The organism is Blastococcus sp. MG754426 (assembly GCF_021699055.1).
Taxonomy (GTDB): Bacteria; Actinomycetota; Actinomycetes; order Mycobacteriales; family Geodermatophilaceae; genus Blastococcus.
This window is the reverse complement of record NZ_SSXC01000014.1, coordinates 1-55,499: the sequence shown is the minus strand read 5'-3', so window position 1 is coordinate 55,499 and position 55,499 is coordinate 1. Positions and strand designations below refer to the sequence as shown.

The window sequence follows — 55,499 nt, the reverse complement described above, 5'->3', positions numbered from 1 at the left end:
GGGTCGGCGCGTCCAGGAACGGGAAGCGCGCGGCGGGCACGCCTCCACGCTAGTGGCCGCGTCCGGGCACCGTGCGGGGCCCCACCGCTGCCGCTCCACGCCGGGCCGACGCCGTCGCCGCCTGCGTTCCCCCGGTGTCCTGGCGTGTCATCCAGGACTGTCGGCGGCGGCGTCTACCGTGCCCTGCGTGGCACAGCAGCACGCGTCCGGCAGCACGGCGTCCCTCCCCGTCGCGCCGCTCCCCAGCCGGGGGAGCGGTGAGGAGCGCCGGTGCGGCTGGTGCCGCAAGGTCCTCCCTCAGCAGGGCTCGGTCGGCCGCCCGAGGCTGTACTGCGGCCAGGCCTGCCGCCAGCGCGCCTACGAGCAGCGCTCCGCGACGGCGAAGGCCGGGCTGCCCGGTGACGTGGTGCTGGTGTCGCGGGCCGAGCTCGACGGCCTGCAGGACCGGCTCTACCAGCTGCGTTGCGCTCTCGAGGACGTGGAGACCATGCTGCGGGAACGGCCGACCAAGGCGGAGCTGGAGCGCTCGCTGGCCGATCTCGTCCGCTCGACGGGGCGGCTCGACCGGCTCTGGGTCACCGAACGCTCCAGCTGACCGGCCGGTCTAGTCCGGGTCCTGGGTGTCGTCGTCGGTGTTCTGCTCGATCTCCGGGTTGCTGACGTCCGGCAGGTTCTCCCGCTCGGCATCCTCCGGGCTCACCGTGTCGACGACCTCCTCGGGCGTTCCATCGTTGCGGTCCAACCCGGCCGGGTCACCGCAGGCGGTCATCGAGGCACCTCCACCGAGGAGCGCCAGCGAGGTCAGCAGAGCGGCGAACGGTCGTCGGGTTCTCATGGGTCGAGCCTACGAACGCAGCCCGCTGGACGCCCGTCGAACGGCAGACACCAGCGCCTTTACGTCACAGTGACGCAATACGGGAGGTGTCGGCGGATGGGAGGGAGTGTCGACCGGGAGGTTGTCCGGCACCCGGTGCGCGGCCGGCGAGCGCGTCGCCACTCCGGCGCAGCCGCGGCACAACAAGATCAACTCATGGGGGAGTCGGCGAGGGATGGCGCGGCCGGCTCGCCGTCCGCGGACCCGACCGAGCCGCCCGTGGGCGGACAACCGGTCGCCGGCGCCTGCCGGCCCGAACCGCGGCCACCCAGTCGGGCGACCCTGCGCGCGCCCACGTGCGAGCCGGGCGCGGATTGCCCGCCGAGCGCGAGTGCGCCGGCGATCTCGGGATGGCTGTCCGAGGAGTTCGCGACCCCTTCCGACCCTCTGTCCGTCGCGCCGATAATCGACGTTATGTCAATCCGGCGGGCGGCCACCAGGGCCTGGTGGATCTGGGTGCCGTGCGCTGCGGTCACCGCCGCGACCGTGCGCGTCACCGGCCAGCGCTACCGCCGATGTGGCACGCCCGACCGGCCGGCTGCCCCGGGCGTGTGCCACCGCCCGGGGTGATGATCGGGACATGCCCCGCTCCTGGACCCACGTCGGCCGCTGCTGGACCAACGGCGAACCCTTCCTCGCCCTGGACGGTGAGCTCCTGCCGGCCTGGCGGGGCATGAGCGAGCAGGCGTACGAGGCTCTGGTACCGCAGCTTGGGTACCAGCTCACCGGCATCCCCCTGGACGGCGGGAGCGCCGCGCTGGTGCTGACCGACCCCGAGGTCGGCGACGAGGGCTGGCTCGAGGTCTTCCGCGCCGACGACGGCAGCGTCGCCGTCGTCCAGGCCGTCGCCGAGGACTACCGGACGGCGCTGGACACCGCGCTCGCGTTCCCCGCCACCGGCGACCAGGTCGGTGACGTCGTCGCCGTGCCCAGCGGCCGGCTCGCCTTCATCAGCGCCGCGCTGGACGGCACCGGCGAGGACGGCGCCTTCCTGCTGCCCGAGTCGCCCGGCCCCACGCCGCACTCGGCGGCGCTGGAGCGCGGCGCCGCCACCGACGCGAGCCCGCTGCTCGTCGTCGCCCCCGGGACGTTCCGGCTGTCGGTCCTGTGGCGCACGGAACTCCACGAGGAGGCAGCCTTCGCCCGCTGGCTGTTCACCCGCGAGGCCTGACCGCTCAGTTGCTGCGGCAACCACGGTGGTCGGGGACTCCGAGTCCGGGCTCGCCGCCGACGCCGCGAGCGCGGCCGGCGCACCGGGCCGGGTGCTGCTGGGCATCGAGGTGCCCGACGTCGGCGCGGTCCTGCCGCGCCTCCCCGGCTCGGCGGCGCGGCCCCGCACGGGGTGAAACGACATACCCCTGGGGGCAGCGGGTCGGCCACGTCACCGACCGCGACGGGAACGCCGTCAACTGCACCGGCTGAGCGACCGCGAGCGCGAGGTCGCGCTCCCGGTGCCCGACGCCGACCTCGTGCGAGCCCAGGACACGGCTCGCCGCGCCGGCGCGGCGAGTCATCTTCCATTCCTGACCGCCCCCGCGGGTTCCGCGTGCCGGGCACGGGGTAGGCGTCCGCGGACCGTGCCGCCCAGCCGTTGGAGGATCCCGTGACCGAGGCCCGTCCCGACACCGACGAGCACCGCGAACCGGGCGGCACGCCCTCCCCCGGTCCCGCAGACCTCACCGACCGGCCGCTCACCCCCGGCACGGACGACGACGGCGGAGCGCGGGCGGTCCCCGGCGCCTACGAGGCCGACGACGCGGACCGGGAGCGGGGCAAGGCGGTCAAGCCGGGCGGCTGACGCCTCAACGGCCGGAGACGGCGACCCGGAGCCCCAGCGCGACCAGCACGGTGCCGCTGGCCGCCTCCAGCCGCCGCCGCACCCGCGGCCGTCGGAACCACCTGCCCGCGCGCGCCACCGCGGCCGCCAGGGCCAGGTAGAGCCCGGTCTCGACGACGACCTGCAGCAGCGCCAGCGCCGCGGTGTTGGCGAGCACCGGGCCGTCCGCGGGCACGAACTGCGGGTAGAACGCCAGCATGAAGACGGCGGCCTTCGGGTTGGCCAGCTGCACCAGCAGGCCCTCCCCGAACGCCGCCCACCACCCGCGGCGGAGCAGCCGTTCCTGCTCCGGGCCCCGGTCGGGCAGGGTCCCCCCGTCGCGCCAGGCCGTCCGCCAGGCGCGCAGACCGAGGTAGAGCAGCACCCCCGCACCGGCGACCCGCAGCACCAGGTAGGCGACCTCGGACGCCGCGACCAGGGCGGCCAGGCCCGCGCCCGCCGCCAGCGCCCAGAGGTACAGCCCCAGTTCCAGCCCGAGGACCGTCGGCACCGCACCGCGCAGACCTCGTAGCGCCGCCCGCCGGAGGATCAGCGCCATCGCCGGGCCGGGCGTCGCCGCCATGAGCAGCACGGCCACCAGGAACGCCGGCAGCATCGCGAGCACGTCCACGCCGCGATGGTGGCAGCGCGCCGGTCGGGACGTCGATGCGATTACGCGCGGCTGCTCAGCGGTCGCGCCAGCGCCGTCCCTGCAGCCACCACTGCAGGCGCGCGGTCATCCACGGCAGCAGCAGGTAGGTCATCAGCGGCGTGAGCGCCAGCGTGATGGCCAGCACCCGCAGCACCACGTGGACGTCGGCGAGCGCCGCCCCCAGCGTCACCGTGGCGAGCAGGTTGACCGGGAAGAACACCAGCCAGATCGTCACCGCCTGCTTCCAGCGGGGCGGTGCCGGGGCGGCCGGCGGCGGGTCCACGGCCTCGGCGACGGGCGAGTCGAACCAGCCCTCGATGCCGGTGCGCCGCTCGGTGCGCGTGACCTCGGCCAGGCCCTGCGCCGAGCGCAGCCACCACTGCCGTTCGGAGGAGGCCTCCCACGCGGCCAGGGCCGGCTGGTCGGCGAACCGGACCAGCATGTGCCACTCGTCGGCGTCGCGCCGGGCGCGGACCCAGCCGCCGCCCAGGAAGCCCGGGAAGCCCTCCGCCATGCTGAGGCCGGCGCGGATCCACGCCGTCATCTCCCGCGTGTGCGCCGGGTCGGCGCGCCGCGTGAAGGACACCGTCACCGGGAGGTCGTCCCGGGTGAGGGCGGTGCTCGTCGTCATGCGTCCAGGATCGCCCGGATCGGGGACCTGAGGGTCCCCCGCGGCGGTGTGAGCCCCGCCTCGCCCGACACCCCGGGCGCTCCCCCGCCGCTGCCGGGCTGGTGCGGTTGACTGCCGGGCGTGGAGCTCCTCGGCCGCTTCTGGGCCCGCGTGACGGCGACGGCCCCGGAGCTCCCGGTCGAGTGGCTGCTCGGCACGGCCGCCGTCGCCGCGTTGGTCGTCCTCTCCCCCACGCTCTGGCGCCCGGCCCGCAACGTGGTGACGATCGCGCACGAGGGCGCGCACGGCCTCGTGGCGCTGGCCGCCGGGCGCCGGCTCTCGGGCATCCGGCTGCACTCGGACACCTCGGGGCTGACCGTCTCCGCCGGTCGCCCGACGGGGCCGGGCATGGTGCTCACCTGCGCCGCGGGCTACACCGGGCCGGCGCTCTTCGGCCTCGGCGCCGCGGCCTTGCTGGCCGCCGGGCACGCCATCGGGCTGCTGTGGGCGCTGCTGCTGCTCCTGGCGCTCCTGCTCGTGCAGATCCGCAACTGGTACGGGCTGTGGTCGGTCCTGGCGACCGGTGCGGTCGTCTTCGCCGCGACGTGGTGGCTGCCGCCCGCCGGGCAGGTCGTCTTCGCCGCCGTCGCCACCTGGTTCCTGCTCCTGGCCGCGCCGCGCGCCGTGCTTGAGCTGCAGCGGGCCCGCCGCCGGCAGGGCGCCCGCGACTCCGACGCCGACCAGCTGGCCCGGCTCACCCCGCTACCCGCCCTGTTCTGGGTCGGTGTCTTCCTGGCCGTCGACGTTGCTGCTCTCGTCCTGGGCGCGCGATGGTTGCTCGACGGCACCACCGGTTGAGCCGGTCGAATGTTGGGGATAACGGTCGAATGCGACAACCGCGGGAGCGCACGCGCACCGCGCCCGGCGGGGGGACGAGGAACGGAGCGGTCAGCCGCGCGAGCGCCGCCGCGGCTCGCACCCCGGCGGCTGGTGCACCGGCTCGACCTCCGGCGGTGGCGGCAGCTCCAGCACCACGTCGTCGTGGTCGATCCGCACCTGGCGGCCGTGGTGCCGGATGTCCAGCGGGTCGCCGTCCACCAGCCGGTAGGTGGCCCGGTCCCGCTCGACGGTGACCGTGAGCTTGCGGCCGCGGTAGACCACGCGGAAGCGCAGCCGGCTGATCCGCTGGGGCAGCCGCGGCGCGAAGGTCAGCTCCCCGCCGTGGTCCCGCATCCCCCCGAAACCGGCGACGGCGACGGTCCACCCACCGGCCAGCGAGGCGATGTGCAGCCCGTGGCCGGAGTTGTGGTGCAGGTTCTGGATGTCGGTCAGCGCCGCCTCGGCCCAGTACTGGTGGGCGAGCTCGAGGTGGCCGGTCTCGGCCGCGACGACACCCTGCTGGGTCGCCGAGAGCGAGGAGTCCCGGGTGGTGCGCTGCTCGTAGTAGGCGAAGTCTGCGATCTTCTCCTCGAGCGTGAAGGCGTCACCCCGCAGGTGCAGGGCCATCACCAGGTCGGCCTGCTTGACCACCTGCTTCCGGTACAGCTCGAAGTAGGGGTAGTGCAGCAGCAGCGGGTAGTGCTCGCGCGGCGTGGCCGCGAAGTCCCAGTCCTCGTGGTGGGTGAAGCCGTCGGACTGCATGTGCACGCCGTGGCGGGTGTCGTAGGGCACCGCCATCAGCGACGCGGCCCGCAGCCACTCCTCCACCTCCTCGTCGGTGACCCCGAGCCGCCCGGCCACCAACGGCTGGCGGGCCACCGCGGCGGCTGCTTCGCGCAGGTTCCGCTGCGCCATGAGGTTCGTGTAGACGTTGTTGTCCACCACGGCCGTGTACTCGTCGGGCCCGGTGACGCCGTCGATCCGGAAGCCGTGCTCGGCGTCGAAGTGCCCCAGCGACGCCCACAGGCGGGCGGTCTCCATCAGCAGCTCGGCCCCGTAGTCGCGGTCGAAGGCGTCGTCCAGGGTGGCGTCGTAGTAGCGGATGACGGCGTCGGCGATGTCGGCGTTGATGTGGAAGGCCGCCGTGCCGGCCGGCCAGTAGCCCGACGTCTCCTCGCCGCGGATGGTCCGCCACGGGAAGGCGGCCCCGTGCAGGCCGAGCACCCGGGCCCGCTCCCGGGCCAGGCCGAGGGTGGTGTGCCGCCAGATGAGCGCGTCCCGGGCTGCGTGCGGGGCGGTGTAGGTGAGCACCGGCAGTACGTAGGTCTCGGTGTCCCAGAAGGTGTGCCCGTCGTAGCCGGGGCCGGTCAGCCCCTTGGCCGGGATCGCCTGCCGCTCGCCGCGCAGCCCGGCCTGCAGGACGTGGAACATGCCGACCCGGACGGCCTGCTGGAGCTCGTCGTCGCCCTCGATCTCGACGTCGGCCTCGTCCCAGTGCTGGGCCAGGAGCTCGCGCTGCTCCCTCAGCAGCCGCTCGAACCCGGCGAGCTTGGCCGTCGCCAGCGCGGCCTCCACCTGGTCGCGCAGCGCCGGGCTGGACCGGCGGGAGGACCAGCCGTAGGCGAGGAACTTGACCAGCTTCAGCGACCCGCCGGGCGGGATGCGCGCCGCCAGCGTGTACCGGGCCAGGTCGCCACCGGCCTCGATGTCCTCGGTGGCGGTGTCGGGGATGTCGATGAGGTGGTCCATGCCGGCCGCCAGGCGCAGCCGGCTGCGCTTGGTGCGGTGCACCAGCACCGCCCGCCGGCCGCGGCCGGCGGCGAGCTCGCAGTTCAGCGGCCGGGCCAGCGCGGCGGCGCCCCGCGGGTCGCGGTCGCCGTCCGGCGCGCCGTCCTCGTTGGCCAGCAGGTCGGACTGCAGGGCGACGTAGAGGTCGCCCAGGTCGTCGGTGACCTCCACCTGGTACTCGATCGCGGCGATGGACCGGCGGGCCAGCGACACCAGGCGGGTGCTGCTCACCCGCACCGTCCGGCCGCTGGGCGAGCGCCACTCGGTGGACCGGCGGAGGACGCCGGCCCGCAGGTCCAGGGTCCGCCGGTGGTCGATGATCTCGCCGTAGTTGAGGTCCAGCGGCGAGTCCTTCACCAGCAGCCGGATCAGCTTGCCGTCGGTCACGTTGACGACGGTCTGGCCCTGCTCGGGGAACCCGTAGCCGGCCTCGGCGTAGGGCAGCGGCCGCTCCTCGAAGAAGCCGTTGAGGTACGTGCCCGGGACGACGACCGGCTCGCCCTCCTCCAGCGAGCCGCGCATGCCCAGGTGGCCGTTGGCCAGCGCGAAGACCGACTCGTGCACCCCGAGGCTGTCGTGGTCCAGCCCGACCTCGGTGAGCGACCAGGGCTCGACCGGGAAGATCGCCCGCCCCTCCGTCACGTCCGGTCCAGCAGCTCGTCGAGGTCGGCCACGACCACGTCGGCGCCGGCCTCGCGCAGGGCCTCGGCGTGCCCGACCCGGTCGACGCCGACGACGTGCGCGAAGCCGCCCGCCCGGCCTGCGGCAACCCCGGCCAGGGCGTCCTCGAACACCACGGCCTCCTGCGGCGTCACCCCGAGGGCGTGCGCCCCGGCGAGGAAGGTGTCGGGCGCCGGCTTTCCGGCCAGCCCGCGCTCCCGGGCGACGACGCCGTCGACCCGGGCGTCGACCAGGTCGGCGAACCCGCCGGCGGCGATGACCTGCTCCCCGTTGGCCGACGCGGTCACCACCGCGGTGGCCAGCCCGGCCTCCTTGACGGCCCGCAGGTAGCGCACCGAGCCCTCGTACACCTCCACGCCGTGCTCCTCGAGCTCGCGCTGGACCAGGTCGTTCTTGCGGGCGGCCACCCCCTGCACCGTCTCGGCGGACGGCGGGTCGCCGTGCACGCCCTCGGGCAGCACGATGCCCCGGCTGGCCAGGAAGTCGCGCACCCCGTCGGCGCGCGGCTTGCCGTCGACGTACCGGTTGTAGTCGAGCTGCGTGAACTCCGGCGCCGCGGGGTCGCGCGCCCGCAGGAAGGCGTCGAAGGTCCGCTTCCAGGCCGCCATGTGCACCGTGGCGGTCCGGGTGAGGACGCCGTCGAGGTCGAACAGGCAGGCCCGGACGCCGTCGGGGAGGCCGACCGATCGCGAGGTGGACACGCTCCGACGCTACCGGCGCCGGGCCTCCCGCACGTCCCGGGAGCGCGCCGGCGCCGGGTTCCGACGGGCGCCGGGCGGCTGCGCTGCCTAGGGTCCGACGGGGACGCCCCGGCGCCCCGACCAGCCACGACATCGAGGGAGAGGACCACCATGGCCGACCGGCCCACCCCGCCCAACCCCTACGACTTCCTGCCGCAGGTGCCGGGCTTCACCGTGACCAGCAGCGACGTCTCCGACGGGCAGCCGATGCCGATGCCGCAGGTCAGCGGCGTCATGGGGGCGGGCGGCCAGGACCGCTCGCCGCAGCTGGCCTGGTCGGGCTTCCCGGAGGGGACCCGCAGCTTCGCGGTGACCGTCTTCGACCCCGATGCGCCCACCGCCAGCGGGTTCTGGCACTGGGCCGTGGCCAACATCCCGGCCTCGGTGACCGAGCTCCCGGCCGGTGCCGGCGACAAGGACGCGCCGCAGCTGCCCGAGGGCGCGGTCCAGCTCCGCAACGACGGTGGCTTCCCCGGCTACGTCGGTGCCGCTCCCCCGCCGGGCCACGGCCCGCACCGCTACTTCGTGGTGGTGCACGCCGTCGACACCGACCGGCTGGACGTCGACGGCACCACCAGCCCCGCGGTGCTGGGCTTCAACCTGTTCTCGCACACCCTCGCCCGCGCCACGCTGGTCGCCACCCACGAGCAGCGGTAGCGGTGGCCGCCGCTGCGCAGCCGTCCGGTCGCGCAGCGGCACGGCCACTCCGGCGGGGGGCGGTGGCGCGCCGGCTGCGGTGAATCCCGTCCCCGACGGGGAAAGCATCGCGGCGTGTCCCATCCGGTTGCCCGGCACCGATCCGCTGCCGCGGTCCTGCCGCTGGTGACGGCCGTGCTCACCGTCGTCCACCTGCTCGCGCTGGAGGGCTTCCGGCCCGGGCGCGCCGTGGCCGGCGGAGAACCGCCCGCCGCGCTCGTGGCCGACGCCGTGGAGGCGTACGGGGCGGTCGGGACGCTCGCGGTCGTGGTGGACCGCCAGCAGCGCCGCATCACGGAGGGCAGCGTCCGTGCCGCCGAGGCGCGGTCGCTGCGCTGGCTCGCCGACGGCGCCGGGAACAGTCCGGTGGCCGACCGCGCATTCCCCACCGCGTCGATGGTCAAGCTCTTCATGGCCGAGGACATCCTCACCCGCGCCCGCGCCGGCTCCATCGCGCTCCCCGCGACCGACCGCGACCTGCTGCGCGAGATGATCCGCCGCTCCGACGACCCGGCGGCCTCGGCGCTGTGGGTTCGGTACGGCGGCGGGCAGATGGTGCGCGACGTGGCCGAGCGCTACGGGCTGGGCGGCACCGGCCCGCCACCGGCGCGGATCCCCGGGCAGTGGGGCCAGGCGGTCACGACGGCCCAGGACCTGGCCCGGTTCCTCGCCCGCCTGCCCGTGATCGCGCACCCGGAGGACGCGGCGGCGCTGCTGGGCTGGATGCGGGAGGCGACGCCCGTGGCCGCCGACGGCTTCGACCAGCAGTTCGGCCTCTTCGGCACGCTGCCCGGGGAGCCGGGGGTCAAGCAGGGGTGGATGTGCTGCGTCGGCGGGCAGCGGCACCTGCACTCGGTCGCGGTCCTCGGCTCCACGGTCGCCGTGCTGCTCAGCGAGGTCCCGCGGTCGGTGGGCTACGACGCCGCGCGGGCGGCCCTCACCGCCGCGGGCGCGGCCGTGGCGGCCGGGAAGACGGTCCCGAGCCACCGGTGAGCCGGCGGCCGGGCTCAGGCCTGCGGCGGCTCCGCGACGGCGGTGGTCGCGATCCACGCGAAGCCGATGCGCTCGTAGACCCGGGCCACGTCGTCGTCGCCCGCGGCCAGGAAGACCAGGTCCGCGCTCTCCCGGGCGTGCGCGGTCAGCGCGGAGGCGAGGCCCGCGCCCAGGCCGCGGCCGCGCAGCCGCGGCAGCGTCGCCACCCCGACCACCTCGCTGACCTCGGTGCCCTCGACGTCGACGGGCTGGTGCGAGCCGACCGCCACCGGCCTGCCGCGCTCCATGGCGACCATCATGACCGTGCGGCCCTCGGCGATCCGCTCCCGCAGGACCGCCGTGCGGCGCTGCGCCTCCTCGGACTGCTCCGGCGGCACCTCCGGTACGTCGGTGACCCCACCCGGGTGCGCGAAGGCGAGCGCGGCCACGTGCTGGTAGAGGGGCAGCTCCGGGTCGTCGGCGCCGACGAGGAAGAGCCGGACCCCGGCCGGCAGGACGACGTCGACGGGGTCGTCGGCCACCAGCAGCGGCAGCTCCTCGACGGTCAGCCCGGCGGCGCGGGCCGCGACCGCCACCCCGGGCGAGCACTCCGGGATCCACTCCAGCGCCGGCGGCAGCCCCGCCGCCCGCTGCAGCGCGATCGCGGCGCGGACGTCCTGGACGGTGACCCGGTCGCCACCGCGCCGGGGCCGGGCCGGGTAGGGCCAGGCCGGGTCGGCGATCGGGACGTCCAGCGCCCCGGCGGCCTGGATCCGCGCATCCGGCTGCGGCGCGACGGCGAAGTAGCGCTCGATGCACTCGAGCAGCCCCGGGCGGGAAGGCACGGGAGAACACTAGACCCGCGGTGCCCCGCGGGACCGCCGCCGGCGCCGGGCGGCCCCGCCGCACACCCGCCCGGGTGACCCGCGCGCAGGCCGCTCCGGGTGCGGACGGCACGATGGGGCGCGTGACGGCTGGGACTCGTGGCTCCATCTCGCCCTACGCGGTGTTCGACCGCGACTCGTGGCGGGCGCTCGCGGCCGGCTCGATCCTGCCGCTGGACGCGGCCGAGCTCGAGGACCTCGCCTCCCTCGGCGACCGCATCGACCTGGACGAGGTGGCCACCGTCTACCTGCCGCTCGCCCGCCTGCTGAGCCTGCACGTGACGGCCAGCCGCCGGCTCTGGGCCGCGCAGAGCGAGTTCCTGGGCGACGCGACCGCCAAGGTGCCCTTCGTCATCGCCGTCGCCGGCAGCGTCGCCGTCGGGAAGAGCACCACCGCGCGCCTGCTGCAGACGCTGCTCGCGGCCACCCCGGGGGTGCCCCGGGTCGACCTGGTGACCACCGACGGCTTCCTGCTGCCCAACGCGGTGCTCGAGGAGCGCGGTCTGCTCGGCCGCAAGGGCTTCCCCGAGAGCTACGACCGCCGGGCGCTGCTGCGCTTCCTGGCCGACGTGAAGTCCGGCCGCGAGGAGGTGTTCGCCCCGGTCTACGACCACCAGTCCTACGACATCGTGCCCGGCCGGGTGCAGGCGGTGGACCGGCCGGACATCCTCGTGCTCGAGGGGCTCAACGTCCTGCAGGCGGGCCGGCGCACCGACGGGTCGGCCCCGGAGATCTTCCTGTCGGACTTCTTCGACTTCTCGGTGTACGTCGACGCCGCGGAGGCCGACATCCAGCGGTGGTACGTCGAGCGGTTCCTGGCGCTGCGCCGGACGGCGTTCCAGGACACCACGGCCTACTTCCACCGGTTCGCCGCGCTCACCGACGACCAGGCCCGGGAGACCGCGCTCGGGATCTGGTCGGCGGTCAACGGCCCGAACCTGCGGGACAACATCGCCCCGACCCGGTCACGGGCCCGCCTGGTGCTGCAGAAGGCCGCGGACCACTCGGTGCGCCGCGTCCTGCTCCGCAAGCTGTAGCCGGCCCCGCACCCTGGACCTCTGCGGCTGCGGGAGCCGCAGGACCGACACGGCATGGCAGGAACTGCCGACCCCTCGGGGTGAATTCGTGACCCAGCTCACCCCCCGGCGCTTGAGTCGGTGCGCGGATCTGCCGAATCCAGTCCTCGGACGAGCACGGTGCGCGGCGCGCACCGGCCGCCGAGGACACCGGACGAAGAGGAACCGCCATGTGCCACCACGTCACGCCCTGCCCCGACGCCGCCAGCGAGGCGCGCGACCTCGCCGCCGTCGTCCGCAGCCGACCCGAGCAGGGCTGGCGCCTGCTGTGCAACGGGGTCGTCCTCTTCGACGACGACGGGGCGCTGCTCCCCGACGGCCGGGCCGTACCCGACCACCACGTCTGGCTGACCCCCGCCTGAGCGGGGACGACGGTCCACTGCCCTGTCCCGACGAGTGGGGCCCCGGAGGGTCCCGCGAAAAGGGACGCAGCGGCTCAGCGCCACGCGGGAACGGCTCCTGGCCGCGGCGTCAGCCGGAGGCTGGCAGTGGCGTAGCCCCCACCACGTCGGCCGCGGTGCCGAGGTCGTCGGGGTGGCCCGGGCCGCGGCCGGGCACCGCCCCGTCCGCCGCCGGCGGGTGCGCGGCGAAGTCGTGCTCCTCGAACGCCTCCGGGGAGGGGCAGGAGCAGACCAGGTTGCGGTCGCCGTAGGCCTGGTCGATGCGCCGGACCGGGCTGAGGTAGCTGCGCCCCTGCAGGCTGCGCACCGGGTAGACCGCCGCGGTCCGCGGGTAGGGCCGGTCCCACTCCCCCGCCAGCATGGCCAGGGTGTGCGGCGCGTTGCGCAGCGGGTTGTCGGTGCGGTCGTACTCCCCGGTCGCGACCTTCTCGATCTCGGCGCGGATGGTCACCATCGCCTCGACGAAGCGGTCGAGCTCGGCCCTGTCCTCGCTCTCGGTCGGCTCCACCATGAGCGTCCCGGCCACCGGGAAGCTCATCGTCGGCGCGTGGAAGCCGAAGTCGATCAGCCGCTTGGCGATGTCGTCGTTGGTGATGCCGGTGGCCTTGGTCAGCGGCCGGATGTCGAGGATGCACTCGTGGGCCACCAGGCCCTGGGCGCCGGTGTAGAGGACCGGGTAGTGCTCGCGCAGCCGGGCTGCCACGTAGTTCGCCGCGAGGATCGCGTGCTGCGTCGCCCGGGTCAGCCCGTCGGGCCCCATGAGCCGCATGTAGGCCCAGGAGATCGGCAGGATCCCCGCCGACCCCCACGGCGCCGCGGAGACGACCGGGCCCGAGGCGCCGGTGTCCACCAGGGGGTGCCCCGGGAGGAACGGCAGCAGGTGCTCCCGGACGGCGACCGGCCCGACGCCGGGGCCGCCACCGCCGTGCGGGATGCAGAAGGTCTTGTGCAGGTTCAGGTGGCTGACGTCGGAGCCGAACCGGCCGGGGCGGGCCAGCCCGACCAGGGCGTTGAGGTTGGCGCCGTCGACGTACACCTGGCCGCCGGCGTCGTGCACCGCGGCGCAGATCTCCTGGATGTCGGTCTCGAAGACGCCGTGCGTCGACGGGTAGGTGATCATGATCGCCGCGAGCCGCTCGGCGTGCTGCTCGACCTTCGCGCGCAGGTCGGCGACGTCGACGTTGCCGGCCTCGTCGCAGGCGACGACGACCACCCGCATCCCGGCCATGACCGCGCTCGCCGCGTTGGTGCCGTGCGCCGAGCTGGGGATCAGGCAGACGTCGCGGTGCTCCTCGCCCCGCGAGCGGTGGTAGCCGCGGATGGCCAGCAGCCCGGCGAACTCCCCCTGCGAGCCGGCGTTGGGCTGCACGCTGACCCCGGCGTAGCCGGTCACCTCGGCGAGCCCGGCGCACAGCTCGTCGATCAGCTGCCGGTAGCCGCGGGCCTGCTCCGCCGGGGCGAAGGGGTGCAGGTGCGCGAACTCCGGCCAGGTGATCGCCGCCATCTCGGTGGCCGCGTTGAGCTTCATGGTGCACGAGCCCAGCGGGATCATGGTGCGGTCCAGCGCCAGGTCCTTGTCGCTGAGCGAGCGCAGGTAGCGCAGCATCGCCGTCTCGGAGCGGTGCGCGGAGAACACCGGGTGGGTGAGGAACGGCGTCCGGCGGCGCAGGCCGGCCGGCAGCGCGTCCGCGCCGTCGTCGTCGAGCGCGGCGTGGTCGGCGGTCACCCCGAAGGACTCCGCCACCGCCCGCAGGATCTCCGGGGTCGTCGTCTCGTCGCAGGCGACGGCGACGGTGTCGGCGTCGACCAGGCGCAGGTTGATCCGCTGCCGGGCCGCGGCGGCGACGACGTCGCCGGCCCGCCCGGGCACCGACACCTCGAGGGTGTCGAAGAAGTGCTCGTGCACGATCTCCAGCCCGCCGGCGCGCAGCCAGCCGGCCAGCACCGTCGCGGCGCGGTGCACCCGGGCCGCGATGGCGGTCAGCCCCTCCGGGCCGTGGTAGACGGCGTAGGCGCCGGCGATGACGGCGAGCAGCACCTGGGCGGTGCAGATGTTGCTGGTCGCCTTCTCGCGGCGGATGTGCTGCTCGCGGGTCTGCAGGGCCAGCCGGTAGGCGACGTCTCCGTCGGCGTCCACCGACACCCCGACCAGCCGGCCGGGGAGCTGGCGGGCCAGCCCCTCGCGCACGGAGAGGTAGCCGGCGTGCGGGCCGCCGTACCCCATGGGGACGCCGAAGCGCTGGGTGGTGCCGCAGGCGACGTCGGCGCCCCACTCCCCCGGTGCCTCCAGCAGGGTGAGCGCCAGCAGGTCGGCGGCGACGACCACGGCCGCGCCGGCCTCGTGCGCGGCCGCGGCGAGCGCGCGGTGGTCGCGCACCGCACCGCTGGCGCCCGGGTAGGACAGCAGCACGCCGAAGGCGCCGGCCTCGGGGATGTCGGCCGGCCAGCCCGCCGCCAGATCGGCGACGTGCAGCCGGATGCCCAGGGGCTCGGCGCGGGTCTGCAGCACCCCGAGGGTCTGCGGCAGGGTGTCGGCGTCGACGACGAACACCGCGTCCGCCTTCGCCCGCCCGGCGCGCCGGACCAGCGTCATCGCCTCGGCGGCCGCGGTGGCCTCGTCCAGCATCGAGGCGCCCGCCACGGGCAGCCCGGTGAGGTCGGCGACCGTCGTCTGGAAGTTGATCAGCGCCTCGAGCCGGCCCTGGCTGATCTCGGGCTGGTAGGGGGTGTAGGCGGTGTACCAGGCGGGGTTCTCCAGGACGGTCCGCTGGATGACCGGCGGGGTGACCGTGCCGGAGTACCCCAGGCCGATCATCGAGGTGAAGACCTCGTTGGCCGCAGCGCGCTCCCGCAGCAGCGCCAGGACGGCGGCCTCGCTCTCCGCGGGCGGCAGGTCCAGCGGCGCGCGGTCCCGCACCCCCTCGGGGACGCAGGCGTCGACCAACGACTCCAGCGACGGGTGGCCGACGGCGGCGAGCATCGCTGCGGTGTCGTCCGGCCGGGGCCCGATGTGCCGGCCGGCGAAGGCGCCGGCGGGGTCCAGGGACGTCAGGGAAGGAAGCGATCCGGACAGCGGCGGGAGGGTCTCCCCCACCGGTCCGGCCGCGGTCTCAGCACGGTCGGCCACTGCTCGAACGCTACCAGCGAGAGCCCCCGGTGAGCGGGGGCCCGGAGGTCGACCTAGGCGGTGGCGGCGCGGCGCCGGCGGCGCATCGACAGCTCGTCGTCGGACGGGACGACCTGGCCGCCGTCGATCCGCTCCGCGGGCAGCTCCGCCAGCTCACCGGAGAGCTCCCGCAGCGCACCGGAGACGGCGATGCCGAAGACGCCCTGGCCACCGGCGAGCAGGTCGACGACCTCCTCGGCCGAGGTGCACTCGTAGACGGTGGCGCCGTCGGAGAAGAGCGTGACGTTGGCCAGCTCCTTGACGCCGCGCTGGCGGAGGTGGTCCACGGCCTTGCGGATGTTCTGCAGCGAGACCCCGGTGTCGAGCAGCCGCTTGACGACCTTGAGCACGAGGATGTCGCGGAAGGAGTAGAGCCGCTGGGTGCCCGACCCGGTGGCGCTGCGCACGGACGGCGAGACCAGGCCGGTGCGGGCCCAGTAGTCGAGCTGGCGGTAGGTGATGCCGGCAGCGGCGCAGGCGGTCGGGCCCCGGTAGCCGACCAGGTCGGTGTCGACCTCGTCGTACTGCGGCGCCCCGACGGCGGCGTCGCTGAACAGCTGACCCTGCGAGCCGTTGCCCTGGTCGCTCACGTCCAGCGTCCTCCTCAGTCCCGCCTCGGTCGGGGCAGGTCGACGGCTCGGCACCTCGTGGTTCCAGGTGTCACACCGTTGTCGTTCGCCGACGGTAAGCCGGGCCCGGAGGCCGGTCAACTGCGAGGAACGGCGTGTCGCCACACCAGCCCCATTTCGGGTGACGGATGCGGCGCGCCTGCCGATAGGTACCCGATGGGGCCTAGGCGGGACCGCCCCCGGAGCCGGACCCGGCCCCGAAGTCCTCCGGCGAGATCTGGTCGAGGAACTCGCGGAACTTCTCGACCTCGTCCTCCTGCTCGTCGGGGATCTCGATGCCCACCTCGTCGAGCAGGTCGTCGGCGCCGAAGATCGGGGCACCGGTGCGCACGGCCAGCGCCACGGCGTCCGAGGGCCGGGCGCTGACCACCCGGTCGTCACCGAACACGAGCTCGGCGATGTAGATGCCGTCGCGCATCTCGGTGATGTTGACCGCCTCGAGCTCGGCACCCAGCGTGCGCACCACCTCCCGGAGGAGGTCGTGGGTCATCGGGCGGGCGGGGCGCACGCCCTGCTGCTCGAACGCGATGGCGGCCGCCTCGACGGCGCCGATCCAGATCGGCAGGTACCGCTCCCCCTGCGTCTCCTTGAGCAGCAGGATCGGCTGGTTGCCGGGCAGTTCGACGCGGACGCCGACGACTCTGAGCTCCTGCACGGTGCGGCTCCCTCGGCTGCGGCCCGGGGTTCGGGCGGGACGGTGTGGTCAGGCGGCCGGTCACTCGTCGGCCCCGCCGGGCGGGGCTCGGACGCGTCAACGGTACGCCCGCTCAGGGACGGAGGAGGTCCCGCAGGCGCGTCTCGAGCAGCGCGGTGTGCAGCTGCGCGGAGAGCGCCGCCAGTTCCTGCAGCTTCTCCGTGGCGCGGGTGCGCGCCTCCTCGGAGCGGGCCCGCAGCACCGGGGCGACGAGCTGCTCGACCAGCCCCGCCTCCCGCTCCACGGCGCTGCGGTACACCCGCAGGTGCCGCGGCTCGATGCCGTGCCGGGCCAGCCCGGCGGCCGCCCGCGCGATGGGCAGGTCCGCCGCCGGGTGCCGGCCCTCGGCGTCGGTGCTCAGCAGCCCGAACTGCACGCAGTCGGCGAGCTGCCCGGGCTCGAGCCCCGCGGCCCGCGCGAACTGCTCGGCGGTCAGCGGCGCCGTCGCCCCCTCCTCGGTGGAGGCGGGCGGCAGCGGCGCCGGGCCGCTGCCCGTGCCGGGCAGCGGCTCCCCGCGGTCGAGGGCGTCCAGGTGGTCCTTGATCACCCGCAGCGGCAGGTAGTGGTCCCGCTGGGCGGTGAGCACGTACCGCAGCCGGCTGACGTCGGCCCGGGAGAACTTCCGGTAGCCCGACGGCGTGCGCTGCGGGTGCACCAGGTCCTCGGACTCGAGGTAGCGGATCTTGCTGATCGTCACGTCGGGGAAGTCGTCGCGCAGCACCGCGAGCACCTCACCGATGGTCAGGCGCGGCGCGTGCTGGTCGCCGGCGTCCCCGAGCGCTGGTTCGCGCCCGGGCACGGCGGTCACGCCCCTCTCTCCCCGGGACCCCGTCCCGGGGCCCCGCTCCGCGGATCCCACGTGCGGGCGGTCACCGGCCGGTGCACTAGCGAGCGGCGGGCTCGCCCGTGCGCGGGCCGGTCAGGTACACCAGGCGGAACTTCCCGATCTGCACCTCGTCGCCCCCGGCGAGGGTGGCGACGTCGACCGGCTCCCGGTTGACGTAGGTGCCGTTGAGACTGCCGACGTCGTGCACCGAGAAGCCGCCGCCCTCGCGGTGGAACTCGACGTGCCGGCGGCTCACCGTGACGTCGTCGAGGAAGATGTCGCTGTCGGGGTGCCGGCCGGCCGTGGTGACGTCCTGGTCGAGCAGGAACCGGCTCCCGGCGTTGGGGCCGCGCTTGACCACCAGCAGCGCCGATCCGGCCGGCAGCGACTCCACGGCGCCCGCGTGCGCGTCGGCCGCCTCCACCGCCTCGGGCTGGTCGCCGGTGTCCTCGCCGCCGACCTTGGGGATCACGCTGGTGGCCTCGCCCACGCGCTCCGGGGAGAGCGCCGCACCGCACTGCGCGCAGAAGCGACTGCCCTCGGGGTTCTCGTGGCCACATCGAGTGCAGTGCACGTTGCGTCTCCTCCGGTACGAGGGGCCCGCCGCGGACCGATTGGCCGCGGGCGGCCGGCGGACGGTGGGCCGGGCGGCCCGCCGTGGGTCGGCCGCCGCGGGTGGGCGGCGGACCGTGGGTCATGGAACCAGCCGGTCGGCCCGAGGGTCAACCGGACGTGCGGGGCCGGGGGGCGGCTTCGCCGCAGGTCCCCCGCTGTTGTTCGCCCCGCGACGATCATAGTGAGCGATGGCCGGGGCCAGCCTCCCGGCGGGCCGGTCACGACCCCTCGACCACCGCCTGGTAGGCGTCGGCGTCGAGCAGCTGGCCGATGGGGTCGCCGCCCTCCCCCGGCACCGCGATGTCGACCAGCCAGCCCTCGCCGTAGGGATCGGCGTTGATGGTCTCGGGCGCATCCCCCAGGCGGTCGTTCACCGCCGCCACGACGCCGGCGACGGGCGCGTAGACGTCGGAGACGCTCTTGGTGGACTCCACCTCGCCCATCGGCGTGCCCGGGGCCACCTCGGCCCCCACCTCGGGGAGCTGCACGAAGACGATGTCCCCGAGCGCGTCCTGGGCGTGGTCGGTGATGCCGACCCGGACGACGGTCGAGGTGCCGTCGGTCCCCTGCACCAGCGCCCACTCGTGCTGCTCGGTGTAGCGCCGGTCGTCGGGCGTGCTCATGTGCTGGCGTCTCCTGGTGAGGTGTGGGACGGCCCCGGTGCAGGGACCCACCCCGAGCGGAACGAGGGTGGGGCACCGAGGCCTCAGTCGGTCTCGGGCGCAGCGTATTGAGGCCGGTCCAGCGGCCGCAACGCGTCCACCACGAGCTCCGGGGACCCGGTGATCTCCACCGACCCACCGCGCCGCTCGATGCGCTGCACCACCCCGCCCGGGATGTTCATGGCCGTCTCCATGCCCTGGGGGTCGCCGAGGACGACGAACTCGTAGGGCGAGCGCAGCGGCGTGCCGTCGACGAGGAGCGCGCCCGCGGAGCCGGTGACGGCGGTGGAGTGCCCGATCCGGACGTCGTCGACCTGCATGGTCTCCGCGCCGGCCCCGCGCAGCTCCTGCACCACGTCGAGCAGGTCGGACACCTGCACGGCGCCCGCCGGGTCGCTGATGGTGAGGGTCAGCCCCGGCCCCTGCGCGGCGAGGGTCCCGTTGAGGATGCCGAGCGTCGCGGCGCGCTCCCGGGCCTCCTCGAGCGCGGCGCCGGTCCGGCTGCCGGAGCCGTTGAGCTCACGCAGCGCCGCCCGCTGCTCGGCCAGCTGGGAGCGCAGCCGCTCCTCGCGGCCGTCGAGCTCGTCGAGGATGCGCACGAGGTCCTCCTCGCGCGCGCCGGCCAGCACCTGGGCCTCGTCGGCGTTGCGGACCTGCACCGCCAGCGCGAACCCCAGGAGCAGCGTGAGGACGCCGATGAGCGTCGCCGCGAGCGGGTCGCGCCGCCGGCGCCGCGCCCGGGGGACCTCCTCGGGCGCACCCCCGCCGGCCGGACCCGCGTCGCCGACCGGCGGGCCGGGCCGCTCCGGACCGCTCATGCGCGGAAGACGTGCCGGCGGATGGCGGCGGCGTTGCCGAAGATGCGGATGCCCAGGACGACGACGACCGCCGTCGACAGCTGAGCGCCGACGCCGAGCTGGTCGCCCAGGAAGACGATGAGCGCCGCCACCACCACGTTCGACACGAAGGAGATCACGAACACCTTGGCGTCGAAGATGCCGTCGAGGCGGGCGCGGAACCCGCCGAAGACGGCGTCGAGGGCGGCGACGACGGCGATCGGCAGGTAGGGCTGCAGCCACAGCGGGACGGTGGGGTCGAAGACCAGGCCGAGCAGCACGCCGGCCACCAGGCCGAGGATCGGGATCACGACGTCAGCCTCCGGGGCTGGGCTCGGCGCCGGGAGCCCGGCGGGAACTGACGACCTCGGCGGAGCGGAGCTCCGGCGGGTTGGCGGCCGGCAGGGACAGCTCGTCCTCCTCGCTGAACAGGAACTGCAGCCCCGTGGCGGCGGCGAACTCCGCGAGGTCGCGCACCTGGGGGTCGAGCAGGAAGTTCTGGGACAGCGCGTCGGGGTCACCGATGGCGCGGATCCGGTAGGGGCTGGTGACCGGCCGGAAGTTCACCAGCACCGCCTCGCCGGCGAACCGGATGGCGCTGGTCGGGCCCAGCCGCTGGCCGTTGACGCTGATCGCCTCGGCGCCGGCGCCCCAGAGCGCGTTGACCACCAGCTGCAGGTCGCCGTCGGCCACCTGGACGGCCTCCGTGCCGGCCGCACCCGCGCCGATCGGGTCGTCGTCGGCGTCGGGTTCGGCGTTGGCCAGCGTGACCAGCAGCCCCGGCCCGGTGACGGGGACGGCGGCGGTGCCCTGCTCGGCGCGGGCGAGGGCGTCGAGCGCCCGCTGCCCGACCGCGGTGGCCGCGAGCAGCTCGTCGCTGGTGCGGCTGACCTCCGCGCGCGCCTCCTCCAGGCGGGCGGCCAGGTCGTCGGTGACCGCCGACTCGTCCTGGATGTCGTTGACCAGGGCCTCGCGGATCTCCTGGCGCCCCTCCGCCCGGGCGGCCGCCTGGTCGTAGGTCACCGCGGCCAGCAGGCCCGCGGCGGCCATGGTGAGCGCGACCAGCACCCGGCCGCGGCCCCGGCGGGGCTGGTCCTCCCCGGCACGCCGGGCCGCGGCCTGCGCGTACGCGGGGTCGAGGGTCTCGGCGAGCACGTCGTCGAGCAGCGAGGCGCCCAGCGAGCGGACGCCGCCGGGCGGGCGCGCACCGGTCACCGCGGGCCCTGGCGCGCCGCGGCGCGGTCCGCGGCGACCAGGCCCACCACCTGGACGGCGTAGAACGCGGCGGCCAGCAGGTAGAGGGCCGTGCCCCAGATGGTGAGGGCCCAGGCGAACGGCTCGGCCACGGTGGCCAGCGCACCGTCCCCGTCGGCGATCAGCAGCACGGGGAAGGCGTAGAGGAGCAGGAGCGTCGCCGCCTTGCCGAGGTAGTGCACCTGCAGCGGCGGGTAGCCGTGCGCCCGCAGGACCAGCAGCAGCACGCCGAGCAGGAGCTCCCGGCCCACCAGCAGGGCCACCAGCCAGAGCGGCACGACCTCGCGCAGCGCCAGGGCGATCAGGGCGGAGACGATGTAGAGCCGGTCCGCCGCGGGGTCGAGCAGCGCACCGAGGCGGCTGCCCTGGTCCAGCCAGCGGGCCAGCTTGCCGTCCAGCCAGTCGGTGAAGCCCGACACCATGAGGACGACGAGGGCCCACCCGTCCTCCTCCGGCCCGAGGAGCAGCCAGAGGAACAGCGGGACGCCGAGCAGCCGCAGCACCGAGAGGGCGTTGGGCAGCGTCCAGACCCGGTCCGGGAGAGCCGCGCGGTCGGGCAGCGGCGCCCCCGTCGTCCGGGGTGAGGGGACGGAGGCCGCAGCCGACGGCCCGTTCGACGACGACACGTTCCCTCCAGTCCCAGCACGATCGTGCCCGAGGCTAGTAGAAGGACCTTCTGCCCCCCACCACTCGCAGGCTCGCGGCGAGCCTCCGGACGGGGCCGTCGTAGCGCCGGACGGCGTCGCTCAGGCCGGGACGGCCACCGCGGCGGGCGCCGGCTCGTAGCCGAGCGGCCGGCGGTCGAAGCTGCCCGTCCCGTGGGTCACCGAGCGCAGCACGCCGGGGTAGCCGAGCAGCTCGGCCTCGGGCACCTCGGCGCGCACCGTGGCGCGGTCACGGCCCGGGTCTGCCTCGCTGCCGGTCACCCGAGCCCGCCGGGAGGACAGGTCGCTCATCACCGCGCCGACGTGCTCGGCGGGCACCTGCACCTCGATCTCGCACCACGGTTCGAGCACCTGGGTGCCGGCCGCGGCGGCGAGCTCGCGCAGGGCCAGGGCGCCGGCGGCCTGGAACGCGGCGTCGGAGGAGTCCACCGAGTGCGCCTTGCCGTCGACGAGGGTGACCCGGAGGTCGACCAGCGGGCGGTCCCCGTTCACCCCGCGGGCCGCCTGGGCGCGGATGCCCTTCTCCACGCTGGCGTGGAACTGCCCAGGCACCGTGCCGCCGACGATGCGCTGCTCGAACACGATGCCCGAGCCCGGCTCCCCCGGCTCCCCCTCGACGACGACGACGGCGTACTGCCCGTGCCCGCCGGACTGCTTGACGTGCCGGCCCGTGACCCGGGCCGGGCCGCGCAGGGTCTCGACCAGCGGCACCCGCACCGGCACCGTGGTCACGGCGACGCCGTGCCGGCTGCGGAGCCGCTCCAGCAGCACCTCGGCGTGCGCGTCGCCGACGCACCACAGCAGCAGCTGCCCGGTGTCGGCCCGCCGCTCCAGCCGGACGGTGGGGTCCTCGGCGACGAGGCGGGCCAGCGCGGTGGCCATCCGGTCCTCGTCGCCGCGGGAGGCCGCCTCCACCGCCACCGGCAGCTGGGGTACCGGCAGCTCCCAGGGCGGGACCAGGCGCGGCTCCTCCGGGGAGCTCAGCGTGTCGCCGGTCTCCGCCGTCGCCAGGCGGGCGACCGCGCAGATGTCGCCGGCCGGGCACGCCGCCACCGGCCGCAGGGCCGCACCCAGCGGCGCGGTCAGGACGCCGATCCGCTCGTCGGCGTCGTGGTCGGGGTGGCCGCGCTCGGCCATGCCGTGGCCGGAGACGTGCACCGCCACGTCCGGCCGCAGGGTGCCGGAGAAGACCCGCACCAGGGAGATGCGGCCGACGTAGGGGTCGGTGGTGGTGCGGACGACCTCGGCGACCAGCGGGCCGTCGGGGTCGCAGTCCAGCGCCGGCGCCGGTGCCCCGTCGGGCCGGGTGACCGGTGGGCAGCCGTGCTCCGTCGGCGAGGGCAGCGCGGAGACGATGAGCTGCAGCAGCTCGGCGGTGCCGACCCCGGTGAGCGAGGCGGCGCAGACGACGGGGTGGAAGTGCCCGCGGGCGACCGCGGTCTCCAGGTCGGCGACCAGGTCGGGGACGGACAGCTCGTCCCCGGCGAGGTAGCGGTCCATCAGCGTCTCGTCCTCGCTCTCGCCGATGATGCCCTCGATCAGCTCGGCGCGGAGGCGGTCGGCGTCGTGGTCGCCCACCCGGGCGGCATCGAGGTGCGGCTCGAGCAGGGAGACCAGCCCGCGGGCCGCGCCGTCGGGACCGCGCTCGACCAGGTGCATGGGGTACACGCCCTCCCCCAGCATCAGCTGGCAGAGGCGCACCGCCTCGTCGACGTCGGCGCGCGGCCGGTCGATCTGGGTGAGCACGACGGCGCGCGGCATCCCCACCGCGGCGCACTCCTCCCACAGCTGCACGGTGCCCGCGTCCACGCCGCTGACGGCCGAGACGACGAAGAGCGCCGAGTCGGCGGCCCGCAACCCGGCCCGCAGCTCGCCGACGAAGTCCGGGGAGCCGGGGGTGTCCAGGAGGGTGATGCGGTGGCCGTCGTGCTCGACGGTGGCCACGCCGAGCGCAACCGAACGCTGCTGGCGGATCTCCACCTCCTCGGTGTCGAGGCAGGTGGTGCCCTCCTCGACGTTCCCGGCGCGGGGGATGGCCCCGGTGGCCACCAGCAGGGCCTCGGCGAGGGTCGTCTTGCCGGCACCGGCGCGCCCGACCAGGGCGACGTTGCGCACCTGCGCGGCCGGGCGCGGCGCGGGGGCCGGCGGGAAGTCCTTGCCCATGGGTGCCTCAGCCGCCGAGGCCGGTCGGATGAGCGGTGCGAGCTGCCACGTCGCCTCCAGGTCCCGATGTGTCCTGGGTCACAGCCTGCCCGGCGGGCGGGCGGTGGACAAGACCCCCGGCGGCCCGCGGCCCCCGCAGGACGCATGCTGGGGGCATGACCAGCGACCACGCGGCCGGCCGCGACCAGGCCACCGGCCGGGCGCACGCCGTCCTCCGCAGCACCGCCGACCTCCCGGCGCCCTGGGCCGGCATCTGCGGCGCGTCGGTCGGCGTGGTGCAGGGGTCGTGGGACGGCCCCCGCGGCCGCGGGTCGGCTGATCCGTGCCCCGAGTGCGTCCGGCTCACCTCCGGGTGAGTCGGGCGCACCACGCTGGAGACGCCGGCCGGCCCCGCCGGCGGCGCGGGTCGGCCCGCGTGCCAGGAGGCGCTGCCGTCGGCCGGGGCGTCAGGGCCCGGCCGGCGGCCGGGTGCGCAGCCCGGCGAACGCCGTGGTGACGACGGCGTCGGCGAGGTCGTCGGCGGAGAGGCCGCCGTCGGGCCGGTACCACTCGGTGAGCGAGTTGACGGTGCCGAACAGCAGCCGGCTGGTGACGGCGGGGTCGACGTCCGGGCGGACGTCTCCCTCCCCCTCGGCGGCCCGCACCAGATCGGTGACGATGCGGTCGAACCGGCGGCGCCGCTCCAGGGCGGCCTGCTCGACCGCGGAGTTGCCGCGCACGCGCAGCAGCAGGGTGACGAACGGCAGCTCGGCGGCGAGCACGCGCACCGAGCCGCGGACGACGTGCTCGAGGCGGTCGATGGCCGGACCCGTGGTCGCGCCCGGTTCCTGGGTGACGGCGAAGAGCGCGTCGAGCGCCCGGTCCAGCGCCAGCCGCAGCAGCTCCACCTTGCTCGGCACGTGGTGGTAGATGGCCGACTTGGTCACCCCCAGCCGTGCGGCGAGCTCGTCCATGCTCGTGGCGTCGTAGCCCCGCTCGTTGAACAGCGCGACGGCGGTGCGCAGGAGCGAGTCCAGCGAGTGACCGGGGCGCCCCCGCCGCCCCGTCGCCGTCCCGGTCGCGGTCACGGGCGGTCGCGCAGGTCGTGCAGCCGCTTGAGCTTGCCGACGGAGCGGGGCAGCGTCTCGGGGTCGACCACCACCACGTCGATGCTCGTGCCGACGGTGTCCTTGACCGCTTGCGCCACCTCGGCCGCCGCGGGCTCGCGGCGGCCGGTCGGGGTGCCGGGACGCGCCTCGACCCGGCAGGTCAGGTGGTCCAGCCGGCCACGCGTGGTGAGCTCGAGGGTGAAGTGCGGGGAGAGCCCGGGGGTGCGCAGCACGACCTCCTCGACCTGCGTCGGGAAGAGGTTGACCCCGCGCAGGACGATCATGTCGTCGCTGCGCCCGGTGATCCTCTCGATCCGGCGCATGCCGGGCCGGGCGGTACCGGGCAGCAGCCGGGTGAGGTCGCGCGTGCGGTACCGGACGACGGGCATCGCCTCCTTGGTCAGCGAGGTGAGCACCAGCTCGCCCCTCTCCCCCTCGGGCAGCACCTCACCGGTGAGCGGGTCGATGATCTCCGGGTAGAAGTGGTCCTCCCACAGGTGGAGGCCGTCCTTGGTCTCCACGCACTCCTGGGCGACGCCGGGCCCCATCACCTCCGACAGGCCGTAGATGTCGACGGCCTGGATGCCGAGCCGCTCCTCGATCTCCAGGCGCATCTGCTCGGTCCACGGCTCGGCGCCGAGGATGCCGATCTCCAGACCGGTCGAGCGCGGGTCGACGCCCTGGGCCTCGAACTCGTCGATGATCGTGAGCATGTAGGTGGGCGTCACCATCACCACCCGCGGCCGGAAGTCGGTGATCAGCTGCACCTGGCGCGGCGTCATCCCGCCGGACACGGGGACGACGGTGCAGCCCAGCGCCTCGGCGCCGTAGTGGGCACCCAGCCCGCCGGTGAACAGCCCGTAGCCGTAGGCGTTGTGCAGCACGTCGCCGGGGCGGCCGCCGGCGGCGCGGATCGAGCGGGCCATCAGGGCGGCCCAGGTGGCCAGGTCGCCCTCGGTGTACCCGACGACGGTCGGCTTGCCGGTGGTGCCCGACGACGCGTGCACCCGGCGCACCTGCTCCCGGGGGACGGCGAACATGCCGAAGGGGTAGTTGTCGCGCAGGTCGGCCTTGCCGGTCATCGGGAAGCGCGCCAGATCGGCGAGCTCCCGGCAGTCGTCGGGGTGCGCGCCGGCCGCGTCGAAGGCCCGCCGGTGGTGCGGCACGTGCTCGTAGGCGTGCCGCAGCGACCACCGCAGCCGGTCCAGCTGCAGGGCGCGCAGCTCCTCGGTGGACATCCGCTCCGCCGGGTCGAGCTGCTCGAGCTGCGGGGCCGCGCCGGGGCGCCGCCGTCCGGTCGTCGTCATAGCCTGCCGTCCTCGCCCCTCGCCCGCGCCGTCCCGCCGGGCGCTTGTGCCCGGGTGCGACCTGGGTCACACTATTCCTGACCGTTCGGTCGGTAAAGAGCCCGAGGAGCACCCATGCCCGCCCCCACCCTGGACCGGCAACCGGCCGGGTCGCCCGACGAGGCCGCCCTCCAGCAGCAGTTCGCCGCCACGATCGCCGCCGACCGCCGCATCGAGCCGCGGGACTGGATGCCCGAGGGCTACCGGAAGACCCTGGTGCGGCAGGTCGCGCAGCACGCCCACTCGGAGATCATCGGCATGCAACCCGAGGGCGACTGGCTGCTCGCCGCGCCCAGCCTGCGGCGCAAGGCGGTGCTCCTGGCCAAGGTGCAGGACGAGGCCGGGCACGGTCTCTACCTGTACTCGGCGGCCGAGACCCTGGGGGCCGACCGCGCCGACCTCACCGACAAGCTGATCGAGGGCCGCCAGAAGTACAGCTCGATCTTCAACTACCCGACGCCGTCCTACGCCGACGTCGGCGTGATCGGCTGGCTGGTCGACGGCGCGGCGATCTGCAACCAGGTGCCGCTGTGCCGCTCCTCCTACGGGCCCTACGCCCGGGCGATGATCCGGGTCTGCAAGGAGGAGTCCTTCCACCAGCGGCAGGGCTACGAGCTGCTGATGACGATGATGCGGGGCACCGACGAGCAGCGGGCGATGGTCCAGGAATCCGTCGACCGCTGGTGGTGGCCCTCGCTGATGATGTTCGGCCCGCCCGACGACGAGAGCCCCAACACCGCGCAGTCGATGGCGTGGGGCATCAAGCGGCACACCAACGACGAGCTGCGGCAGCGCTTCGTCGACATGACCGTGCCCCAGGCGCAGTTCCTCGGCGTCACGCTCCCCGACCCGGACCTCGCCTGGGACGAGGAGAGCGGCCACTGGCGGTTCGGCGCGATCGACTGGGAGGAGTTCAAGCGGGTCCTCGGCGGCCAGGGGCCGATGAACGACGTCCGCATCGCCCGGCGGCGGGCCGCGCGCGACGACAACGCGTGGGTGGTCGAGGCCGCCACCGCCCACGCCCGCAAGCACGAGGCGGTGCCGGCGTGAGCGAGGTGACCGCGGCAGGGGGCCACGGCGCGGTCCCGACGGGGCCGGAGGTGCCGGTGGAGCCGCGCCCCCGGGCGGTGCGCCGCGACTGGCCGCTGTACGAGGTGTTCGTCCGCGGCAAGCGGGGGCTCAACCACGTGCACGTCGGCTCGCTGCATGCGCCCGACGCCGAGATGGCCGTCGACGCCGCCCGCGACCTCTACACCCGGCGCAACGAGGGCGTGAGCATCTGGGTGGTCCGGGCCGCCGACATCACCGCGTCGAGCCCCGACGAGAAGGACCCGCTGTTCGCCCCGAGCGGCGACAAGGTCTACCGCCACCCGACGTTCTACGAGATCCCGGACGGCGTCCCGCACATCTGAAGGAGGACCCCGTTCCAGCACGTCACCGCAGCAAGGAGCATTTCGTCGTGGTCCACGAGGAGACGGTGTACGACGCGTTGGCGAACGCGCACGGGGAGGCGGGGCGCTGGGCGTTCGGCACCGGGTTCGACGACCCGCTGGCCGGCGTCGACACCACCGTGCCCGGCGGCATCGACCCCGCCGACCTCGGCACGTACTGCCTCATGCTCGGCGACGACGCCCTCGTGCTCGCCCAGCGGCTGACGGAGTGGGTCACCCGCGCCCCCGAGCTCGAGGAGGAGGTGGCGATCGGCAACATCGCCCTGGACCTGCTCGGCCAGGCCCGGCTGCTGCTGGCCCGCGCCGGATCGGTCGGTGTGCTCGGCCGCTCCCGCGAGCGGGCCGGCGCCACCATCCCGGACGAGGACGCGCTCGCCTACTTCCGCGACCCCGACGAGTTCCACAGCACCGCGCTCGTCGCCGCGCCCGACACCGATTTCGCGCAGGCGGTCGTCCGGCTGCTGGCCGCCGCCACCGTGCGGCTCGCGGTGTTCAGCCGGCTGCGGTCCTCCCGCGACCCGGTGCTCGCCGCCATCGCCGCCAAGGGCGTGCACGAGCTGGCCTACCACCGCGACCACGCCGCCCGCTGGGTGGTGCGCCTGGGCGACGGCACAGAGGAGTCGCACCGGCGCACCCGGTCCGCGGTCGACGCGGTGTGGCCGTTGCTCGCCGAGCTGTTCACGCCCACCGACGTCGAGACGCGGCTCGCCGCGGCCGGCGTGGCCGTCGACCCCGCCGGCGTGCGCGACGAGGTGCGCGACGTGCTCGGCCAGGTGCTCGGGCGGGCCGCGCTGCCGGTGCCGGCCTGGCCCGTGGGCACGCCCCCGCGGGGGCGCCGGGGGCAGCACGGCCCGGAGCTCGCCGAGCTGCTCGGCACCCTGCAGGGGCTCGCCCGGCAGCACCCGGCGGCGACCTGGTGAGCGCCGTGCCCCCCGACCCGCGCAGCGTCGCCGGACAGGTCACCGACCCCGAGCTGCCCACGCTCACCCTCGCCGACCTCGGCGTCCTGCGGGACGTCCGCACCGAGGCGGACGGCGCCGTCGTCGTCGAGATCACGCCCACCTACTCCGGCTGCCCCGCGATGGGGGTCATGCGCGCCGACCTGCTGCGGGCGCTGCACGAGGCCGGCTTCGGCGACGTCGACGTCCGCACCGTCCTCTCCCCCGCCTGGACCAGCGACTGGATCAGCGCCGAGGGCCGCCGCAAGCTCGCCGCCGCCGGCATCGCACCCCCGGGCAGCGCCCCGGTGCGCACCGACGGCCCCGTGCCCCTCCAGCTCGGTCCGCCCCGGCGCACCGCGGACTGCCCGCTCTGCGGCTCGCCCGACACCGAGGAGCTGTCGGAGTTCGGGTCGACCGCCTGCAAGGCGCTGCGCCGCTGCCGCAGCTGCCGGGAGCCCTTCGAGCACGTCAAGGAGATCTAGTGGACGCACCGACCCGCCGCCGGCCGCGGTTCCACCCGCTCACCGTGGCGGGTGTCGAGCGGCTCACCGACGATGCCGTGGCGGTCACCTTCGACGTCCCCCCGGAGCTGGCGGCCGACTACGCCTTCCGGCCCGGGCAGGCGCTCACGCTGCGCCGCGTGGACGGCGAGCGGGACGAGCGCCGCTCGTACTCCATCTGCGCGCCGGTGGGCGCCGCCCCGCGGGTCGGTGTCCGCGAGGTCCCGGGCGGCTTCTTCTCCTCCTGGCTGGTGCGCGACGTGCGCCCCGGCGACCGGATCGAGGTGCTGCCGCCCTCGGGCACCTTCACCGCCGACCTGTCGGTGCCCGGCGACCACGTCTTCGTCGTGGCGGGCTCCGGGATCACCCCGGCGCTCTCGCTGGCCGCCACCGTGCTGCGGGACGGCGAGTCGACGGTGACCGTCTTCTACGGCAACCGGCGCACGAACACCGTCATGTTCGCCGACGAGCTCGCCGATCTGAAGGATCGCCACGGCCCCCGGCTGCAGCTGGTGCACGTGCTCTCCCGCGAACCGCGCGACGCCGAGCTGACCAGCGGCCGGCTCGACGGCGATCGGCTGCGTGCGCTGGTCGGCAACCTGGTCGACGCCCCGCACGTCGACCACTGGTGGCTGTGCGGCCCGCACGGGATGGTGACCGACGCCCGGGCGCTGCTGGCCGAGCTGGGGGTGCCGCCGGAGCGGGTGCACCAGGAGCTGTTCTACGTCGACGACGTCCCGCCCGAGCCCGTCCGCGGCGACGAGGAGACCGTCGAGGGGCCCGGCGCGCAGGTGACCGTCGTCCTCGACGGCCGGTCCACCACGCTGACCCTCCCCCGCGGCGAGCCGGTGCTGGACTCCGCGCAGAAGGTGCGCGCGGACCTGCCCTTCGCCTGCAAGGGCGGTGTCTGCGGTACCTGCCGGGCGCGGGTCACGGCCGGTGCGGTGGAGATGCGGCGCAACTACGCCCTGGAGCCCGCCGAGGTCGAGGCCGGCTACGTGCTCACCTGCCAGTCGCTGCCGGTCACCGACGAGGTCACGGTCGACTTCGACGCCTGAGGATGCGGGGTCCTCTTCCGCGTCGCTGCCGTTCTCGGGCGTGAGTCCTGTTCGGCCCGGTGTTGGGGATAACGGTCGGCGTGGCGACGGTTGGCCGACCATGATCGGCGGCCGCTGCCCGGGAGGTCCCGGGTCGAGCGCGTACCGTCGCCCCCAGCGGCGATGCGCACTGCGTCGAGGCTGCGTCCAGCGACGGCGTACCCGCGGGGCCTGCGACAAGGTCCTGCTGCCGAGGTCACCCGCCCCCGGTGCAACGACCGGAGGCCCTGCCGTGGACGGCGCGCACACCCCCCAGCCCACCAGCACCACCGAGGCGCTCGAGCACCTCGGCCGGCTGTCGCTGCGCGAGCTGTCGATGGACATGTTGCTGCAGACGGTGGCCGACCTCACCCGGGCCGTCATGCCGGCCGAGCCGCACGTCTCGGTGCTGCTGCTGGTGAGGGACCGCCCCACCACCGTCGTCTCCACCGGTCAGCTCGCCGTCGACCTCGACGAGACCCAGTACCAGCGGGGCCACGGCCCGTGCCTGCACGCTGCCCGGACCGGCCAGCTCACCGAGATCCCCGACACGCGCACCGACACCCGCTGGCCGGACTACACGCGCCGTGCCGCCGGCCACGGCAACCTCAGCTCCCTCTCCGTCCCGCTGCTCGTCGACGGCGAGGCACAGGTCTCCGGGGCGTTGAACATCTACGCCGGCAGGGCCCGCGCGTTCGACGCGGACAGCCGGTCGGCCGCCACGCGGATCGGGCCGTACGCCGCGGTCGCGGCCGGCAACCTGCACGCCTACCAGAGCGCCCGGGACATGGCCGACAACCTGCAGCTCGCGCTGGAGACCCGCGCGGTCATCGACCAGGCCAAGGGCGTGCTGATGGAACGGCACAAGCTGACCGCCGACCAGGCCTTCCAGCTCCTGGCGCAGGCCTCGATGAGCGGCAACCGGAAGGTCCGCGACATCGCCGACCAGCTCGTGCTCACCGGCGAGCACCACGGCACGCCCCCGGCCAGTGGCCGCGGCCGTCGCTGACCCGTCGTCGGCCGTCGCCGCGACGACGCCCACCCCCACCGCCCTGAGCCACGGGGCTCCTCCTCGACCGGCGCGCCACCGGACACCCGGGTGCAGCAACCCGCCGCCGGACGCGCGAGGAACACGATGACCACGACCACGACCGACTGCGCCTGCCCCCTGACCGTCGTCGCCCGGTGCCTCGGCGGCCTGGCGCCGGACTCCCTCTGGTGGGCCTACCTGGAGTGCGGCGGCAACCGCTCGCGCGCGGACCTGACCGCCTACCTCGACGGGATCGCACGCTGGCCGGACCACGAGCACAACGCCCTGTCCCAGGCGCTCAACGAGGCCCTGTGGGACATCGGCAGCCCGAGCCTCGCCCCGATCCGCACGGGTGGCGACGTCCCCCGCTAGGAGGTCGGCCCGCGGTGCGAGCTCCCGAGGGTGCCGGTCTCCGCGAGCTGCTCGGCCACCTCGGCCAGCTTTCGGTTGGTCTCCTGGCTGACCCTCGCCAGCAGCGCGAAGGCCATGTCAGGCGTGACCTTGTAGCGCTCCATCAGGATGCCCTTCGCCTGCCCGATGACGTCGCGGTTGGCCAGTGCGGTGGTGACGTGGTTGAGGTCCCGGGCGTCGGCGAGGGCGATCGCGGCGTGGCTGGCGAACAGCAGCCCGACCCGCTCGGACTCGTCGGTGAACGCCCCGGGCCGGCGGGCCATGAGGTTGAGCGCCCCGAGGTCGCTCTCGCGGACGAAGAGCTGGAAGCAGAGCATGCTGGCCATCCCCAGCTCCGCCGGTGCCCGGCGGGCGAGCTCCGGCCAGCGGGGGTCGGTGGCCAGGTCGTCGACCCGCACGGTGACCTGCTCGTACATCGCGTCCAGGCACGGCCCCTGGCCGACCTCCTGCTGCAGCTCGTCGAAGCGCCGCGCGCGCTCACCGGTGGCCGCGGCCGACACCACCCGCCGGCGTCCCTGCACGAGGCTGACGGTGGCCTCCTCGGCGCCCGGGACCGTGCCGGCGCCGGCCGAGACGATGTGCTCCATGACCGCCGTCGCGTCGTTCTTCTGCTGCATCTCGCGCGCCAGGTCCGACAACCGCTGCGTCAGGTCGTCCCGGACGGCCTCCCCGGACGCGTGGGCCGAGGGCTGCCCCCGGCGTTCGGCGGGTGCCGCCTCCTCCCGCCGCGGACGTTCGTCACCGGCCGAGTGGCGCGGGTCAGGACGGCGGTGGCCCATGCCCGCAGCGTCGCACCACGGGGGGCCGCGGGGAACGCCCTCCGCCGCCCCAGGTGCCGGCGTTCCGGGCGGTGTCAGGCCGGGGTCCCCTCCCGCCCGCGCCACCGTGCGACGTCGGCCGCCTGCCCGGCGTGGATGTCCGCCACCCACTCCCAGCCCGGCGGCACCTTGGGGCCGATCCGCGGGTCGTCCGGCTCGCGGCCGTCCCGCAGGGCGGTGACGTACGCACGGTCCAGCTCGATCCGTGCGCGCGCCTGACCGCCGCCGCCGGCGGAGCCGTGCCCGGGGACGACGACGTCGGTTCCGTCCGCCACGCCCTCGAGCACCCGGAGGCCGGCCAGGTACTCCTCGACCGGGTCGTCGGCCCCGATCCACTCGTCGAGCATCGGGACGAAGACGTCGGAGAGCATGTCGCCCGCGACGAGCACGCGGGCGTCCTCGACCAGCAGCGCCGCGTGCCCCGGGGAGTGGGCCGGGTGCTGGAGGACCCGGACCCGGGGGCCGTCCCAGGGCAGCTGGGCGGTGCCGGCGGGCAGGCCGCTGATGCGGCCGTAGAGGTCCAGCGGCACCTCGTCGGCGATCTCCGGCGGCAGGCCCTCGGCGACCCGGGCCCGCCAGTCCGGCTGCGCCAGCAGGTCGCGCAGCACCGCCGCGCAGCGCGCCGTCCCGTACCGGGGCGCGTCGCCGAGGGCGGGGTGCCACAGCACGTGGTCCCAGTCGGGGTGGGTGGCGAAGCCGGTCACGACGCGCTGGCCCAGCTCGGCCAGGTCGCCGGCCAGGCACGCCATCTCGTCGTTCGTCAGGCCGGGGTCGACGAGCAGCACGCCGGCCGGTCCCCGCACGACGACGGCGTTGTTCTGCAGCAGCTCGCTCCGGTGGACGAGCACGTCCTCCGCGACCTCGGTCAGCACGGGAGCTCCTTCCGTCGGTCGCCCACCCCGCTGGGTCCGGCTGCGATCCTGCACGTGCCGCGGTCCGGGCGGGGGGTCCGCTCCCCCGCCGCTGCAGCGGACCGGTCGGTCCACTCGACCGCACGACGCCGGCACGGACCGGGACCGCGTGGCGGAGGCCGCGTGGACGGTGCCCACGCGGGACGTCCGCGCCCTCGCCGACGCAGACCTGCGTCGGCCCATCGGCCGGACCACCGACGAGCCCCACGGATCCACGGGCTCTATACGACCGCTTCCGGCTCCCCCATGGCCTGCCGGGCCGCCCGCGTCACGAGGTCACGCAGGTAGACGTGCTCGGGATCGTCGTCGTAGACCGGGTGCCACCACATCGCCTCGACCAGGGGGCCGATGTCGAGCGGCGGGGCGAGCGCCCGGATGCCGCTGTTGAGCGGCAACTGCTCGACGAGGTGGCGCTGCAGCAGTGCGATCCGGTCGCTGCCCGCGATCAGCCCGGGGACGGTCAGGAAGTTCTCCGTCACCACCTGGACGACGGGCTCGACACCGCGCATGCGCAGCTGCCGCTCGGCCGGGGTGGCCGCCGTGGGGCCGTGGAAGGTGACCACCCACGGCAGGGTCTCGAGGTCCGCCACGGTGAGCCCCCGGTCCACGACGGGGTTGTCGGCGGCGACCACGCACACCCAGTCGTCGCGGTACAGGTCGCGGTGCGACAGGCCGGTGACGAAGCCGTGCGGGAGGATCAGCAGGTCGGTGGTCAGCATGACCTGGTCGGCGCGGTCCACCGCCGCCGGGGTGTTCGCGGCGAGGCGGAGCCGGGCGTGCGGGGCCTCCTCGCTCAGCAGCGCGGCGACGGTGTCCCCCAGGACGGCGACCCAGTAGTCGCTCACGAGGAAGGTGAACTCGCGGGTCGACGACCGCGGGTCGAACTCCGGCTGGGCGCTGAACACCCGCTCCACACCGGAGAGCGCCATCCGGGCCAGTTCCTTGAGCTGCACCGCCAGCGGGGTGAGCCGGTACTCGTTGCCCACCCGCGTGAGCAGCTCGTCACCGAAATGCCGGCGGAGCCGGGCCAGGGAAGCCGACAGGGCCGGCTGGCTCAGCCCCATCTGCTGAGCCGCCCGCGTGACGCTGCGCTGCTGCAGGAGGGCGTCGAGCGCGACCAGCAGGTTCAGGTCCAGGCTCGCGAGCTGCATCCGCGCAGGCTATAGACGCCGTCGATGCCTGTCATCAGACATCTCCTCTTCCCTCACCCGTGTGGGCTGGCCCACTGTCGACAGCGTGCACGAGTCCCCGGAACCCCTCGACCGGACCGATCCCGAGGGCGCCATCGCCGCGGCCGCCAAGCGCTGCTCCAACTGGGGCCGGTGGGGCGCCGACGACGTGCTGGGCACGCTCAACTTCCTGGACGAGGCCAAGCGCGTCGAGGGCGCGCGGCTGGTCCGCCGCGGGGTGAGCTTCAGCCTGTCGCAGCGCTTCGACATGGACGGGCCGCAGAAGGGCTGGCGGCGCCGCACCAACCCGGTGCACACCATGCTCGACACCGGCACCGACGCCGAGCGCGGGGTGCAGGGGTTCCCGCACGGCATCGGCGGCGCCGACGACGTCGTCTCGATGCCCCTGCAGTGCTCGACCCAGTGGGACGGCCTCGGGCACATCTTCGACCACGGCATGGCCTGGAACGGCCGTCGCGCCGGTGACGTCGTGACCAGCCTGGGCGACTCGGTGACCGGCATCGAGACCACCGCCGGTCTCTTCGCCGGCCGGGGCGTGCTGCTCGACGTCGGCCGCGCGATCGGCACCGACGGGGAGCTGCCCGACGGCTTCGCGATCACCACGGAGCACCTCGAGGCGACCATCGCCGCGCAGGGCGACAGCGCCCGCGTCGGCCGCGGTGACCTGCTGCTCGTGCGCACCGGCCGGCTGACCCGCGCGCGGCGCGACATCGCCGAGGGCCGTGGCTGGGGCGACTACGCCGGCGGCGCCGCGCCCGGGCTGAGCTTCACCACCGCCGACTGGCTGCACGGCACGGAGATCGCCGGGATCGCCACCGACACCTGGGGCTTCGAGGTCCGGCCCAACGAGTTCGACGTCGCCTTCCAGCCGCTGCACCAGGTCGCCATCCCGAACATCGGCCTGTTCATCGGGGAGATGTGGGACCTCGACGCGCTCGCGGCCGACTGCGCCGCGGACGGCGTCTGGGACTTCTTCCTCACCGCCGCACCCCTGCCCGTGACCGGCGCCGTCGGCGCCCCGGTCAACCCGATCGCCGTCAAGTAGGAGCCCCAGATGCCCGCGGTCAGCAACGTCCTCGTCGTCGGCGCCGGTCTCGCCGGTGCCGGCGCCGCCATCCACCTCGCCGCTGCCGGCGTCGCCGTCGACCTGGTCGAGATCAAGCCCGAGGTCACCGCGCTCGGCTCCGGCATCACCCTGCAGGGCAACGCGCTGCGCGAGCTGCGCTCCCTCGGGGTGTGGGACCGGGTGCAGGACGCCGGGTACGCCTTCGACGTCACCGGCATCCGCGCCCCCGACCCGGACGGGACGGTGGTCGCCGAGATCCCCGACGCCAAGACGGGCGGCCCGGATCTCCCGGCCGTCATGGGCATGCCCCGCCCGGAGCTGGCCCGGATCCTCGCCGACCGGGCCGCGCAGGTCGGCGTGAAGGTCCGGTTCGGCACCACCTTCACCGAGCTGGCCCAGGACCACGACGGCGTCGACGTCACCTTCTTCGACGGCTCGACCGGCCGCTACGACCTGGTCATCGGCGCCGACGGCGTGCGGTCGTGGACGAGGCGGGCGCTCGGCATCAACCTGGACACCAGGTCCGTGGGCATGGGCATCTGGCGCGCCTTCGGGCCGCGGCCGGCCAGCGTCACCCGGACCGACCTCTACTACGGCGGCCCCTCGTACATCGCCGGCTACTGCCCGACCGGCGAGGACTCGCTGTACGCCTACATCGTCGAGGACGCCCAGGATCGCAGCGCCCTCTCCCCCGACGAGCAGCTCGCCACGATGAAGCAGCTGTCGCAGGCCTACCACGGCCCCTGGGACGAGATCCGCGAGACGCTGACCGACCCGTCCCGGGTCAACTACACCTGGTTCGAGACCCACGTCCTCGACGAGCCGTGGAACCGCGGCCGGGTCGTGCTCGTCGGCGACGCCGCGCACACCTGCCCGCCCACCATCGCGCAGGGCGGGGCGATGGCGCTGGAGGACGCCGTCGTCCTCGCCGAGCTGCTGGTCCGGCGCGAGGTGCTGGACCAGGAGCTCTGGGACGCCTTCATGGCCCGCCGCTACGACCGCGCCAAGACCGTCGTCGACGCCTCCAACCAGCTCGCCCAGTGGCAGCTCGAGCACGTGCAGGGCGACATCCCCGGCCTGATGCGCTCCGTCGCCGCCCTCACCAGCCAGCCCGCCTGACGAAGGCAGCAGGACCCCGTCCTCCTCCCCGCTCGCGGGCTCGCGGTGAGCCCCGGGACGGGGCCTGCGGAACCGACCTCCCTCAAGGAACCGAGATGAATCAGCGCCTGATCACCCACCTGCGGCACGTCGACCTGGCGGTGCCCGACTTCAAGAAGCAGCTCGACTTCTACTCCGGCACGTGGGGGCTGAAGACCGAGCACACGGACTCCGGGCTGGCCTTCCTGGCCGCCGAGGGCTCGCCGGAGCAGTACATCGTGCGGCTGCGGGAGGCGACCGACAAGCGGATCGACCTGATCTCCTTCGGCGCCGCCGACCGGTCCGACGTCGACACCCTGGCCGCTCAGCTCGTGGCCGACGGCGTCCGGCTGGTGCACGAGCCGACCGATCTGCAGACGCCCGGTGGCGGCTACGGGTTCCGCTTCTTCGACAACGAGGGCCGCACGATCGAGGTGAGCTCGGACGTCGAGGTGCGGCAGCACCGGAAGATCGAGGAGGGTGAGTCGATCCCCGTCCGGCTCTCCCACGTGGTCATCAACTCCGCCGACCCCGAGGGCACCCTCGCGTTCTACGAGAAGCACCTCTCGTTCGCCCTCTCGGACACGCTCATGCACCCGCGCATGGGCAACATGATGTGGTTCATGCGGACCAACGCCTGGCACCACAGCATGGCGATCGCCCGGGGCCCGCACCCATCCCTGCACCACGCCAGCTTCGAGATGCGCGGCATCGACGAGTACATGCGCGGCACCGGCCGCCTGCTGCGCGCCGGGGTGGAGAAGATCTGGGGCCCCGGCCGGCACCTGGCGGGCAACAACACCTTCAGCTACTTCCTCGACCCCCACGGCAACACCGTCGAGTACACGACCGAGCTCGAGGAGCTGGACGAGGACACCTGGCACCCCCACGTCTACGACTTCACCAACCCCGAGGTCAGCGACCAGTGGGGCACGGCGAACGCGATGAACGAGTTCGTCGCGCAGAGATCGTTCAACGACCCCGACAAGGGTCTGTTCGTGGCTCCCCCGGTCTGATGCGCTTCGCCACCTGGGAGACCGAGGGCCGCGTGCAGGCCGGCGTGCTCAGCGCCGCCGGCCTGCACGCACTCCCCGACGACCGCACGGTCCTCGATCTGGTCCGCGCCGGGCTGCCCGCCGCGCTCGAGGCCGGGGCAGCCGCGCTGTCCCGCCCCGCCGTGCAAGTGGAGTCGGTGCGCCTGCTGCCGCCGCTGCAGGCCCCGACCGTGCGCGACTTCGTCGCCTTCGAGGAGCACGTCGAGGGCGTCCGGAAGAGCATCGACGGCGCCGCGGGCGTGGTGCCCGAGTGGTACCAGGCGCCGACGTTCTACTTCACCAACCCCTACGCGCTGATCGGGGCCCACGACGACGTCGCCGTCCCGCCGGGGTCCGCGCGCTTCGACTTCGAGCTCGAGGTGGCCGTCGTCGTCGGGAAGGACGGCGCCTCGCTCACCCCCGAGCAGGCCCGCGAGCACGTGTTCGGCTACACGGTGCTCAACGACTGGTCCGCCCGCGACCTGCAGGCCCGGGAGATGAAGGTCAGCCTCGGCCCCGCCAAGGGCAAGGACTCCGCCACCACCCTCGGCCCGTGGCTGGTCACCGCCGACGAGCTGGAGCCCTACCGGGACGACGACGGATTCCTCGCCCTGGACCTGCGGGTGTCGGTCAACGGGGTGCAGATCGGCCAGGACCTGCTGTCCAACATGGGCTGGCCGTTCGAGGAGCTGATCGCCTACGCCTCCCGCGGCACGGAGGTGCGGGCCGGTGACGTCCTCGGGTCGGGCACCTGCGGCAACGGCGGCTGCCTCGCCGAGCTGTGGGGCGTGCGGGGCGACGCCGCTCCCCCGCCGCTCCGCGTCGGGGACGTGGTCGAGATGACCGTCGAGGGCATCGGCACCATCCGCAACCGCGTCGTCCCCGGCCTCGACCTCCCGCCCGTCGCGCCCGCGCGACCCCGCCCGCGCGCCCGCACGCGCACCCCCTGAGCAGAAGAGGACACCGTGTTCGAGTACTTCCCCACCGGCCCCTACACCTGGAACCTCGGTGTCGTCGCGACGCTGAACTCCGGCGGGCTCATCGACGAGGTCGACCGGGCCTGCCGCCCGATCAAGGAGGCGGCGAACGCCGGCGAGGACGCCGGGACGCCGGAGTTCCTCCGCGCCTGGACCGCGCTCACCGACCAGCTCGTCGGCCAGGCCGAGGACGCCGAGAAGGCCGGGCACACCCGCACCGCCGGACAGCTCTACTTCCGCGCCAGCAACTACCTCGCGCAGGCCGAGCGCATGCTCGCCCACTCCGACCCCAACCGCGTGCCCACGTACCGCCGGATGCTGGGGATCGCGGAGAAGGCGTTCGCCACCCACAGCCCGCGGGTGTCCCGGGTGGAGATCCCCTACGAGGGGACGACGCTGCCGGCGTACCTCAGCGCCGCGCCGGCCACCGACTCCGGGCCGGCCCCGGTGATCCTGCTGGTCAACGGGCTGGACTCGACCAAGGAGCACATGTACGCCTCCAACCACTGGGAGGAGCTGGCCGCCCGCGGCATCTCCTGCCTGATGCTCGACCAGCCGGGCACCGGCGAGTCACTGCGGCTGCAGGGGCTGACCGCGCGGATCGACTCCGAGGTCTGGGCCGGGGCTGCGGTGGACTGGCTCCAGCGGCGCGACGACGTCGACGCCTCCCGGATCGGGATCGTCGGCTGGTCGCTGGGCGGTTACTACGCCCCGCGCGCGGCCGCCTTCGAGAAGCGGTTCGCCCTGTGCGTGGCGTGGGGCGCCAACCACGACTGGGGCGCCGTGCAACGCCGCCGCAAGGAGCGGGAGGGCGAGCGCCCGGTCCCCCACTACTGGGAGCACGTGCTCTGGGTGTGGGGCAAGGACGGCGACGAGCACCACCTCGACGCCTTCCTGGACTTCGCCGACGACGTGAACCTGGAGGGCGTCGTGGAGCAGATCACCGTGCCGTTCCTGATCGCCCACGGCGCCAACGACCGGCAGATCCCGCTGGAGATGGCGCACCGCTCCTACGACCAGGCCGTGAACTCCCCCAAGCGCGAGCTGCGGGTGTTCACGCCCGAGGAGGGCGCCACCGAGCACATCGGGCTCGACCACCTCCCCTACGTGAGCACCTTCATCGCCGACTGGGTGGCCGACACCTTCGCAGAGCTCGACGGCGGCGCGACGGCGTGACCGCCGCGGGCGGCGCCACCGGCGGCTCGGCTGATCCCGACGGGCACGCGCGGGAGATCACCTGCACGGGACCGGTGCACGTCATCGACCGACCGGGGGGTCGGCGTCGGTTGCCGGGGCGCAGGACGCCCCCCGGGCATCGGTGGTGCGCCGCGGGGAGGACGGTCAGCTCGTCACGACCGGTTCACGGACGGCGGCTGCGCCTGGAGCACAGCCGCCGTCCGTGAACCGGCGCGTGCGAGGCGCTCGACGCCCGGTGCCGGCGCGGCGGACCACCGGTCGGCGACCTCAGTGGCGGGCGGCCGCGGCGGCACGGGACACGGACCGGTCGAACCGGGACGGATCGCCCGAGTAGTACGGCCAGACACGCCAGCGGGCGGCACCCGTCCGCTCCGGCGGGCCGAGCGTGACCTCTCCGGCCGCCGCCCACTCCACGCCCCGGGCGAGCAGGGTCATGAAGGGCACCTTCCGGAAGGTGTCCCAGTCGTGCCCGAGGGTGACGCAGAAGGACCGGCCTGCGCCCCACTCGTTGGTCCAGGCCAGCGGCTGGTCGGTGTTCATGCCGGGCAGCGCCTCGAGGCCGCCGGGCGGGATGACGACGGGGGTGTGCGCGCTGGGCCAGCCGGCCCGGCGGTAGCTGTCCGCGTCGTCGAACACCGTGAGCAGCACCCGCGCGGTCGGGTCCATGCGGGCACCGGTCAGGACGTCGTCGTTGACGACCGCCCACCGCGCGTCCAGCCCCTCGGTGATGGCGTGCCGCGGCTCCGCGGTCCGGACGACGACCTCGCCCTGCGGGCGCGGGCGCAGCCCGGTCTGCCGGCTGAGCGTGGCCCCGCGCATCCGGTCGAACTCCTCGGGCCACCCCCAGTCCGGCTCCTGCACCGACGAGCCGTGGAACCAGACGACGCCCCGGCCCTTGTCCCGCACGAACCGCAGCAGCGCCTGCTCGGTCGTCGGGCCGAAGCCCTCCGCGACCGAGTGGTAGTCGTCCCGCCCCTCGTACATGACCAGCACGACGTCGAAGCGGTCGAGCAGCTCGTCCCCGACGCCCCGGAACTCCTCGAGCACGCGCACCCGGAACCGGCCGGTCGACTCCAGCAGCGTCGTCAGCATCGACGTGTGGTGCCGGAAGCTGCGGAACTCGTTGTCGTGCTCGACCGTGACCCGCCCGGTGGCGATCAGGACGTCGAGCTTCCCCGCCGGTCCTGTCACGCGTCCGCCGCGACCGACCGGATGTACTCGACCGACCTCGTCGTCTCGACGGCCGGGAAGTACTCCAGCCCGATGGGGCCGTCGTAGCCGGAGGCGCGCAGCACCGCCAGCTGCGCGGGCCAGTCGACGTCCCCGCTGCCGGGCTCGTGCCGCCCGGGGGCGTCGGCCAGCTGCACGTACTTGACGAAACCCGCGGCGTTCGCCAGCTCGGTCGCCGGGTCCTCGCCCTGGGCGATCGAGTGGTAGAGGTCGTAGAGGATGCCGAACCGGTCGCTGCCGATGGCCCGGGCGATGTCCACGGCGTCCTCGGTGCGGTCGGTCAGGGCACCGGGGTGGTCGACGCGGGAGTTCACCGGCTCGAGGACGAAGTCGACGTCCGTGCTGCTGTGCCGCGCGATCGCCTCGCCGTACAGGTCGACGACCACCTGGTGGTTGCGCTGCCGGTTCATGCCCGGGAAGCCGACGCCCGAGGCCAGCACGATGCGCGGGCAGCCGAGCTGTGCGGCGTGCTGGACCGCGAGGTCCAGCCCCTCGTGGGCCGGGGCGAGGTCGGTGCCCGGGAAGGTGAAGCCCATCCGCGGCCCGGCGAGCAGCGAGGTGAGCTGGACCCCGGTGTCGGCGAGCGCCTTGGCCAGGGAGTCGAGGTCCTTGTCGGTCGAGAACCACATCTCGACCGCGTCGAAGCCGGCATCCGCGGCGGCACGGACCCGGTCGCCGGCGTCCGGGCCGGCCTCCGTGAAGAGCAGTTCGATGTTGGCGGAGAGCTGGTACACGTCAGGCGTCCTTGTCGGTCAGGGCGGCCGAGATCGACCGGCGGATGAGGTCGTGCTGCTTGCGGACGAGGTCGACCGGGTCGGCCTCGTCGAGGTCGGCGAAGGCGTGCCCCTCCCACTCGCTGGAGAAGAAGCCGGTGTAGCCGCCGCGGACGAACTCGCGGACGATCGCCGGGTAGTCGATCGCCGGCTCGTCGCCGCGCTCGTCGATGTCGTAGAACTTGGCGTGCACGTGCCTGATCAGCGGCATGATGTCGGCCCACTCGGCCGGGTCGACGTGGCCGTGCATGTTGAACGCCAGCCGGGCGAACGAGCCGAGGGTCTCCGGGGCGATGCCGCGGGAGTGCAGGTACTCGACGAACTCGCCGTGGCGGGCGTCGATGTCGGCGTCGGTGGCCCAGATCTCCTGCAGCCGGTCGAGCTCCTCGCGGCCGAGGCCCATCCTGCCGAGCTTGCGCAGGATGGTCGGCGACATCGCGCGCATGGTGGCGCTGAAGTCGGCGACGAAGCCGAGCCGCTCGGAGCCGAGCTCCGCGTAGGTCTCCCGGATCTCGAGCACCTTCGGCGAGTTCGGCCCGAGCGGGGCGTGCAGCTCCCAGGCCATCGTGAGGTCGAGCTCCTCGGCCACCGGCAGCAGCCGGCGGATCAGCTCCGGCTTGGCGCTCTGGATGCGCACCAGCGGGAAACCCAGCGCGTGCGCGCTGCGGAACTGGGCGACGGTGAACTCGTACTCCTCGTCCGGGGTCATGTCCCGGTCGCGGCGGCGGCCCATGTCGAGGTTGCAGCCGAACGAGCTGGGCACGAAGCCGTGCCGGTCGAAGGCCTCCCGCCACGCGCGGACGAACTCCGGCGTCACCTCGGGGTAGCTGCGGATCGTCTGCGAGGCGACGATCTCGATGCCGGGGCCGATGCCGGCCTCGTCGACGACGTCGAGCAGGCCGGGCAGGTCGTAGCGCCCGGCCGCCCACTCGCTGGTCAGCGAGTAGAGGGTCAGGCCGAGCGCGATGCCGCTGCCCGGGACGGCGGGCTGCGCCGGGCGGGCCGGAGCGGTGGCGGTCATCGGGCGGCTCCTGCGCGGACGGCGAGCGACCGACGGTTGCTCGCGTGGTTGGTCACGTACTTCTGCGGCGCGATCTGCATGTAGGGCAGCCGCAGGTCGACGGTCACCTCGACGTCCACCTGCTGCCCCTCGGCCGGCGGTCCGGCCAGGGGGACGACGACGAGCAGCCGGTCCTGGACGAACCACAGGACGTCCCACTGGTCGGCCAGCTCGCCGACGCGGAAGGTGCGCTCCCCCAGCTCGACCCGCAGGTCCTCGGTCGGGATCGCCCGGCCCTCGACCGCGACGGCGATGTCGCTGACGCTGGACAGCCAGAGGCTGCGGTACCAGGGCACGGTCAACGCGATGCCGAGGCCCTCCGGACGGTGGACGAGGCTGTCGTCGGTGAGGACGGTGTCACCGGTGGCCATCAGACCGCGGCCTTCCGCTGCTCGTGGACCATTGGACCCAGTTCCTGCTGGACCAGGTAGCCCGCCAGCAGGGCACTGGCGGCGGGGTGCGGGCTCTGGTCGCTCTCCACGACGATCCAGCCCGCGTAGCCGGCGTCGAGCAGGGCACGGGTGATCGCCGGGAAGTCGACCAGCCCTCCGTTGGCGCCCGGCTCGGCGAACCAGCGCGGGACCTCCCGGGCGCCGCCGCGCACCCGGACGGTCCAGTGCGCGTGCGGCTGGAGGTACTCCTGGGCGTCGTCGACGGCGAGGGCGTCCTTGAACTGGACGTGTGCGATGCGGTCGCCGTGCGTGGCGATCACCGCGAGCGGGTCGATCCCTCCGACGGTCAGCTCGCCGGTGTCCAGGGCCAGGCCGACCAGCGCGGGATCGGTGCGGTCGATCAGGCGGGGCGCGTGGTCCCGGCGCAGCGCCGACAGGAAGTCCACGTGCAGCGCGAGGCGGACCCCGTGCTCCGCCGTCGCGCGGCCGACCGCGTCCCAGCAGGCGGCGACCCGGCCGATGGCGTCGTCGTCCAGCGGCTCGACGTCCCCGGCGCCCGGCACGGGACGCACGAGCAGCACCGAGCCGCCGAGCTCGGCCAGCGCCGTGGCGAGCTCCCGAGCACGGTCCACGATCGCCGGGACGTCGGCCTCGGCGAGCGGGGAGAGCGGCCCGGTCAGGTGCTCCATCGAGCGCTCCGCCGGGTCCCAGTACCAGCTGGAGACACCGTCGAGCGCGCAGCTGCGCAGGAACTCCCGGAAGCCGGCGACCGAGCCGAAGTTGGCGGCCAGCTGCTGCGGGTTGCCCAGCGGCTCCCAGCGCCCGGTGCCGTACGTCAGCTCGACGCCCTCGAAGCCGGCGATGGAGATGGTCTTCAGTGCGCGCTCGTGCTCCTCGCGGCGGACGAAGTCGTCGAACTGCGGCTTCCACTGGTTGATCGCGTAGGCCCAACGGATGGCGCTCACCGGTAGATCTCCTCGAGGACGTTCTTCGCGTACCAGCGGGAGACGGCGGTGCTCTCCGAGTAGTCGCCACCCTGCTTGTTGGCCTTGTCGTGCTCGACGGAGATCCAGCCGCGGTAACCGTTGTCCCGGACCGCCGTCATCATCGCCTCGAAGTCGACGAGGCCGTGCGGCGTGCCCATCTCGTAGAACCACTTCCCGGTGGTCGGCGCCATGATCTCCGAGTCCGGCCGGTGCCGGTGGTCGTCGCCGGTGGCGACGTTGCGGGTGTCCTTGAAGTGGAAGCCGCTGACCCGGTGGGCGTGGCGGTTGTAGAGCGCCACCGGGTCCACCCCCGCGATGCAGTGCTGCGCGGTGTCGACGAACAGCGAGACGTACCGCGGGTCGGTGTACGAGTAGAAGGTGTCGATGTCGGCCTCGCTCTGGATGCCGGAGAAGAACTCGTGGTGGCAGGTGAGCCGCACCCCGTAGCCCGCGGTGATCTCACCGACCTTGTTCCAGCACTCCGCCGTGTACTTGAGCTTGTCCTCGGTGACCGGCTCCATGTCGTAGTAGAGGGTCGCCGGCATCACGATGATGTTGTCCAGCTGGATCTCCGACCAGCGGCCCATGGTGACCCGGAAGTCCTCGAGGATGAACTCGTGCGTCTCCGGCAGGTGGGGCGCGTAGTTGCGCAGGTCGTAGTCGGCGGCGTGGAACGTGTTCACGATCCGCTCGAGCCCGTGGTCCTGCACCACCTGCTGGTACTTGGCCGGGCCGCCGTAGTCGCCGTACATCTGCCAGATCCGGAAGTCGAACGTGTCGATCGCGTCGAACCCGGTCGCCTTGATCTGCTTGAGGAAGGCGGACATGGTCTTGTGCGAGTGCCACTGGTCGACCGGCCCGGACGGCCCGTTGCTGCGCCAGTGGTCCATGTAGGACCACTTGATGGCGCGTTCGGAGGCGGTCATCGCTTCGGCACCCCCAGCTCGTGCTGCAGGTACCAGCTGTTGAGCATCGCCAGCTCGGCCGGGTTCCCGCCGTGGTCGCTCTCGACGACGACCCAGCCCCCGAACTCGTTCTCGCGCAGCGCCGCGACGAAGCCCGGGACGTCGACCAGGCCGCCCTCGGTGCCCAGCTCGTAGAACCACCGCTCGATCCGCCGGCCCGCGCCGCCCTTGAGCATCGTCGACTCGGCGCCCGGCATCCGGTACTCCTCGCCGGTGTCGGCGTAGCGGGTGTCCTTGAGGTGCACGTGGGTGACCCGGTCGGCGTGCTCGCGGTAGTAGGCGACCGGGTCGATCCCGCCGACGGTGAACTCGGCGGTGTCCAGGGCGAGGCCGACGGTCGCCGGGTCGGTGGCCTCCAGCAGCGCGGTCAGCTCGCCGGCGGTGTGCACGGCACCCAGGCAGTCGTAGTGCAGGGCCAGCCCCAGACCGGCGGCGGAGGTCAGCTCGCCGATCCGGTTCCAGACGTCACCGATGACCTTGATCCCGTCGGCGCCCAGCGGCGGCGTCATCCAGGCCGAGCCGACCGGGCGGACGACGAGCTGCTCGGCGCCGACGCCGGCGAGGAAGTCCACGAACGGCTTCGACCACTCGACGATCGCGTCGTGGTCGTCCGGGTTCGCCGTCGTCCGGAACGCGTAGCCCTCCTCCTCCTCCGCGGGCGCCTGCGGGTCCCAGAACATGCTCGAGACGCCGTGCACCTCGGCCCGGCGCAGGAAGTCGAGGAAGCCGGAGTGGCTGCCGTGGTTGAGCAGGATGACCTCGGGGCGGCTGATGTTGTCCCAGCGTCCCGTGCCCGACGCGAGCTCGACGTGGTCGAAGCCGCAGGCGGAGACGGTCTTCAGCGCCCGCTGCTGGTCCTCGTGGCGGACGAAGACGTCGAGCCGGACGTTCCACTGGTTGAGCGCGTACGACCAGCGCAGGGAGTCCTTCATCGTGCGGCCTCCAGCTCCGCCCGGACCTCGGCCTCTGCCTCGGCCAGGACGTTGTCGATGTACCACTTGGCGACGGCGGTGGCCTCGGCGTAGCTGCCACCGCCGAGCTCGGCCTTGTCGTGCTCCACGGTCAGCCAGCCGTCGTAACCGGAACGGACGATCTCCTTCATCAGCGCCGGGAAGTCGACCAGCCCGCCCTCGCCCATCTCGTAGAACCAGCGGGTGACCTGGGGCGCCATCAGCTCCGGGTCCGGCGGCGTGCGGTAGGCCTCGTGCTCGTCGACGTTCTTCGTGTCCTTGAAGTGGAAGCCCGTGCAGCGGTCCCGGTAGTCGCGGAACAGCTGGATCGGGTCGACGCCGGCGATGGTGTGCTGAGCGGTGTCGCAGAAGAAGTGGACGAGCTCCGGGTCGGTGTAGGACAAGAACGTGTCGATCTGCTCTCGGGTGCGGATCGCGCCCCAGAACTCGAAGTGGCAGGTGGTCTTCATGCCGTGCTCGAGGGTGAGCTTCCCGACCCGGTTCCACAGGTCGGCGACCACCTTGATCGTGTCGTCGGTGACCGGTTCGGTCTGGTGGTAGGTGGACGTCGGCATCACGATGAAGTTCTCGACGCCGGTCAGCCCTTCGCACATGCGGAGGGTGTTCGTGCAGTCGGCGACGATCCGGTCGTGCGTCTCGCGCACGTGCGGTGCGGTGTACCTCGTCGCCGACGGGTAGGCGGAGAAGATCCCGGTGATCTTGTCGAAGCCGCTGTCCTGCAGGTACCGCTCGAAACCGGGCACGCCGCCGTACATGCCGGCGTAGACCGGGAGGTAGAAGAAGAAGGTGTCGAACCCGGTGAAGCCCAGGGCCGACAGCTGCTTGACGTACCGATCCATGGAGGCGCGGTTGAACGACGGGGGCTGCGGCCCCTGCGGCGTCTCCGTCACCCAGTGATCCATGTACGACCACTTGGTCCAGGCCACGTCTGGGATTTCCCTTCTCTCTGCGTGGCCGGCGGCCGGCCCCTCCGGGGCGCGCCGACGCACGACGGTCGGAGATCACCGGAAGACCCTGGAGAGGGTCCCCAGCGGCGGTTCAGTCGACCGCCTGGGGCGAAAAGCCCTGGGGTGAGAAAGGCGTGCTGCTCGATCGCCATTCTGCCGTCGCGCAGGTCACACGGACCAACGCTTTCGCCTGATGTGCGGTATCAACCGCGCTGATGGCCGGGAGCGTCGGCGTCGCCCCGCCCGGGCAGGGCGAGCGCCACCAGGCCGGCCAGCGCGATCAGGCCGGCGCCGGCGAGCAGCCCGACCCCGTACCCGCGCGTGGCGGCCGCGGCCCCCTGCTCCGCGGACTCCCCCGCCCACGCCGTGGCCAGCGCGACGAGAGCCGCCAGCCCGACGGCGCTGCCCACCTGCCGGGCCGATGCGAGCAGCCCCGACGCCAGGCCCGCGCGGTCCGGTCCGAGCCCTGACGTCGCGGTCACGGTCAGGGGTAGTCCCGACATGCCGAAGCCGGCCATCGCCAGCACGAGCGGCACCAGCACGTCGACGGCGTACCGGCCCTCCACGTCGATCCCCGACAGCCAGGCCAGCGCTCCCGCCGACAGCAGCGCCCCCACCCAGAAGGTGCCCCGTGGCCCCAGCCGGCCGATCAGCCCCGAGGCCACCCGGGCGCCGAGCGCGATGCCGAGCGCTCCCGGCGTCAGCGCCAGCCCGGCCTCGAGCGGGTCCATGCCCCGCACCTGCTGCAGGTAGAGCACCAGGAAGAACATGGTGGCCGGCAGCACACCGCCGATCAGGGCGGAGATCCCGTTGGCCACGGTCACCGGGCGCACCCGGAAGACCGACAACGGGACGACGGGCTGCTCCGCCCGGCGCTCCGCGACGACGAACAGGCCGAAGGCCGCCGACGAGAGGGCGAGGCACGCCAGGCTCTCGACCGAGCCCCAGCCGCGGTCCTCGCCGAGGATGACGGCGGAGACCAGCGCCGCCGTCGCCGCGGTGACCGTCACCGAGCCCGGGAGGTCGAGCTGCCCGCGCACGTGCCCGCGCGCCCGACCGGACAGCGACACCGCGGCCGCGACCACGAGCACGGCACCCAGCGGCACGTTGACGATGAAGACCCAGCGCCAGCTGAGCAGACCGGTGAGCAGCCCGCCGATGACGCCGCCGAGCCCCCCGCCGGCGGCCGCGGCGGCGGTCAGCACGCTGAGCGCCCGCGCCCGCCCCGCCGGATCGAGGAAGCCCGTGGTCACCAGGCTCAGCGTCGTCGGCACCAGCACCGCACCGCCCACGCCCTGCACGAACCGGGCTGCCACGACCTGCCAGCCCTCCTGCGCCAACCCGGCCGCCAGGCTGGCGACGGAGAAGATCAGCAGGCCGCCGATGAAGGCGGACCTGCGGCCCCAGAGGTCTCCGACGCGGCCCCCGAGCAGGAGGAAGCCCGCGAAGGTGAGCGTGTAGCTGCTCACCACCCACTGGAGTCCCGTGGCCGAGAGACCGAGGCTCTGCTGCATCGGTGGCAGCGCGACGTTGACGATGGAGACGTCGAGCACGCAGATGAACTGCGCCGCGCAGGCGATCGCGAGCACCAGCCCGGGGCGCCGCACGGTCGGGTCGACGATGCGACCCGACGGTGCGGCTGCCCGGACCTCGGCATCAGGTTGTGCCGGCATCAGCGGAAGGTGTCCTGGAACTTCTCGTAGGGCTGCGGCGGCTCCGGCTCGAGCACCTGCACCTTGTCGTTCGCGTACGGGTAGTAGTTGCCGGTGGTGACCGGCTCGTCGACCGGCGGGAGGAAGACCGGCACCCCGTCGTCGCCGAACCAGGCGAGCTGCGAGTCGTGGCTCTCCTGGTTGTCCTTGGCGAAGGAGATCCAGTCGCGGTTGAACGGCGCGCGGGCGACCTCGTAGCAGCGGAAGTGCCAGATCCGCCACTCACCGTCCTGCTTGATGAAGTCCACGCCGTACTTGCACCAGACCCAGTGCGCCCAGACGGGCTTGCCGTCCACCTCGCCGCCGGAGAAGACCCACGGGGGGACGTCCTTGGCCACCTCGGGGTCCATCAGACCCGACTCCAGGCCGGCCATGATCCAGATGCCCTTGGCCGTCTCGCCGTCCGCGGCGACCTCGATGACCGGCGTGCTCGTGTAGTGGAACAGCAGCTTGCCCACGGGACGCGGTCGCCCGCGGTGGTAGGCCGTGACGGACTCGTAGGAGGTGTACAGCCCGACGTTGTTGTACCGGGCCCACATGTCGGGTGTCCCCGGCTTGGCCCACAGCTCGTCGATGATCCGCTGGTCCTCGTAGGCGTTGTGGTAGTGCATGTAGCGGTTGAAGACGTTGTCCACCGCGCCGCGGTCCGCGGCGCGCTCGGCGGTCCGCTGCGCCTCCGCGAGCTGCTCCTCGAGGGCGGCGAGCCGATGGGCGAGCGCCTCGACCGATGGGGTGTCGACGGTCATGTCGTGTCCTTTCTCCGTGGTCAGGGGCCGGGCGCCGGGCGGTCCGGTGCCCGGGGTGCCGGGCTGCTCCTGTGCCTCAGCCCCGCTGGGCGCCGGCCTGCAGCGACCGCAGCAGGGCGTGCTGGCGACGGACCTGGTCGCGGCCGCGGTAGGGGTCGCGGCGGCCCTCGTACTCGCTGGACAGCCAGCCGTTCCAGCCGGCCTGCTCGAGAGTCGGGACGATGTCGCCCCACGGCACGTGCAGGTCGTGCAGGTCGTCGTCGATCTCGAAGAACTTGGCCTGGATGAAGTGGGTGTGCGGCAGCACCTCGGCCAGGTCGGACATGGGCACCCGCAGCGGGCGCAACGGCGGCGGGACGTCCTCGTCGTCGTCGGTGCCGAGGACCTCCGCCGCCTCGCGGACGGCGGCGGTCTGGAAGATGCCGGTGTCGATCAGCAGCTTGAAGTGCTCGGTGCCGGTCTTCTCGATGAAGTCGACGTAGCCCTGGGTGACCGGGTGCTTGATCGGCGTCGGCGAGTGGATCTCCGGGCAGATGACGACGTCGAGCTCGGCGGCGAGCTCGAGCGAGCGCTCCACGACCTGCTCCCAGATCGGGTGCGGGTCGAGGTCCCAGGAGACGACGCCGAACTTCGGCCGCACGGAGGTGAAGCCCAGCTCCTTGGCCAGGCGGAGGTCGAGCTGGAGCTGCTCGGCGCCCTCCTCGGCGGTCAGGTCGCGGCCGTGGAACCGGGTGGTGTCGACCCACGAGCCGAAGTTGGTGGGTGTGAGGCCGTACCTCTGCACCAGCGCGTGCCAGCCGTCGACCCAGGCCGCATCGGGCGACGGGTAGTTCGGCAGGTTGCCCTCGCCGAGGATCTCGATGCCGGTGGCCCCGAGGTCGGCGATGTCGGCGAAGACGTCCTCGAGCGTCATCGACGTGTAGACGTCGCCGGTGTAGCTGTAGGTGGAGACGCAGTACTTCAACCCGCCCGCCGGCACCGGCGGCACGATGACGCCGGAGCCGGTGATGCTGAACTCCGACCGTGAGATCAGCGGCGGGAAGTACGACCGGCGCAGGAAGAGCGTGGCGTCGATGCGGTGCACGCCCACCGACAGGCCGCCGGGCTTCGGCACGGTGATGGTCGCCGGCTCGTCGAGCTGCCAGCGGACGTCGGTCGAGGCCCGCAGCTCGTCCCGGGTGAAGGTGCGGCCCGAGATCGTCCACAGCGGCACGTGGTCGGGGATGCGCTCGCCGTCGACGACGACCTCGATCCCGTCGAGCATGCTGGCGGGCCCGCCGCGGTAGTTGGGGTTGCGCAGCTGGAACGAGAAGCCGGTGACCTGCCCGCCGTCGGTGACGTTGCGGAAGCCGCGGCCCTGGATGATCGGGAAGTCGAGCACTGTCATTTCTCCTTCGAGAGTTCGGCGGCCAGGGCGCGGGCCCCGCGCACGGCGAGGGCGACGCTGGTCAGCGTCGGGTTCATCGAGTTGGCCGTCGGGATGAGCCCGTTGCCGGCGAGGACCAGGCCGGGCACGCCCCAGACGCGGGAGAACGAGTCGCAGACGCTGGTGCCGTCGTCGGCGGGCCCCATGCGGACGGTGCCCATGTAGTGCAGCGAGCTGCCGGCCGGCATGACCTTCGGCATCCCGTCGACGAACTCCCCCAGCGCGGCCGCCGCCCGAGCCTGGTGCTTGCGGGCCCGCTCGAAGTCCGCCTCCTCCACGTCGGTGAGCTCGTAGGCGATCCGGATGCCCGGCAGCCCGTTCTCGTCGGGCCGGTCGTCCTCGAAGGTGAGCCGGTCCTCCGGGCGGGGCCGTTTGCGGATCCCCCAGCCCATGCCGACGTAGCCGGCCGGGTTGTCGCGGAAGCGGCTGCCCTCCGGGAGCGGGACCGGCGACACCGGGCTGTACATCATCTGGGCGGAGTAGGGGTGCCGCTCCTCGTCGAACGGGATCGCGATGATCGCCCGGATCGGGTCGGCGGGACCGGTCCCGCCGTCCCCGGGGGGCAGGAGGTCCGGCCGCACGGCCACGACGCCGAAGAGCAGCGGGTGCTCGGTCAGGTACCGCCCGAGCGCCTCGGGCCTGATGCCGGAGGCCCACATGAGCTGAGGAGTCCGGAGCGCGTCGGCCGCCAGCACGACGACGTCCGCCCGCACCTCCTCCTCCGCCCCGGTCCGCTGGTCGCGCAGCACCGCGCCGACGGCGCGGTCGCCCTCCCGCAGCACCCGGACGCACAGCGTCTGCGCCCGGAGGGTGAACCGGTCGGCGTGGGCGCCCTCGGCCAGCGGGCCGAGGACGACGTCGGTACCGCTCCAGCGCAGGGAGCCGTCCTCCCGCGGATCAGCGGCGACGGGCAGCGGCCGGACGGTGATGCCGTCGGACGCGAACTCGCCGCGGATCCGCTCGAGGATCGCCGCGGCCTGCGGCGCGCCGTCGAACGAGGGCCGGTGGACGTGGAGCAGCCCCTCCGCGGTGGCCAGGTGCTGCTCCCACTCCGCGTCGTCGATGAACGGCACCCGCTCCGGCCCGGTCGGCGCCGGGGTGGCGCACGTCCAGTGCACGCCCTGGCCCCCGACGCAGGTCGCCCCGGCGGCGGCCGGCATGCCGGCCGAGCCCTCGGCGGCCCGCCCGATCAGGTGGGTGCCCTGCCGGGCGGTGATCGTGCCCTCGACGACGACGCCGCCGGGTATGCCCGAGACACCGCTCTCGTGCGACCGACCCTGCGAGGCCAGCCGTGCGGCGGCCTGCTCGACCGGGTCGGGGACGTTCTTGACGTTCATGCCCGGCGGGGTGGTCACGAACGGCCCCGCCTCCACCATCAGGACCGAGACGTCCGGGACCTGCTCGAGCAGCAGCCGGGCGTAGGCGGCACCGGTCGGCCCGCTGCCGACGACCAGGACACGGGGGCTCATGCGTGCACTCCTTCTCGGGTGGTGGCGGCCGCCAGCGAGGCGGCCACGGTGCGAGCGGTCAGCACCCCGAGCGCGACGGCGGTCAGCGTCGGGTTGCAGGCCGTCGCGGTCGGGATGACGTTGTTGCCGCCGACGTAGAGGTTCTCGGTGGCCCACACCCGGCCGGTCGGGTCGCACACGCTCGTGCCGTCGTCGGTGGCGCCCATGCGGGTGGTCCCGAGGTAGTGCAGCGAACTGCCGGAGGGCATGACGAAGGGGTCCCCGAGCGGTCGCCCGAGAGCCCGGGCCGCGTGGGCGACCTCGGCCTTCGCCGCCTCGATCGCGGACCGGTCGGCGTCGCTGAGCGCGTAGTCGATCCGGATCGCGGGCAGGCCGTGCCCGTCGGTCTCGTCGTCGTCGAACCAGACCCGGTTGTCCGGGGAGAGCTCCTTCTTGCAGAACCAGCCCAGGCCCACGACCTGGCCGGGACGGACGGTGGTGCCCGGGTCGAGCGGCACCGGCGAGGCGTCCATCTGCATGACCTGGCCGTGGAAGGGCCGGTCGGCGGCGTACGGGACCCAGGAGACACCGGACACCGGGACGATCGCCCCACCACCGGGCGCCGTGGCCGACGACCGCGGCAGGTCGACGTCGACCAGGACGCCGTCGGGCACGTGCTGCTCGTCGAGGAGCGACGCGGCCATGATCTGCGGGTGCTCGGTCAGGTAGCGGCCCAGCGCCTGCGGACGCACCCCCGAGGCGTGCAGCAGCTGCGGCGTCCGGAACGCGTCGGCGGCGACGACGACCGCCCGGGCCTCGATCGACGACCGCTCGCCGGTGGCCAGGTCGACGACCTCGACACCGGTCGCCCGCCCGCCGTCGAGCAGGATCCGCCGGGCCAGCGTGCCGGTGCGCAGCTCCACCTCGGGCCGCTGCCACAGGTCTCCGGCGATGGTGGCCGGGCCGGTCCAGTGCAGGGCGCCGTCCTCCCCCACCGTCACGGCGACCGGCATGGCACCGACCGGCCGGCGGTGCGGCCGGTCGAAGAGCTCCCCCAGCACCCGCTGCACCGCCCCGGTGAGGGGGGCGCGGTCGAAGGCGTGCGTGGTGACCGCGAGGAGCTCCTCGGCCCGGGTCAGCGCCTCGCCGAGGACGGTCGGGTCGATGCAGCCGGGCACCTCGTCGTCCACCGGCCGGGGGCAGGCGGCCGTCCAGTGGGCGCCCATCCCGCCGACGTTCGTCGACATGGCGGCGTTGGGCATGGCCTCGGCGCCGACGAGCACCGTGCCCGGACGCGCCGGTGTGCCACCGGGCAGCGGCCCGGGTCCCGTGGCCAGGGCTGCCAGCAGCCGGTCCCGCTCCTGGACGTCGGCGATGTTCTTGACGTGCCCGCCCGCCGGGTCGCCGAGCGCCCGCCCGGCCTCGAGCACGAGCACCCGCAGGGCCGGGGCGGTGTCGGCGAGCTCGCGGGCGACCGCCGTTCCCACCGGGCCCGAGCCGACGACCACGACGTCGTAGGAGCCGCTCATCGGGCCGCCCCCACCGGCTGCTGCTGCTCGAGGAGCCCCTTGAGCATGTCGTGCTGGGCGCGGACCTGGTCGAAGGCGCCGTGCCGGTCGCTGTAGGCGTGCGCCTCGTACTCGCTGGAGATGAAGCCGGTGTAGCCCTGCTCGACCAGCACCCGGGCCACCGCCGGCCAGTCGATCGACGGATCGGTGAGACCGTCGGGGCCCTCCTCGACGCCGTAGAACTTGCCGTGCACGTGCACGACGTGCGGGAAGAAGTCGGCCCACCGCTCGGGCGCCATCCGCCCGTGCATCGTGAAGAGCATCTTCAGGTTCCCCACCTGAGCAGGGGTCGCGCCGGCCTCGGCTGCTCGCCGCTCCAGCTCGGGGAACTTGGCCATGGTGGGCCCCGGCTCGGACCACAGCTCCTTGGTGAGCGCCGTGAGCTCCGGGGAGATGCCCGCGGCACGGTGGGCGTCGTCGACGGCCCCGGGGATCGCCCGCATGCTCGAGCTCATGTCGGGGACGAAACCGAGCCACGGCGTGTCCAGGCGGACGAACAGGTCCTTCAGCGCCGCCACGGGTGGGGCCTCGATGGTGAGCGGCGCATGGATCTCCACGCCGATCCCCACCTGCAGCTCCTCGGCCAGCGGCAGCAGCCGCTCGAGGATCGCCGGGCTCGTCTCGACGCCGACCCGGGTGACCGGGAAGCCGAGCGCGGCGGCGCCGCGCACCTGGACCGCGACGTACTCGTAGGACTCGTCGTCCGAGAGCAGCCGGCCCGGGTAGAGCCCGAGGTCGTTGTTGATCGCGAGGCAGGACGGGGTCAGGCCGGAGGCCTCGACCACGCCGCGGACCTCGCGGACGGCGTCGTCGTCCAGGCGCGGCCAGCCGCGGAGGCTCTGGAACGCGACCATCTCCAGGCCGGGGCCGAGGTCACGTGCGGCGACCTCGGCCACCAGGGAGGCGAGGTCCCGGCCGGGCCTGCGCTGCTCGAGGGTCAGGCTGAACAGGGTGGTGCCCAGGCGTGGCAGCCCGGGTGCGGTGTCGGTCAACTCAGGCTCCCGCGGCGGTCAGGGTCTTGTCGGTCCGGCTGGGCGCCACGAGCGGCACCCGGTCCGGGCCGGTGAGGATGTAGGGGATCGACAGGCCGAGCAGGAGCTGCACCCGGTGCTCGCGGCCCGGCGCGGTCGGGACCGGCACGTGCAGGACCAGCGGGTCGGTGGTGAACCAGTACTCGTCCCCCTGCCCGGCCAGCTCGGCGAAGGCGTACCGGTGGCCGTTGACGGTCACCGCCAGGGTCGAGGTGTCGATCGGCTCGCCGTCGACGGTCAGGTCGGCCGTCACCAGGGAGGGCAGCGGCAGCGCGCGGTACCAGTGCGAGTGGACGGCGATGTCGAGGCCGTCGGGGGTGGCGGTGAGCGAGTCGGCGCGCACCACCTGGTCGTCGAGTGGACCCATGGTCTTCCCTCGTCTCGTGGGTGGGGTCAGCTGCCGCTGGAGAAGGCGGCGTCGAAGGCGGCCGACGGCGGGTCGAAGGCGAGCCGGCGCACGAACTCCAGCGCCTCGGGGGCGCCGACGAGGCG

Annotated in this window: 61 protein-coding genes (1 of these 61 running past the window's edge); 22 read left to right on the top strand and 39 right to left on the bottom strand. The window is 74.1% G+C overall.

Annotated features, from left to right (window positions below; genetic code table 11):
• Positions 1-40: the start of a glycerophosphodiester phosphodiesterase gene (locus E9549_RS07620; RefSeq protein WP_236825931.1), read on the bottom strand. 740 nt of this gene lie to the left of the window's left edge; the window shows 40 of its 780 coding nt (coding positions 1-40); its start codon is at positions 38-40; its stop codon lies off the left edge, out of view.
• A 147-nt stretch (positions 41-187) separates the two neighbouring features.
• Here E9549_RS07620 and E9549_RS07615 point away from each other — a divergent pair, with 147 nt between their 5' ends.
• Positions 188-595, top strand: a complete 408-nt coding sequence (locus tag E9549_RS07615) for a hypothetical protein (RefSeq protein ID WP_236825930.1) — start codon at positions 188-190, stop codon at positions 593-595.
• A gap of 9 nt (positions 596-604) precedes the next feature.
• On the opposite strand, the gene E9549_RS07610 is transcribed toward E9549_RS07615, so the two are convergent.
• Together E9549_RS07610 and E9549_RS07605 are read right to left on the bottom strand one after the other, a co-directional pair.
• A complete protein-coding gene (locus tag E9549_RS07610) occupies positions 605-835 on the bottom strand; it encodes a hypothetical protein (RefSeq protein WP_236825929.1) in 231 nt (76 codons plus the stop codon).
• A gap of 188 nt (positions 836-1,023) precedes the next feature.
• Complete coding sequence (locus E9549_RS07605; protein WP_236825928.1) at positions 1,024-1,371, bottom strand: hypothetical protein; 348 nt, start codon at positions 1,369-1,371, stop codon at positions 1,024-1,026.
• Positions 1,372-1,454: 83 nt separating this feature from the next.
• Between E9549_RS07605 and E9549_RS07600 the strand changes: the two genes are divergently transcribed.
• From E9549_RS07600 to E9549_RS07590, 3 genes are all read left to right on the top strand, one after another.
• Positions 1,455-2,045 carry a hypothetical protein gene (locus E9549_RS07600; protein WP_236825927.1) on the top strand — a complete coding sequence of 197 codons (591 nt, stop codon included), beginning with the start codon at positions 1,455-1,457 and terminating at the stop codon, positions 2,043-2,045.
• Between the two features lie 25 nt (positions 2,046-2,070).
• Positions 2,071-2,220: a hypothetical protein gene (locus tag E9549_RS07595; RefSeq protein ID WP_236825926.1), complete on the top strand. Its 150-nt coding sequence runs from the start codon at positions 2,071-2,073 to the stop codon at positions 2,218-2,220.
• Between the two features lie 257 nt (positions 2,221-2,477).
• A complete protein-coding gene (locus tag E9549_RS07590; protein WP_236825925.1) occupies positions 2,478-2,672 on the top strand; it encodes a hypothetical protein in 195 nt (64 codons plus the stop codon).
• A gap of 4 nt (positions 2,673-2,676) precedes the next feature.
• Here the strand turns inward: E9549_RS07590 and E9549_RS07585 are convergent, their stop codons facing one another.
• Together E9549_RS07585 and E9549_RS07580 are read right to left on the bottom strand one after the other, a co-directional pair.
• A complete protein-coding gene (locus E9549_RS07585; protein ID WP_236825924.1) occupies positions 2,677-3,321 on the bottom strand; it encodes a LysE family translocator in 645 nt (214 codons plus the stop codon).
• 55 nt (positions 3,322-3,376) lie between these two features.
• Complete coding sequence (locus E9549_RS07580; RefSeq protein WP_236825923.1) at positions 3,377-3,973, bottom strand: antibiotic biosynthesis monooxygenase; 597 nt, start codon at positions 3,971-3,973, stop codon at positions 3,377-3,379.
• Positions 3,974-4,093: 120 nt separating this feature from the next.
• On the opposite strand from E9549_RS07580, the gene E9549_RS07575 reads away from it, so the two are divergent.
• The gene (locus tag E9549_RS07575; protein ID WP_236825922.1) at positions 4,094-4,810 is read left to right on the top strand and encodes a M50 family metallopeptidase; all 717 of its coding nucleotides are present in this window, start codon (positions 4,094-4,096) and stop codon (positions 4,808-4,810) included.
• A 90-nt stretch (positions 4,811-4,900) separates the two neighbouring features.
• On the opposite strand, the gene E9549_RS07570 is transcribed toward E9549_RS07575, so the two are convergent.
• Together E9549_RS07570 and E9549_RS07565 are read right to left on the bottom strand one after the other, a co-directional pair.
• A complete protein-coding gene (locus E9549_RS07570) occupies positions 4,901-7,261 on the bottom strand; it encodes a glycoside hydrolase family 65 protein (protein ID WP_236825921.1) in 2,361 nt (786 codons plus the stop codon).
• Entirely contained in the window at positions 7,258-8,001 is a 744-nt protein-coding gene (locus E9549_RS07565) for a beta-phosphoglucomutase family hydrolase (RefSeq protein WP_236825920.1), read from the bottom strand. The genes E9549_RS07570 and E9549_RS07565 overlap by 4 nt, the downstream gene beginning before the upstream one ends.
• A 150-nt stretch (positions 8,002-8,151) precedes the next feature.
• Between E9549_RS07565 and E9549_RS07560 the strand changes: the two genes are divergently transcribed.
• The gene (locus tag E9549_RS07560) at positions 8,152-8,697 is read left to right on the top strand and encodes a YbhB/YbcL family Raf kinase inhibitor-like protein (RefSeq protein WP_236825919.1); all 546 of its coding nucleotides are present in this window, start codon (positions 8,152-8,154) and stop codon (positions 8,695-8,697) included.
• 114 nt (positions 8,698-8,811) lie between these two features.
• On the top strand, positions 8,812-9,729 hold the full coding sequence (locus E9549_RS07555; RefSeq protein WP_236825918.1) for a serine hydrolase: 918 nt from the start codon (positions 8,812-8,814) through the stop codon (positions 9,727-9,729).
• Positions 9,730-9,743: 14 nt separating this feature from the next.
• On the opposite strand, the gene E9549_RS07550 is transcribed toward E9549_RS07555, so the two are convergent.
• Entirely contained in the window at positions 9,744-10,553 is an 810-nt protein-coding gene (locus E9549_RS07550; RefSeq protein ID WP_236825917.1) for a GNAT family N-acetyltransferase, read from the bottom strand.
• A 113-nt stretch (positions 10,554-10,666) separates the two neighbouring features.
• On the opposite strand from E9549_RS07550, the gene coaA reads away from it, so the two are divergent.
• Together coaA and E9549_RS07540 are read left to right on the top strand one after the other, a co-directional pair.
• Positions 10,667-11,629, top strand: a complete 963-nt coding sequence (gene coaA / locus E9549_RS07545; RefSeq protein WP_236825940.1) for a type I pantothenate kinase — start codon at positions 10,667-10,669, stop codon at positions 11,627-11,629.
• A 209-nt stretch (positions 11,630-11,838) separates the two neighbouring features.
• Positions 11,839-12,030 (top strand): DUF5999 family protein, encoded by a 192-nt coding sequence (locus E9549_RS07540; RefSeq protein ID WP_236825916.1) that lies wholly within the window; start codon positions 11,839-11,841, stop codon positions 12,028-12,030.
• Between the two features lie 109 nt (positions 12,031-12,139).
• Here E9549_RS07540 and gcvP read toward each other — a convergent pair whose 3' ends face one another.
• The 11 genes from gcvP to E9549_RS07485 all read right to left on the bottom strand — a co-directional run bounded on the left by gcvP (position 12,140) and on the right by E9549_RS07485 (position 23,579).
• On the bottom strand, positions 12,140-15,196 hold the full coding sequence (gene gcvP / locus E9549_RS07535; protein WP_236825915.1) for an aminomethyl-transferring glycine dehydrogenase: 3,057 nt from the start codon (positions 15,194-15,196) through the stop codon (positions 12,140-12,142).
• Between the two features lie 53 nt (positions 15,197-15,249).
• Positions 15,250-15,792 carry a MerR family transcriptional regulator gene (locus tag E9549_RS07530; RefSeq protein WP_236825939.1) on the bottom strand — a complete coding sequence of 181 codons (543 nt, stop codon included), beginning with the start codon at positions 15,790-15,792 and terminating at the stop codon, positions 15,250-15,252.
• 235 nt (positions 15,793-16,027) lie between these two features.
• Complete coding sequence (locus E9549_RS07525) at positions 16,028-16,519, bottom strand: bifunctional nuclease family protein (protein WP_236825914.1); 492 nt, start codon at positions 16,517-16,519, stop codon at positions 16,028-16,030.
• 112 nt (positions 16,520-16,631) lie between these two features.
• A complete protein-coding gene (locus tag E9549_RS07520) occupies positions 16,632-17,366 on the bottom strand; it encodes a MerR family transcriptional regulator (RefSeq protein WP_236825913.1) in 735 nt (244 codons plus the stop codon).
• Positions 17,367-17,442: 76 nt separating this feature from the next.
• Positions 17,443-17,958 carry an FHA domain-containing protein gene (locus E9549_RS24075; RefSeq protein WP_091932657.1) on the bottom strand — a complete coding sequence of 172 codons (516 nt, stop codon included), beginning with the start codon at positions 17,956-17,958 and terminating at the stop codon, positions 17,443-17,445.
• Between the two features lie 259 nt (positions 17,959-18,217).
• Positions 18,218-18,622: a glycine cleavage system protein GcvH gene (gcvH, locus tag E9549_RS07510; RefSeq protein ID WP_236825912.1), complete on the bottom strand. Its 405-nt coding sequence runs from the start codon at positions 18,620-18,622 to the stop codon at positions 18,218-18,220.
• A gap of 83 nt (positions 18,623-18,705) precedes the next feature.
• Complete coding sequence (locus E9549_RS07505; protein ID WP_236825911.1) at positions 18,706-19,479, bottom strand: DUF881 domain-containing protein; 774 nt, start codon at positions 19,477-19,479, stop codon at positions 18,706-18,708.
• Positions 19,476-19,808, bottom strand: a complete 333-nt coding sequence (locus E9549_RS07500) for a small basic family protein (protein ID WP_236825910.1) — start codon at positions 19,806-19,808, stop codon at positions 19,476-19,478. The genes E9549_RS07505 and E9549_RS07500 overlap by 4 nt, the downstream gene beginning before the upstream one ends.
• A 4-nt stretch (positions 19,809-19,812) precedes the next feature.
• A complete protein-coding gene (locus tag E9549_RS07495; RefSeq protein ID WP_308113098.1) occupies positions 19,813-20,712 on the bottom strand; it encodes a DUF881 domain-containing protein in 900 nt (299 codons plus the stop codon).
• Positions 20,709-21,377, bottom strand: a complete 669-nt coding sequence (locus E9549_RS07490; RefSeq protein WP_236825909.1) for a CDP-alcohol phosphatidyltransferase family protein — start codon at positions 21,375-21,377, stop codon at positions 20,709-20,711. The genes E9549_RS07495 and E9549_RS07490 overlap by 4 nt, the downstream gene beginning before the upstream one ends.
• A 120-nt stretch (positions 21,378-21,497) precedes the next feature.
• Complete coding sequence (locus tag E9549_RS07485) at positions 21,498-23,579, bottom strand: elongation factor G-like protein EF-G2 (protein ID WP_236825908.1); 2,082 nt, start codon at positions 23,577-23,579, stop codon at positions 21,498-21,500.
• Between the two features lie 155 nt (positions 23,580-23,734).
• On the opposite strand from E9549_RS07485, the gene E9549_RS07480 reads away from it, so the two are divergent.
• On the top strand, positions 23,735-23,935 hold the full coding sequence (locus E9549_RS07480; RefSeq protein WP_236825907.1) for a hypothetical protein: 201 nt from the start codon (positions 23,735-23,737) through the stop codon (positions 23,933-23,935).
• 90 nt (positions 23,936-24,025) lie between these two features.
• Here E9549_RS07480 and E9549_RS07475 read toward each other — a convergent pair whose 3' ends face one another.
• Together E9549_RS07475 and paaK are read right to left on the bottom strand one after the other, a co-directional pair.
• Positions 24,026-24,646: a TetR/AcrR family transcriptional regulator gene (locus E9549_RS07475; protein ID WP_236825906.1), complete on the bottom strand. Its 621-nt coding sequence runs from the start codon at positions 24,644-24,646 to the stop codon at positions 24,026-24,028.
• Positions 24,643-25,974 carry a phenylacetate--CoA ligase PaaK gene (gene paaK, locus E9549_RS07470; protein WP_236825905.1) on the bottom strand — a complete coding sequence of 444 codons (1,332 nt, stop codon included), beginning with the start codon at positions 25,972-25,974 and terminating at the stop codon, positions 24,643-24,645. The genes E9549_RS07475 and paaK overlap by 4 nt, the downstream gene beginning before the upstream one ends.
• A gap of 114 nt (positions 25,975-26,088) precedes the next feature.
• On the opposite strand from paaK, the gene paaA reads away from it, so the two are divergent.
• The 7 genes from paaA to E9549_RS07435 all read left to right on the top strand — a co-directional run bounded on the left by paaA (position 26,089) and on the right by E9549_RS07435 (position 31,383).
• Complete coding sequence (gene paaA / locus E9549_RS07465; RefSeq protein ID WP_236825904.1) at positions 26,089-27,063, top strand: 1,2-phenylacetyl-CoA epoxidase subunit PaaA; 975 nt, start codon at positions 26,089-26,091, stop codon at positions 27,061-27,063.
• The gene (gene paaB, locus E9549_RS07460; protein ID WP_374201419.1) at positions 27,060-27,425 is read left to right on the top strand and encodes a 1,2-phenylacetyl-CoA epoxidase subunit PaaB; all 366 of its coding nucleotides are present in this window, start codon (positions 27,060-27,062) and stop codon (positions 27,423-27,425) included. The genes paaA and paaB overlap by 4 nt, the downstream gene beginning before the upstream one ends.
• Positions 27,426-27,472: 47 nt before the next feature.
• On the top strand, positions 27,473-28,384 hold the full coding sequence (paaC, locus tag E9549_RS07455; RefSeq protein ID WP_236825903.1) for a 1,2-phenylacetyl-CoA epoxidase subunit PaaC: 912 nt from the start codon (positions 27,473-27,475) through the stop codon (positions 28,382-28,384).
• Positions 28,381-28,887, top strand: a complete 507-nt coding sequence (gene paaD, locus E9549_RS07450) for a 1,2-phenylacetyl-CoA epoxidase subunit PaaD (protein WP_236825902.1) — start codon at positions 28,381-28,383, stop codon at positions 28,885-28,887. Before paaC ends, paaD begins: the two co-directional genes overlap by 4 nt.
• The gene (gene paaE, locus E9549_RS07445) at positions 28,887-29,963 is read left to right on the top strand and encodes a 1,2-phenylacetyl-CoA epoxidase subunit PaaE (protein WP_236825901.1); all 1,077 of its coding nucleotides are present in this window, start codon (positions 28,887-28,889) and stop codon (positions 29,961-29,963) included. Before paaD ends, paaE begins: the two co-directional genes overlap by 1 nt.
• Before the next feature lie 355 nt (positions 29,964-30,318).
• Positions 30,319-30,990, top strand: coding sequence for a GAF and ANTAR domain-containing protein (locus tag E9549_RS07440; protein ID WP_255715045.1), 672 nt, complete (start codon positions 30,319-30,321; stop codon positions 30,988-30,990).
• Positions 30,991-31,116: 126 nt separating this feature from the next.
• Entirely contained in the window at positions 31,117-31,383 is a 267-nt protein-coding gene (locus E9549_RS07435; RefSeq protein WP_236825899.1) for a hypothetical protein, read from the top strand.
• Here the strand turns inward: E9549_RS07435 and E9549_RS07430 are convergent.
• The 3 genes from E9549_RS07430 to E9549_RS07420 form a co-directional block, all read right to left on the bottom strand.
• Complete coding sequence (locus E9549_RS07430; RefSeq protein WP_236825898.1) at positions 31,380-32,201, bottom strand: GAF and ANTAR domain-containing protein; 822 nt, start codon at positions 32,199-32,201, stop codon at positions 31,380-31,382. The two genes, E9549_RS07435 and E9549_RS07430, sit on opposite strands and share 4 nt — an antisense overlap.
• A 74-nt stretch (positions 32,202-32,275) precedes the next feature.
• A complete protein-coding gene (locus E9549_RS07425; protein ID WP_236825897.1) occupies positions 32,276-33,112 on the bottom strand; it encodes an MBL fold metallo-hydrolase in 837 nt (278 codons plus the stop codon).
• A gap of 260 nt (positions 33,113-33,372) precedes the next feature.
• Complete coding sequence (locus tag E9549_RS07420) at positions 33,373-34,302, bottom strand: LysR family transcriptional regulator (protein WP_236825896.1); 930 nt, start codon at positions 34,300-34,302, stop codon at positions 33,373-33,375.
• 85 nt (positions 34,303-34,387) lie between these two features.
• Between E9549_RS07420 and E9549_RS07415 the strand changes: the two genes are divergently transcribed.
• From E9549_RS07415 to E9549_RS07395, 5 genes are all read left to right on the top strand, one after another.
• The gene (locus E9549_RS07415) at positions 34,388-35,386 is read left to right on the top strand and encodes a cyclase family protein (protein ID WP_236825895.1); all 999 of its coding nucleotides are present in this window, start codon (positions 34,388-34,390) and stop codon (positions 35,384-35,386) included.
• 9 nt (positions 35,387-35,395) lie between these two features.
• Positions 35,396-36,526 carry an FAD-dependent monooxygenase gene (locus E9549_RS07410; protein WP_236825894.1) on the top strand — a complete coding sequence of 377 codons (1,131 nt, stop codon included), beginning with the start codon at positions 35,396-35,398 and terminating at the stop codon, positions 36,524-36,526.
• Positions 36,527-36,621: 95 nt separating this feature from the next.
• The gene (locus E9549_RS07405) at positions 36,622-37,560 is read left to right on the top strand and encodes a VOC family protein (protein ID WP_236825893.1); all 939 of its coding nucleotides are present in this window, start codon (positions 36,622-36,624) and stop codon (positions 37,558-37,560) included.
• Positions 37,560-38,528: a fumarylacetoacetate hydrolase family protein gene (locus tag E9549_RS07400; RefSeq protein WP_236825892.1), complete on the top strand. Its 969-nt coding sequence runs from the start codon at positions 37,560-37,562 to the stop codon at positions 38,526-38,528. Before E9549_RS07405 ends, E9549_RS07400 begins: the two co-directional genes overlap by 1 nt.
• A gap of 15 nt (positions 38,529-38,543) precedes the next feature.
• Positions 38,544-39,731 carry a S9 family peptidase gene (locus E9549_RS07395; RefSeq protein WP_236825891.1) on the top strand — a complete coding sequence of 396 codons (1,188 nt, stop codon included), beginning with the start codon at positions 38,544-38,546 and terminating at the stop codon, positions 39,729-39,731.
• Between the two features lie 288 nt (positions 39,732-40,019).
• On the opposite strand, the gene E9549_RS07390 is transcribed toward E9549_RS07395, so the two are convergent.
• From E9549_RS07390 to E9549_RS07320, 15 genes are all read right to left on the bottom strand, one after another.
• Positions 40,020-40,943, bottom strand: a complete 924-nt coding sequence (locus tag E9549_RS07390) for a ThuA domain-containing protein (protein WP_236825890.1) — start codon at positions 40,941-40,943, stop codon at positions 40,020-40,022.
• A complete protein-coding gene (locus tag E9549_RS07385) occupies positions 40,940-41,716 on the bottom strand; it encodes a TIM barrel protein (RefSeq protein ID WP_236825889.1) in 777 nt (258 codons plus the stop codon). Before E9549_RS07385 ends, E9549_RS07390 begins: the two co-directional genes overlap by 4 nt.
• A gap of 1 nt (position 41,717) precedes the next feature.
• Positions 41,718-42,776, bottom strand: coding sequence for a sugar phosphate isomerase/epimerase (locus E9549_RS07380; RefSeq protein ID WP_236825888.1), 1,059 nt, complete (start codon positions 42,774-42,776; stop codon positions 41,718-41,720).
• Positions 42,773-43,186, bottom strand: a complete 414-nt coding sequence (locus tag E9549_RS07375; RefSeq protein ID WP_236825887.1) for a DUF6379 domain-containing protein — start codon at positions 43,184-43,186, stop codon at positions 42,773-42,775. Before E9549_RS07375 ends, E9549_RS07380 begins: the two co-directional genes overlap by 4 nt.
• Positions 43,186-44,172: a sugar phosphate isomerase/epimerase gene (locus E9549_RS07370; protein ID WP_236825886.1), complete on the bottom strand. Its 987-nt coding sequence runs from the start codon at positions 44,170-44,172 to the stop codon at positions 43,186-43,188. Before E9549_RS07370 ends, E9549_RS07375 begins: the two co-directional genes overlap by 1 nt.
• On the bottom strand, positions 44,169-45,119 hold the full coding sequence (locus E9549_RS07365) for a sugar phosphate isomerase/epimerase (protein WP_236825885.1): 951 nt from the start codon (positions 45,117-45,119) through the stop codon (positions 44,169-44,171). Before E9549_RS07365 ends, E9549_RS07370 begins: the two co-directional genes overlap by 4 nt.
• Positions 45,116-46,090: a sugar phosphate isomerase/epimerase gene (locus E9549_RS07360; RefSeq protein ID WP_236825884.1), complete on the bottom strand. Its 975-nt coding sequence runs from the start codon at positions 46,088-46,090 to the stop codon at positions 45,116-45,118. The genes E9549_RS07365 and E9549_RS07360 overlap by 4 nt, the downstream gene beginning before the upstream one ends.
• Complete coding sequence (locus E9549_RS07355) at positions 46,087-47,019, bottom strand: sugar phosphate isomerase/epimerase (protein WP_236825883.1); 933 nt, start codon at positions 47,017-47,019, stop codon at positions 46,087-46,089. Before E9549_RS07355 ends, E9549_RS07360 begins: the two co-directional genes overlap by 4 nt.
• 260 nt (positions 47,020-47,279) lie before the next feature.
• Positions 47,280-48,749 (bottom strand): MFS transporter, encoded by a 1,470-nt coding sequence (locus E9549_RS07350; RefSeq protein ID WP_236825882.1) that lies wholly within the window; start codon positions 48,747-48,749, stop codon positions 47,280-47,282.
• A complete protein-coding gene (locus E9549_RS07345) occupies positions 48,749-49,534 on the bottom strand; it encodes a nuclear transport factor 2 family protein (protein ID WP_236825881.1) in 786 nt (261 codons plus the stop codon). The genes E9549_RS07350 and E9549_RS07345 overlap by 1 nt, the downstream gene beginning before the upstream one ends.
• Before the next feature lie 76 nt (positions 49,535-49,610).
• On the bottom strand, positions 49,611-50,921 hold the full coding sequence (locus E9549_RS07340; RefSeq protein ID WP_236825880.1) for a DUF6379 domain-containing protein: 1,311 nt from the start codon (positions 50,919-50,921) through the stop codon (positions 49,611-49,613).
• A complete protein-coding gene (locus E9549_RS07335) occupies positions 50,918-52,429 on the bottom strand; it encodes a GMC oxidoreductase (protein WP_236825879.1) in 1,512 nt (503 codons plus the stop codon). Before E9549_RS07335 ends, E9549_RS07340 begins: the two co-directional genes overlap by 4 nt.
• On the bottom strand, positions 52,426-53,937 hold the full coding sequence (locus E9549_RS07330; protein ID WP_236825878.1) for a GMC oxidoreductase: 1,512 nt from the start codon (positions 53,935-53,937) through the stop codon (positions 52,426-52,428). Before E9549_RS07330 ends, E9549_RS07335 begins: the two co-directional genes overlap by 4 nt.
• Positions 53,934-54,968: a sugar phosphate isomerase/epimerase gene (locus tag E9549_RS07325; RefSeq protein ID WP_236825877.1), complete on the bottom strand. Its 1,035-nt coding sequence runs from the start codon at positions 54,966-54,968 to the stop codon at positions 53,934-53,936. The genes E9549_RS07330 and E9549_RS07325 overlap by 4 nt, the downstream gene beginning before the upstream one ends.
• Before the next feature lies 1 nt (position 54,969).
• Positions 54,970-55,374, bottom strand: a complete 405-nt coding sequence (locus tag E9549_RS07320; protein WP_236825876.1) for a DUF6379 domain-containing protein — start codon at positions 55,372-55,374, stop codon at positions 54,970-54,972.
• Between the last annotated feature and the right edge of the window lie 125 nt (positions 55,375-55,499).

Bases quoted from the DNA above. Each gene is read 5' to 3' on its own strand.
- paaK (WP_236825905.1), bottom strand. From the start codon at position 25,974: ATGACGACGACCGGACGGCGGCGCCCCGGCGCGGCCCCGCAGCTCGAG.
- E9549_RS07600 (WP_236825927.1), top strand. From the start codon at position 1,455: ATGCCCCGCTCCTGGACCCACGTCGGCCGCTGCTGGACCAACGGCGAA.
- E9549_RS07345 (WP_236825881.1), bottom strand. From the start codon at position 49,534: ATGACCGTCGACACCCCATCGGTCGAGGCGCTCGCCCATCGGCTCGCC.
- E9549_RS07435 (WP_236825899.1), top strand. From the start codon at position 31,117: ATGACCACGACCACGACCGACTGCGCCTGCCCCCTGACCGTCGTCGCC.
- E9549_RS07560 (WP_236825919.1), top strand. From the start codon at position 8,152: ATGGCCGACCGGCCCACCCCGCCCAACCCCTACGACTTCCTGCCGCAG.
- E9549_RS07410 (WP_236825894.1), top strand. From the start codon at position 35,396: ATGCCCGCGGTCAGCAACGTCCTCGTCGTCGGCGCCGGTCTCGCCGGT.
- E9549_RS07360 (WP_236825884.1), bottom strand. From the start codon at position 46,090: ATGAAGGACTCCCTGCGCTGGTCGTACGCGCTCAACCAGTGGAACGTC.
- E9549_RS07540 (WP_236825916.1), top strand. From the start codon at position 11,839: ATGTGCCACCACGTCACGCCCTGCCCCGACGCCGCCAGCGAGGCGCGC.
- E9549_RS07350 (WP_236825882.1), bottom strand. From the start codon at position 48,749: ATGCCGGCACAACCTGATGCCGAGGTCCGGGCAGCCGCACCGTCGGGT.
- E9549_RS07440 (WP_255715045.1), top strand. From the start codon at position 30,319: ATGGACATGTTGCTGCAGACGGTGGCCGACCTCACCCGGGCCGTCATG.
- E9549_RS07375 (WP_236825887.1), bottom strand. From the start codon at position 43,186: ATGGCCACCGGTGACACCGTCCTCACCGACGACAGCCTCGTCCACCGT.
- E9549_RS07610 (WP_236825929.1), bottom strand. From the start codon at position 835: ATGAGAACCCGACGACCGTTCGCCGCTCTGCTGACCTCGCTGGCGCTC.
- E9549_RS07335 (WP_236825879.1), bottom strand. From the start codon at position 52,429: ATGAGCCCCCGTGTCCTGGTCGTCGGCAGCGGGCCGACCGGTGCCGCC.
- E9549_RS07480 (WP_236825907.1), top strand. From the start codon at position 23,735: ATGACCAGCGACCACGCGGCCGGCCGCGACCAGGCCACCGGCCGGGCG.
- E9549_RS07405 (WP_236825893.1), top strand. From the start codon at position 36,622: ATGAATCAGCGCCTGATCACCCACCTGCGGCACGTCGACCTGGCGGTG.
- E9549_RS07580 (WP_236825923.1), bottom strand. From the start codon at position 3,973: ATGACGACGAGCACCGCCCTCACCCGGGACGACCTCCCGGTGACGGTG.
- E9549_RS07365 (WP_236825885.1), bottom strand. From the start codon at position 45,119: ATGACCGCCTCCGAACGCGCCATCAAGTGGTCCTACATGGACCACTGG.
- gcvH (WP_236825912.1), bottom strand. From the start codon at position 18,622: ATGAGCACGCCCGACGACCGGCGCTACACCGAGCAGCACGAGTGGGCG.
- paaA (WP_236825904.1), top strand. From the start codon at position 26,089: ATGCCCGCCCCCACCCTGGACCGGCAACCGGCCGGGTCGCCCGACGAG.
- E9549_RS07430 (WP_236825898.1), bottom strand. From the start codon at position 32,201: ATGGGCCACCGCCGTCCTGACCCGCGCCACTCGGCCGGTGACGAACGT.
- E9549_RS07420 (WP_236825896.1), bottom strand. From the start codon at position 34,302: ATGCAGCTCGCGAGCCTGGACCTGAACCTGCTGGTCGCGCTCGACGCC.
- E9549_RS07340 (WP_236825880.1), bottom strand. From the start codon at position 50,921: ATGACAGTGCTCGACTTCCCGATCATCCAGGGCCGCGGCTTCCGCAAC.
- E9549_RS07505 (WP_236825911.1), bottom strand. From the start codon at position 19,479: ATGAGCGGTCCGGAGCGGCCCGGCCCGCCGGTCGGCGACGCGGGTCCG.
- E9549_RS07380 (WP_236825888.1), bottom strand. From the start codon at position 42,776: ATGACCGCCACCGCTCCGGCCCGCCCGGCGCAGCCCGCCGTCCCGGGC.
- E9549_RS07400 (WP_236825892.1), top strand. From the start codon at position 37,560: ATGCGCTTCGCCACCTGGGAGACCGAGGGCCGCGTGCAGGCCGGCGTG.
- E9549_RS07320 (WP_236825876.1), bottom strand. From the start codon at position 55,374: ATGGGTCCACTCGACGACCAGGTGGTGCGCGCCGACTCGCTCACCGCC.
- E9549_RS07330 (WP_236825878.1), bottom strand. From the start codon at position 53,937: ATGAGCGGCTCCTACGACGTCGTGGTCGTCGGCTCGGGCCCGGTGGGA.
- E9549_RS07485 (WP_236825908.1), bottom strand. From the start codon at position 23,579: ATGGGCAAGGACTTCCCGCCGGCCCCCGCGCCGCGCCCGGCCGCGCAG.
- coaA (WP_236825940.1), top strand. From the start codon at position 10,667: ATGGGGCGCGTGACGGCTGGGACTCGTGGCTCCATCTCGCCCTACGCG.